46 protein-coding genes and 2 pseudogenes (2 of these 48 running past the window's edge) are annotated in these 57671 nt (G+C 53.1%); 26 read left to right on the forward strand and 22 right to left on the reverse strand.

Annotation, left to right across the window (positions count from 1 at the left end; translation table 11 throughout):
* Nucleotides 1-307: the start of an SDR family NAD(P)-dependent oxidoreductase gene (locus BLO43_RS11385; RefSeq protein ID WP_074633797.1), read on the reverse strand. Its footprint begins 509 nt before the window's first position; only the first 307 of its 816 coding nucleotides appear in the window; the start codon lies at nt 305-307; the stop codon falls past the left edge of the window.
* Nucleotides 308-508: 201 nt separating this feature from the next.
* On the opposite strand from BLO43_RS11385, the gene BLO43_RS11390 reads away from it, so the two are divergent.
* Nucleotides 509-1201, forward strand: a complete 693-nt coding sequence (locus tag BLO43_RS11390; protein WP_090907150.1) for an SDR family oxidoreductase — start codon at nt 509-511, stop codon at nt 1199-1201.
* Nucleotides 1202-1278: 77 nt separating this feature from the next.
* On the opposite strand, the gene BLO43_RS11395 is transcribed toward BLO43_RS11390, so the two are convergent.
* Both BLO43_RS11395 and BLO43_RS11400 read right to left on the reverse strand, forming a co-directional pair.
* On the reverse strand, nt 1279-1599 hold the full coding sequence (locus BLO43_RS11395; RefSeq protein ID WP_090907151.1) for a heavy metal-binding domain-containing protein: 321 nt from the start codon (nt 1597-1599) through the stop codon (nt 1279-1281).
* 199 nt (nt 1600-1798) lie between these two features.
* Nucleotides 1799-2092 carry a hypothetical protein gene (locus tag BLO43_RS11400; protein ID WP_090907152.1) on the reverse strand — a complete coding sequence of 98 codons (294 nt, stop codon included), beginning with the start codon at nt 2090-2092 and terminating at the stop codon, nt 1799-1801.
* A gap of 94 nt (nt 2093-2186) precedes the next feature.
* Here BLO43_RS11400 and BLO43_RS11405 point away from each other — a divergent pair, with 94 nt between their 5' ends.
* From BLO43_RS11405 to BLO43_RS11435, 7 genes and pseudogenes are all read left to right on the forward strand, one after another.
* Nucleotides 2187-3200, forward strand: coding sequence for a Fe(3+) ABC transporter substrate-binding protein (locus tag BLO43_RS11405; protein WP_074633801.1), 1014 nt, complete (start codon nt 2187-2189; stop codon nt 3198-3200).
* A gap of 163 nt (nt 3201-3363) precedes the next feature.
* A complete protein-coding gene (locus BLO43_RS11410; RefSeq protein ID WP_254773439.1) occupies nt 3364-4896 on the forward strand; it encodes an ABC transporter permease in 1533 nt (510 codons plus the stop codon).
* A 12-nt stretch (nt 4897-4908) separates the two neighbouring features.
* A complete protein-coding gene (locus BLO43_RS11415; RefSeq protein WP_090907154.1) occupies nt 4909-5982 on the forward strand; it encodes an ABC transporter ATP-binding protein in 1074 nt (357 codons plus the stop codon).
* A gap of 55 nt (nt 5983-6037) precedes the next feature.
* Nucleotides 6038-6280 (forward strand): annotated as a pseudogene (locus BLO43_RS11420) (transposase); the annotation flags it as partial.
* 28 nt (nt 6281-6308) lie between these two features.
* Entirely contained in the window at nt 6309-7061 is a 753-nt protein-coding gene (locus BLO43_RS11425) for a YopT-type cysteine protease domain-containing protein (RefSeq protein WP_090907156.1), read from the forward strand.
* Nucleotides 7062-7299: 238 nt separating this feature from the next.
* Nucleotides 7300-8238, forward strand: a complete 939-nt coding sequence (locus BLO43_RS11430; RefSeq protein ID WP_090907157.1) for a 2OG-Fe(II) oxygenase family protein — start codon at nt 7300-7302, stop codon at nt 8236-8238.
* Nucleotides 8235-8969 (forward strand): SDR family NAD(P)-dependent oxidoreductase, encoded by a 735-nt coding sequence (locus BLO43_RS11435; protein WP_090907216.1) that lies wholly within the window; start codon nt 8235-8237, stop codon nt 8967-8969. The genes BLO43_RS11430 and BLO43_RS11435 overlap by 4 nt, the downstream gene beginning before the upstream one ends.
* A 103-nt stretch (nt 8970-9072) precedes the next feature.
* Here BLO43_RS11435 and BLO43_RS11440 read toward each other — a convergent pair whose 3' ends face one another.
* The 8 genes from BLO43_RS11440 to BLO43_RS11475 form a co-directional block, all read right to left on the reverse strand.
* Nucleotides 9073-10554 (reverse strand): FAD-dependent oxidoreductase, encoded by a 1482-nt coding sequence (locus BLO43_RS11440; RefSeq protein WP_090907158.1) that lies wholly within the window; start codon nt 10552-10554, stop codon nt 9073-9075.
* Between the two features lie 138 nt (nt 10555-10692).
* Nucleotides 10693-12312 (reverse strand): serine hydrolase domain-containing protein, encoded by a 1620-nt coding sequence (locus BLO43_RS11445; RefSeq protein ID WP_090907159.1) that lies wholly within the window; start codon nt 12310-12312, stop codon nt 10693-10695.
* Nucleotides 12313-12569: 257 nt separating this feature from the next.
* Complete coding sequence (locus BLO43_RS16810) at nt 12570-13241, reverse strand: hypothetical protein (protein ID WP_090907160.1); 672 nt, start codon at nt 13239-13241, stop codon at nt 12570-12572.
* 90 nt (nt 13242-13331) lie between these two features.
* Complete coding sequence (locus tag BLO43_RS11455; RefSeq protein ID WP_090907161.1) at nt 13332-14897, reverse strand: ATP-grasp domain-containing protein; 1566 nt, start codon at nt 14895-14897, stop codon at nt 13332-13334.
* Nucleotides 14894-16162: a cytochrome P450 gene (locus BLO43_RS11460; RefSeq protein ID WP_090907162.1), complete on the reverse strand. Its 1269-nt coding sequence runs from the start codon at nt 16160-16162 to the stop codon at nt 14894-14896. The genes BLO43_RS11455 and BLO43_RS11460 overlap by 4 nt, the downstream gene beginning before the upstream one ends.
* A gap of 67 nt (nt 16163-16229) precedes the next feature.
* On the reverse strand, nt 16230-16772 hold the full coding sequence (locus BLO43_RS11465) for a hypothetical protein (protein WP_074633816.1): 543 nt from the start codon (nt 16770-16772) through the stop codon (nt 16230-16232).
* Between the two features lie 171 nt (nt 16773-16943).
* Complete coding sequence (locus tag BLO43_RS11470) at nt 16944-17357, reverse strand: helix-turn-helix domain-containing protein (RefSeq protein WP_139149270.1); 414 nt, start codon at nt 17355-17357, stop codon at nt 16944-16946.
* Between the two features lie 284 nt (nt 17358-17641).
* On the reverse strand, nt 17642-18064 hold the full coding sequence (locus BLO43_RS11475; protein WP_090907164.1) for a lysozyme inhibitor LprI family protein: 423 nt from the start codon (nt 18062-18064) through the stop codon (nt 17642-17644).
* 528 nt (nt 18065-18592) lie between these two features.
* Between BLO43_RS11475 and BLO43_RS11480 the strand changes: the two genes are divergently transcribed.
* Complete coding sequence (locus tag BLO43_RS11480) at nt 18593-20737, forward strand: MGH1-like glycoside hydrolase domain-containing protein (protein WP_217628064.1); 2145 nt, start codon at nt 18593-18595, stop codon at nt 20735-20737.
* Between the two features lie 455 nt (nt 20738-21192).
* On the opposite strand, the pseudogene BLO43_RS11485 reads toward BLO43_RS11480, so the two are convergent.
* Nucleotides 21193-22020 (reverse strand): annotated as a pseudogene (locus BLO43_RS11485) (transposase); the annotation flags it as partial.
* Nucleotides 22021-22475: 455 nt separating this feature from the next.
* On the opposite strand from BLO43_RS11485, the gene BLO43_RS11490 reads away from it, so the two are divergent.
* The 12 genes from BLO43_RS11490 to BLO43_RS11550 all read left to right on the forward strand — a co-directional run bounded on the left by BLO43_RS11490 (nt 22476) and on the right by BLO43_RS11550 (nt 37816).
* On the forward strand, nt 22476-23555 hold the full coding sequence (locus tag BLO43_RS11490; protein WP_090907165.1) for a site-specific integrase: 1080 nt from the start codon (nt 22476-22478) through the stop codon (nt 23553-23555).
* The gene (locus BLO43_RS11495) at nt 23552-24400 is read left to right on the forward strand and encodes a hypothetical protein (RefSeq protein ID WP_090907166.1); all 849 of its coding nucleotides are present in this window, start codon (nt 23552-23554) and stop codon (nt 24398-24400) included. The genes BLO43_RS11490 and BLO43_RS11495 overlap by 4 nt, the downstream gene beginning before the upstream one ends.
* A gap of 142 nt (nt 24401-24542) precedes the next feature.
* Nucleotides 24543-24836, forward strand: a complete 294-nt coding sequence (locus tag BLO43_RS11500) for a hypothetical protein (protein ID WP_090907167.1) — start codon at nt 24543-24545, stop codon at nt 24834-24836.
* A 186-nt stretch (nt 24837-25022) separates the two neighbouring features.
* The gene (locus tag BLO43_RS11510; protein WP_090907169.1) at nt 25023-27599 is read left to right on the forward strand and encodes a DUF3987 domain-containing protein; all 2577 of its coding nucleotides are present in this window, start codon (nt 25023-25025) and stop codon (nt 27597-27599) included.
* Between the two features lie 182 nt (nt 27600-27781).
* Nucleotides 27782-28615 carry a hypothetical protein gene (locus BLO43_RS11515; RefSeq protein ID WP_175443940.1) on the forward strand — a complete coding sequence of 278 codons (834 nt, stop codon included), beginning with the start codon at nt 27782-27784 and terminating at the stop codon, nt 28613-28615.
* 72 nt (nt 28616-28687) lie between these two features.
* Complete coding sequence (locus BLO43_RS11520; protein ID WP_090907171.1) at nt 28688-28930, forward strand: CopG family ribbon-helix-helix protein; 243 nt, start codon at nt 28688-28690, stop codon at nt 28928-28930.
* Nucleotides 28931-28933: 3 nt separating this feature from the next.
* Complete coding sequence (locus tag BLO43_RS11525; protein WP_090907172.1) at nt 28934-29209, forward strand: type II toxin-antitoxin system RelE/ParE family toxin; 276 nt, start codon at nt 28934-28936, stop codon at nt 29207-29209.
* The gene (locus tag BLO43_RS11530; RefSeq protein WP_090907173.1) at nt 29209-30168 is read left to right on the forward strand and encodes a tyrosine-type recombinase/integrase; all 960 of its coding nucleotides are present in this window, start codon (nt 29209-29211) and stop codon (nt 30166-30168) included. Before BLO43_RS11525 ends, BLO43_RS11530 begins: the two co-directional genes overlap by 1 nt.
* Nucleotides 30169-30456: 288 nt before the next feature.
* Nucleotides 30457-31584 carry an HD domain-containing phosphohydrolase gene (locus BLO43_RS11535; protein WP_090907174.1) on the forward strand — a complete coding sequence of 376 codons (1128 nt, stop codon included), beginning with the start codon at nt 30457-30459 and terminating at the stop codon, nt 31582-31584.
* A gap of 340 nt (nt 31585-31924) precedes the next feature.
* Complete coding sequence (locus BLO43_RS11540; protein ID WP_175443941.1) at nt 31925-34732, forward strand: AMP-binding protein; 2808 nt, start codon at nt 31925-31927, stop codon at nt 34730-34732.
* 389 nt (nt 34733-35121) lie between these two features.
* Nucleotides 35122-35511: a BON domain-containing protein gene (locus BLO43_RS11545; protein ID WP_254773440.1), complete on the forward strand. Its 390-nt coding sequence runs from the start codon at nt 35122-35124 to the stop codon at nt 35509-35511.
* A 673-nt stretch (nt 35512-36184) separates the two neighbouring features.
* A complete protein-coding gene (locus tag BLO43_RS11550) occupies nt 36185-37816 on the forward strand; it encodes a multicopper oxidase family protein (protein WP_090907176.1) in 1632 nt (543 codons plus the stop codon).
* Between the two features lie 207 nt (nt 37817-38023).
* Here BLO43_RS11550 and BLO43_RS11555 read toward each other — a convergent pair whose 3' ends face one another.
* Both BLO43_RS11555 and BLO43_RS11560 read right to left on the reverse strand, forming a co-directional pair.
* Complete coding sequence (locus tag BLO43_RS11555; RefSeq protein ID WP_090907177.1) at nt 38024-38410, reverse strand: TSUP family transporter; 387 nt, start codon at nt 38408-38410, stop codon at nt 38024-38026.
* Nucleotides 38411-38672: 262 nt separating this feature from the next.
* Nucleotides 38673-41513 (reverse strand): cation-translocating P-type ATPase, encoded by a 2841-nt coding sequence (locus BLO43_RS11560; protein WP_090907178.1) that lies wholly within the window; start codon nt 41511-41513, stop codon nt 38673-38675.
* 303 nt (nt 41514-41816) lie between these two features.
* Here BLO43_RS11560 and BLO43_RS11565 point away from each other — a divergent pair, with 303 nt between their 5' ends.
* The 5 genes from BLO43_RS11565 to BLO43_RS11585 all read left to right on the forward strand — a co-directional run bounded on the left by BLO43_RS11565 (nt 41817) and on the right by BLO43_RS11585 (nt 47842).
* Nucleotides 41817-44975 carry an efflux RND transporter permease subunit gene (locus BLO43_RS11565; protein WP_090907179.1) on the forward strand — a complete coding sequence of 1053 codons (3159 nt, stop codon included), beginning with the start codon at nt 41817-41819 and terminating at the stop codon, nt 44973-44975.
* Between the two features lie 128 nt (nt 44976-45103).
* Nucleotides 45104-45259, forward strand: coding sequence for a S24/S26 family peptidase (locus tag BLO43_RS17090; RefSeq protein WP_254773441.1), 156 nt, complete (start codon nt 45104-45106; stop codon nt 45257-45259).
* Nucleotides 45260-45609: 350 nt separating this feature from the next.
* Nucleotides 45610-45960, forward strand: coding sequence for an Hsp20/alpha crystallin family protein (locus tag BLO43_RS11575; RefSeq protein WP_254773442.1), 351 nt, complete (start codon nt 45610-45612; stop codon nt 45958-45960).
* Entirely contained in the window at nt 45911-46726 is an 816-nt protein-coding gene (locus tag BLO43_RS11580; protein WP_175443938.1) for a PEP-CTERM sorting domain-containing protein, read from the forward strand. The genes BLO43_RS11575 and BLO43_RS11580 overlap by 50 nt, the downstream gene beginning before the upstream one ends.
* A gap of 228 nt (nt 46727-46954) precedes the next feature.
* Nucleotides 46955-47842 (forward strand): universal stress protein, encoded by an 888-nt coding sequence (locus BLO43_RS11585; RefSeq protein ID WP_090907181.1) that lies wholly within the window; start codon nt 46955-46957, stop codon nt 47840-47842.
* Nucleotides 47843-47981: 139 nt separating this feature from the next.
* Here BLO43_RS11585 and BLO43_RS11590 read toward each other — a convergent pair whose 3' ends face one another.
* The 8 genes in view from BLO43_RS11590 to hypF are tightly spaced (at most 20 nt apart) and all read right to left on the reverse strand, a layout consistent with a single transcriptional unit that may run on beyond the window.
* Nucleotides 47982-50657 (reverse strand): bifunctional acetate--CoA ligase family protein/GNAT family N-acetyltransferase, encoded by a 2676-nt coding sequence (locus tag BLO43_RS11590; protein WP_090907182.1) that lies wholly within the window; start codon nt 50655-50657, stop codon nt 47982-47984.
* Nucleotides 50638-51126, reverse strand: coding sequence for a hydrogenase maturation protease (locus BLO43_RS11595; protein ID WP_090907183.1), 489 nt, complete (start codon nt 51124-51126; stop codon nt 50638-50640). Before BLO43_RS11595 ends, BLO43_RS11590 begins: the two co-directional genes overlap by 20 nt.
* Nucleotides 51123-52604 carry a Ni/Fe hydrogenase subunit alpha gene (locus tag BLO43_RS11600; protein WP_090907184.1) on the reverse strand — a complete coding sequence of 494 codons (1482 nt, stop codon included), beginning with the start codon at nt 52602-52604 and terminating at the stop codon, nt 51123-51125. The genes BLO43_RS11595 and BLO43_RS11600 overlap by 4 nt, the downstream gene beginning before the upstream one ends.
* 20 nt (nt 52605-52624) lie before the next feature.
* Nucleotides 52625-53170 carry an NADH-quinone oxidoreductase subunit B family protein gene (locus BLO43_RS11605; RefSeq protein ID WP_090907185.1) on the reverse strand — a complete coding sequence of 182 codons (546 nt, stop codon included), beginning with the start codon at nt 53168-53170 and terminating at the stop codon, nt 52625-52627.
* Nucleotides 53154-53888 (reverse strand): 2Fe-2S iron-sulfur cluster-binding protein, encoded by a 735-nt coding sequence (locus BLO43_RS11610; RefSeq protein WP_090907186.1) that lies wholly within the window; start codon nt 53886-53888, stop codon nt 53154-53156. Before BLO43_RS11610 ends, BLO43_RS11605 begins: the two co-directional genes overlap by 17 nt.
* The gene (locus BLO43_RS11615) at nt 53885-55678 is read right to left on the reverse strand and encodes an NAD(P)H-dependent oxidoreductase subunit E (protein WP_090907187.1); all 1794 of its coding nucleotides are present in this window, start codon (nt 55676-55678) and stop codon (nt 53885-53887) included. Before BLO43_RS11615 ends, BLO43_RS11610 begins: the two co-directional genes overlap by 4 nt.
* A gap of 16 nt (nt 55679-55694) precedes the next feature.
* Nucleotides 55695-56705 carry a hydrogenase expression/formation protein HypE gene (hypE, locus tag BLO43_RS11620; RefSeq protein ID WP_090907188.1) on the reverse strand — a complete coding sequence of 337 codons (1011 nt, stop codon included), beginning with the start codon at nt 56703-56705 and terminating at the stop codon, nt 55695-55697.
* Nucleotides 56698-57671 carry the 3' portion of a carbamoyltransferase HypF gene (gene hypF, locus BLO43_RS11625; RefSeq protein WP_254773443.1) on the reverse strand. The gene runs 1297 nt beyond the window's last position, so the window shows 974 of its 2271 coding nt (coding positions 1298-2271); the start codon falls outside the window, past its right edge; its stop codon occupies nt 56698-56700. The genes hypE and hypF overlap by 8 nt, the downstream gene beginning before the upstream one ends.

A 57671-nucleotide genomic window follows, 5' to 3' on the forward strand; every position in this document is an offset into this window, starting at 1 on the left:
CGAACTGTCGATGGGCTGCTTCCATCGAAACACATTCGATGGCACCCAACTGACCATAGGCTGCATTATTCACCAGCACATCCACCCGCCCCTTGGTCAATATGATGTGGTTTACTGCCCTGTGAATGGCGTCTTCATCGGCAACATCCAGCCCGACGGGTTCAATGTGATCGGAACGTATCTGTTCCAGCCTGTCCATGCGCCGTGCCGCCGCAAACACGTAATAGCCGTTCTCGGCAAGAAGCACCGCCGTAGCTCTGCCGATACCGCTAGACGCACCGGTAACCAGTGCAACTCGCTGGGTCATGTTTTCACTCCTGTTATTGTTATTAGGTTAACTTTTTATACATAATAGGCGAATATTCGGTTACACCATAATTCCCCGTGGGCAATTGCCTTCTCATTCCGAGATATTTGTCCTCCAATGCTACCCTATAGCATTAGGCAATACACTATCCCTCAATCAGCTCAAAGATTGGACTATGAGCATGGGCATAAGGAGAGAAATATGAAAGCCACGTTGATTACAGGCGCCAATCGTGGGATTGGGCTGGAATTTTCCAGACAATATGCCGCGGATGGCTGGCGTGTTTTCGCTTGCACCCGTCATCCACAAAAATCCGATGCACTCAATACATTAGCGGCTGAATTTCCTCAGCAAATCACGGTGCATGCGCTTGATGTCGGGGATCATGCTCAGATTGAGCAATTGGCACAATCACTCACTAACGAATCCATCGACCTGCTCCTTAATAATGCCGGTATCTATACATCCTGTCATAAAGACGACAATATCGATCAGGAAGCGTGGATGCATTCATTTCTCATTAATACGATAGCACCACTAAAAATGGCCCAGACATTTTTCCCGCAAATCGCCCGCGGCAGTCAAAAGAGTATCGTAACCATCAGCAGTAAAATGGGCAGTATCGCGGACAACAGCGGCGGCGGCAGTTATATATACCGCTCAAGCAAGGCGGCGGTAAATATGGTGGTGAAGAGTCTGGCTATCGACCTGAAGACAGCCGGTATCACTGCGGTGGTATTGCATCCCGGATGGGTAAAGACCGACATGGGTGGCCCGAACGCGTTGATCTCCACGGAACAAAGCGTATCCGGCATGCGTAATGTCATACATCACCTTACCCTGGCTGACTCAGGAAAATTCATTGCTTATGATGGCAAAATGATTCCTTGGTAGCCCTAGCCCGCTTCAATGCCGGCAACTCCTAAATGGAAGCGGAAACGACCGTCCTGCGGCAATCGGGTTGAGCAATCTTACTCAACGATTACCGCGGTTCCGCTGGCGGAAACCATCAGCATACCGTTTTCCTTACCCATTATCTCGTAATCGAGATCGATGCCTATCACCGCATTTGCGCCGAGATCCTGAGCGCGCTGCTGCAGTTCTTCAAGCGCGATTTCACGGGCGCGCTGCAGTTCCTTCTCATAGGTGCCGGAACGTCCTCCCACCAGGTCCCGGATTCCCGCAAAGAGATCCTTGAACAGATTGGCCCCGAGGATTGCTTCGCCGGCTATGACACCACAATACTTGATGACACGTTTCCCTTCTATGTTCGGAGTCGTTGTGAGTTGCATGTTTTCCCCCAATAATATTTTAAGAAAAGTGATTTATCAGCATAAGAAAGAGATACTGAGGACATCTGTTGTGCGATATAACCCCTCTCTCATTGCCATTGTCAGCCGCATGGCCGGTCGCGCGAGCCCACATCTCGGCCAGGAATAAAAATCTCTTGACGATTGACAACGGTTTGCTGGCGTTTAAACGGCGTGTTCACTATGGTGCTCCTCCTCCCGACCCTCCTCCTGGCCCTCCTCCCTTGGGCGGTCTCTTGCGAAGCTTCTTCAGCGGCCTTTTACTCTGCGTGCCGTTGCGGGATTTAAGTGGATCGGCGGGTACGACAGCCGTGCGCCGGATACCCCGCTCCGAGGATACAGCGCGATTGACGGGAGTCAGAGTAATTTCAAGTTCGTTAATCTCATCCCATTGGGCTTCCGTTCGTTGTCGCTCGGGTATCGCAAGAAGCTCTTGCAGACGGTGATGAGAGGAGATTGGCTGTGGTTTATCCATGGTATATTAATGCAACGCTTCACTGATAATTATTATCATTTATAATAGATCGATTATGACCTGTCCTGCTGCTTATATCCGGAGTAAATAAAAAATGTCGAGATCCTGCATTAATCGCTATCTTACCGCAATGTTTTGCTGTGTCACCCTGTTTGGCGCCAGTGTATCCCACGCGGAGCAAGTCGTTGTGTATTCTGCACGGATCGAGCAGCTCATCAAGCCAATGTTCGATGCTTTTACCAAAGAAACCGGTATCGACGTGAAATTCATTACCGATAAGGAAGGCGCATTGCTCGCGCGTCTGAAAGCGGAAGGAAAGAATACCCCTGCCGACATGCTGATCACCACGGATGCGGGTAACCTGTGGGAGGCTGCGCGGGAAGGACTATTGAAACCCATAGAGTCAGAAACGCTTGAAGCCAACATTCCCGCCAATCTGCGAGATCCCCAGAAACAGTGGTTTGGTCTGTCGGTGCGTGCCCGTACCATTATTTACAATACACAAAAAGTAAAACCTGCCGATCTTTCCACCTACGAAGCGCTGGCCGAACCCCAGTGGAAAGGGCGTTTATGTCTACGCACCTCCAAGAAAGTATACAACCAGTCGCTGGTGGCAATGATGATCGCTGAATCAGGCGAGGCAAAGACCGAGCAAATCGTAAAGGGCTGGGTCGCCAATTTAGCCACCGATCCCCTGTCCGATGATACCAAGGCGATGGAATTCGTCGCCGCCGGGAAATGCGATGTTACCCTGGCCAACACGTATTATTATGGCCGCCTGATGGAAAAGAATCCCGCATTGCCTCTGGCGATTTTCTGGCCTAATCAGGCGGGCAGCGGGGTTCATGTGAACATCTCGGGAGCGGGCGTTACCCAATATGCCCGTCACGCACCCGCGGCGATCAAGTTGCTTGAATTCCTGTCATCGGAGAAAGCACAAAATCTGTTCGCCGATATCAATATGGAATACCCTGTTAATCCCAAGGTAAAAACCGACCCTGCTGTTGCAGCCTGGGGCAGCTTCAAACAAAATCCGGTAAATCTGACCAAAGCCGGTGAATTGCAAGCGGAGGCGGTAAAACTGATGGACCGGTCCGGTTATCGATAAGGCATAAGGGGTGAAAGGTAGTACGCTGAACTCTACGGTAAACAATACTACCACGAGATACGGGTTTCCCGGATTTTTAAGCTCTACTTATCGCACCTTATCAGGCTGGCGCTTAATTCCCTTTCTGATGGCTGTGCTTGTGCTGATCCCTGTCGGCACCGTCATGTCATCATTTTTTGCGCCTGCCAGCGATATCTGGCAGCATCTGGTTGAAACGACACTGACCAGTCTGTTGGTCAATACGTTCTGGCTCGTTCTGGGTGTAGCATCCGGCACCGTGCTGTTGGGAGTCAGTCTGGCGTGGTTTACCGCGGTGTGTGAATTTCCGGGGCGAAAGTTCTTTTCCTGGGCGCTATTACTGCCGCTTGCCATCCCCGCATACGTGACTGCATTCGTCGCGTTGGGACTGTTCGACTATACGGGTCCGGTGCAAACCGCGCTACGTGCCTGGCTGGGATCGGAACTTCCATGGTTTCCAAATGTGCGCGGCAGGATGGGTGTCATTACCGTCATGACTCTTGCATTTTATCCCTATGTTTATTTGCTGGCGCGCAACGCCTTTCTCACTCAGGGCAGGCGATCACTGGAGGCTGCCCAATCGTTGGGCCTTAATCGCACGCAGGGGTTTCTCAAGGTAGCGCTGCCCATGGCGCGGCCGTGGATTGCGGGAGGTGCGATGCTGGCGCTGATGGAAACCCTGGCGGACTTTGGCACGGTAGCTGTTTTCAATTACGATACCTTCACTACCGCCATCTATAAAGCCTGGTTCGGGATGTTTTCCCTGACAGCTGCCTCTCAGCTCGCCTCGTTACTGATTGTGATCGTTTTTGCAATGATAGTTGTGGAACAACGATTTCGCTCGCGTATGCGCTATGCGGAAACCAGACAAAGTGCACGGGTTAACCGTATTCCGCTCACCGGCTGGCGCGCATGGTTGCTTGCAGCTTTCGCCTCGGGCACGTTGTTTTTTGCATTCCTGCTACCGGTTACGCAACTGGGCATTTGGGCGGCAAGTGTTTTCGCTCAGGACTTCGACCAGCGCTACCTGGAGTTTCTTGGGCATTCACTGCTGCTGTCCTCTCTCGCTGCTCTGCTTACCTGTTCCATTGCGCTACTCATGGTATATGCGGCGCGCCGCCACCCTGATCCGGCTACTCATGCCGCGGTGCGCATCGCCACGATTGGCTACGCCCTGCCTGGCGCCGTGCTGGCGGTAGGAATCTTCGTCCCGGTCGCCTGGCTGGATAACTGGCTGGGCGAATTGGCCATGCAATTCTTTAATATGGAAACCGGACTACTGATCCAGGGCACCCTCTTCACCATGCTGATCGCTTATATCACGCGTTTTCTTGCGGTCAGTCATAGTCCGATAGACAGCGCCATGCAACGCATAACCGGCAGCATCGATGAGGCCGCGATGGGGCTTGGCCTGAACGGATGGGCGATGCTGCGGCGCGTACATTTACCGATACTGAAAGGTGGAATATTTACTGCCGCCACCCTGGTATTCGTGGATGTGATGAAAGAGATGCCGATTACCTTGATGACCCGGCCCTTCGGATGGGACACGCTGGCGGTGAGAATTTTCGAGATGACTTCGGAAGGGGCATGGGAGCAGGCAGCGCTACCCGCGGTGGCGCTCGTGCTGGCGGGCCTGCTTCCCATCATATTGCTCGTGCGGCAAACAGAAAAATAAAATACCGCTGCCATGAATGCACTGCTCGAACTCAGGAATATCCGGCATGCCTACGGCAAACAGGTCGTCGTAAACGATTTATCGCTTACGTTGAGAAAAGGGCAAATCGGTTGCCTGCTGGGGCCAAGCGGATGCGGCAAAACGACCGTGTTACGCTGCATTGCGGGATTTGAACCCATCTCGGCTGGAGAAATCCTGGTCAACAGTGTAGTGGTAAGCAATGCCATTTTTTGTACGCCGCCGGAACGGCGGCATATCGGTATGGTATTTCAGGATTACGCACTGTTTCCTCATCTGACCGTCGCCGCCAATATCGGTTTTGGCCTGCACCGCATGCAGAAAACCGAGCGCGACTCGCGCGTCGCGGAATTGCTGCAAACCGTAGGACTCGCCGATACCGCAGCAAAATATCCCCACGAACTTTCCGGTGGACAGCAACAACGCGTGGCATTGGCGCGCGCGCTGGCCCCTCGGCCCGACTTGTTGTTGCTGGATGAGCCCTTCTCCAATCTTGATGTCACGCTGCGCGAGCGTTTGAGCCTGGAAGTACGCGATATTCTCAAGAGCCAGAACGCCACGGCCATGTTAGTCACCCATGATCAGGACGAAGCTTTTGCCATTGCGGATGAAATCGGTGTCATGCACCGTGGTGAAATCCAGCAATGGGACACGGCCTATAACCTTTATCACAGGCCTGCTAACCGTTTCGTCGCAAATTTTATCGGACAAGGCGTATTTCTTTCCGGCAAGATACTTGACCCGCACCATGTAGAAATCGAACTGGGGGTTTTGACAGGACAAGTCCAGCATGACTGTAAGCCGGATTGCCAGCTATGTGATAAGGGCCATCCCGTCGATGTGCTGATACGTCCGGATGACATCGTGCACGATGATACCAGCTCTATTCAAGCGGCAGTCGTACATAAGGCTTTCCGCGGCGCCGATATCTTGTACACGCTGCGCCTCCCCGGCGGCAGCACCGCGCTATCGCTGGTGCCCAGCCACCACAATCATGCCATAGGTGAGAAAATCGGCATCAGACTGGAAGCGGATCATGTGGTTGCATTCAGCCAATCTGTGTCGTAATCCCGCAACCCCGATATTCCAACCTGAAAAACACCTATTCTTCGCTGATTCCGAAATTTACCAGCCTGGCAAGCCCACGCAGAATGCCTATATCGAGAGCTTTAATGGTCGATTCCGGGATGAGCGCCTGAATGACCATTGGTTCTCAACCTTGCATGAAGCACGCGTTCTTATCGAAGCATGGCAAAAGGATTACAATTCAACAAGGCCGCACAGCTCGCTTGGCAATAACCTGCCAGCCGAATTTGCGGCACAACACCCATTTACAACCCAAGATTCTACTCCGCCGTGTGGCTAACTATAGGGAGCAGGTCAATTCATAATTCATGCGTTTTAGCCTCTTCTCCAAGTTAGCCACCGATTCGTCTTTGTCTCAGGCGCAGGCGTTCTCTCAACAGACCTGGCGAAAACATCACTATTCACCAGACCAAGGTACGCTTTGTTCGGGACTCACCTATTTTTGGTTAAACGAAAAGTTGTGCTCTCGTTCTCCACTATCTCAGTTCGAAGAACCCAGTGCCGAACTCCTCCATCATCTCGCTAGTATGCAGGCGCTTAGCTATTACCCCACTTTCCCGGAAAACTTTAACCCTGGCGAAAGAGAATTACTGTTACTGACTAAGAAGTACGGGACACAGGACTGGAAAGAAATTCAGCAACGCGTAGTCGATGAGCACCGAGGAGACTATATTTTATACGATCTTTCGCGGATGTTTCGCTATGACTCTGTCAGCATTGTGCGCTTTACCGACCTGCCCCAAGCTCTCCCTTGTCTGAAATCGCTACCCGCAGGCTCGGCCGTTATAGGCGTACTTCGCTATCTTGAGAACGGGCAACCGGGCGGCCATCGCATCGCATACTACCTTGATCGAAAAAATCGTCACCACTTCTTTGATCCGAACGCCGGCGAGGTCATCGAGTCTCGTGACACAGGCTTTCATCAGTGGCTAAACACTTTCCTAATCCATGCCACCTACCGAAAGTTCGAACCTTCGATAGAAGACTCTTTTTTGACACTCTATCAACTTAAAAACGTTTCACCTCAGACACAAAATGTCCTTCCAGGACATTCGGATTGACAGCATGTACGAGCACTCATACACTAAATGATATGAGAAATGGATGAAGTTACTCTGCTGCCGCAAATATCGAGATTGTTTGGCGCGCCTAATTGACCCAATGTTGGATATCCACAACACCCGAGCCACTCAGCTCCATTTTTCATCCCTTTCTATTCCAGAACTTCCTCCATTTCTAGACGTAACCCTGCTAGACGTTACCCTGAGACGAAGCCCAACTCAAGAATGAGATTCCACAGTGACCGATCTGAAAATCAATTCCGAGCACCAATCGACATCAGGCCAGTTGCCTGATTCGATATTGGGGCTCGAGCATACAAACCAATCTTTGGAGGCGGCAAGACCTCAGTTTGGTCCCGGCATAGCGCCGCAGCTGCCGAATCAAAGTACAAGCACGCACTTGCGCAAATCTTTACCTGGAGGGGGGCAGTGGTGGGAGTGTTTGTTGCCCTTTCGCCATTTTACCGCCACCGATGTATTCGAGCCGGAAACTTATAAAGAGCTGACCCATCAATTCTCCCTGATACTTGAGACGACTGCCGGCAAGCGCGAAGGTGCGTATAAAATGAGGCCTGCCCTGGGGAGCAACGATGGTTTGATATTGGGGCTAACCGATAAGCTGGCCACCGCATTCTCTCCTTTGTTTACAGAAGCGTGGCTTCGTTCACTGGCAGAACTGCTGAATCTTAAATTTTTGCCTCGTGTCGAGGGAGCATTGCACTCAAATCCGCAGGGCAGCCGAACTGGATGGATTCATACAGACTGTTGTTCAGCATGGTTTGATGAGAGTAACAGCACGATGGAAGAGTTAATTTTTCCGCCGCGGGGACGATGTAATTACTTTACCGGGCAAGCTAAAGTGCCCGATGCGAAACCAAAAGAATATATACGTGCGGCAACGATGATCTTCTACCTTTGTAATGATGGGTGGGAACAAGGGGATGGCGGTGAAACCGGCGTCTATAGCGCGGATCGTGAGGCAGAAGACACGGCAGTGAAGCTCATACCGCCACTCAATAACTCCCTGTTTCTCTTTGAATGTAGCCCACACTCCTACCACAGATTTGTAACGAACCCTGGGCGAACACGCAACAGCATTATCCTGTGGCTGCACGCCAGCGTGCATGACGCGGAAGCGCGATGGGGAACAGCGATCAATCGGCGGGACAGTCGATGAAACCTGTGTGCCTGATTACCGGCGCGGGCGGACGCCTGGGTCAGGACCTCTGTCATGCCCTGCAAGAAGATTATGATCTGGTGGCAACTTATCGCTCAACTATCCCCGACATTCCCTCACAGTTTCAGCAGCCTTTAGAGGGGACAGCAGGGGGGGCAGAGGGGGCAGAGGAGCCAGAAAATGAATCCGCTTTGAACGGCGTGCCAGTCTACCTGGTTCAAGCTGATCTTACCCGCCGTGAAGATGTGAAGCGAGTGGTTGAGGTGGCCTTGGCTCGATATGGCCGCATTGATGCCCTGATCAACACCGCTGCCGACATCAAATTTCACGGCAATCTTCGCGATCTCTGGCAGGCTAACGACTATCCACAATCGCAGATGCTCCTGAACTCTATTGTACCCATGCAACTGGCTTCGGCAATCTACCAATATTGCTGGAGGGATCAGCCCGATGAGAATACACGGTGGAACCGGTCTGTTGTCAACGTATCAAGCATTTCAGGCCTCTACGTCTTTGAAGAAAGGGGGCAGGCATTTTACGGCGTTTCCAAGGCCGCGCTGAATATGCTGACACTCTACCTCTCACTTGAGTTGGCACCGCATGGCGTCCGGGTAAATGCGATCTGCCCGAGCAGATTCACGGGGAAGGCGGCGACCCGTCGCGTCACTGAGGCCATACGGAATCTATTAACCGGCGACTCGACAGGAACAATCGTTACGAAGGTACCCTAGCCCCTGACTGGCTTGACCGCTCTGGCGTGTTACTGTGTAAGCCAGTGGTCAAGTTCGTGGAGGCTATCGATCTTACTAAAACGTGGCGCATAGAATTGGCGGGTCATTCGCTCAACGGCGTTTCGGTCGCCGCCATCTTTCCGGCAATCTGGCCGAATGCCCAGGCCTCGGGATAATTGCTTCCCACTTGATAAAGGAAACCAAAAAAAGAACCCAACTCTCCCGCTGCATATAGCCTCGGGATAACTCTATCGTTATGGTCCAGCACTTGGCAATTTACGTTGCGTTTTGGGCCACCTTGAGTATTCACCAGCGAAAGTCCCAGTTCGACGGCAAAATAGGGCGGTGTATCGAGGGGGGCCAATGTTTTTTCGTTTCGACCAAATAGGGAATCGCACTGCTCGATACAGGCGCGATTAAATTGCGTGATCGTCTTCTCAAGAACGTCGGTTTTGGCCCCGATCTTATTGGCCAGGCCGGCGATAGTTTTAGCCTGAAGCACCCACCCCTCATCGATTTCAGCCTGATTGTCGGCGCTCCAATCGTAGATCTTGTTAACCAAGCAGTAGCCGACAATTCCACCCCTTTTCGTCCGCAACATTTGGGCGGTAGGGGCAATCGGCCCCCTGGACAGGTATGTCTGGTCAAAAATCATATAAGCAGGCAGATTTCGATACTCCGCGTTACCGTGGTCGTACCGCAGGATCTCAAGCTGCTCTTTACAATGGCTGAGCAGTGCGTCCTCAGCCATAAACCTTTCCCCGAACTTGTTTACGAACATATAGCTGCCGGCGCGCTTTGTTCGCCCCAAACCGTAGCCGATCGCAGTGCCGAATTTTTTGCTGGGTTCCCGCGCGCAGAATCTGCCCCATTCTATCGCCGCCATGTGCCAAAGCGCGGCTCCAGCCTCGGAAGCCAGGCTAATGCCATCCCCGGTGTTACCGGGAGATCCCCAGGAAAAAATGTAATCGGTTGCTCCGGGAAAATTGAAGTTCGCCAGCATCGCCCGATTGTATGCGTACCCGCCACACGTCAAAATGACTCCCTTGCGAGCCAGAAGTTGAATATCCTGCCCATTGCGTTGCGCTTTCGCCCCCAGGATTTCCCGTGTTTCTGGATTCTGAATCAGGGTTTTCACCTGCGTGTCCGTAAGGATCTCGATTTTGCGATCCTTGATGTGGCCGTCGAGAAACCGGAATCCATTCTCACCCGTAGGGTCGATATGAATTTGCTTGAGCCTACCGCTCATCATTGAAGGAAAACTGGGGGGAATCGGGGGTCCGGCCGTGAATTCCAGGCCCAGCCGGGACAGCAAATCGGGGATGCCCACCATCGCCTCGGCAAAGGCACGGACCATCTCTTCGCCCACCGTGCCGGACGAGAGCGCCCGGTAATACGCGATTGCTGCCTCGATGCTCTCCGGAATCACCATGGCTCCCGCGCAAACAGCGCTGTTGCCGCCGCCAACATCAAGTTTTTCCGCGATCAGAACGCGAGCCCCGGCATCGTGAGCAGCAATGGCAGCATTGGCCCCGGCCGCGCCATACCCCACGATCAATACATCGACATCATAATCTTTCTTCATGAGGCTCTCTGTTACTCTCCTATTCGCCCTCGATCCCCACCCTGATGAGAGTCGGGAAATCTTGAATTCTGTCGAGCGTTTGCAGGTTACGTGATAGTTTGAAAATCTGCAGCTTTTGCGAACCTGGCCGACGTTTCCCTAGCCGCTATCACCATGCAGACAAACGGCACACTCTTCCTGATGATCAATGCGCGGCTGAAATTGGCGTAGAAATACCATTTCGTTCAACACAAATGAGACAACCTCACTCGTGTTCGGGTCTTTTTTAAACTCAATGGTTTCAAAACAAAAGGCTCCCGGTTTTTGTTTGAAACGCAGCCCGCCGATCGGCTGCAATAGCGTCTCGTATGCCACGCCATAACTCAGGTAGATCTGATTCACTCTATGGATAACTTCTACTTTTCCAAAAGCGGCATGACGATACAAGCCAGCCAATTCCTCCCATGACTCAGGCGCCGCTGGCTGTTTTCGCAGACGGCTTAGCCTCTCATAAAAAACCTGGTCACCCAGGGTAATTGTGGCATCTCCCTTGCCCAGGCCGCTAATCCTGAGCATCTGGTGGCGACAATCGCCATTAAGCATAAAATACGCATTTCTTGAATGGGGATAGAGATTAATCCGGCAATCGTCCCGAATAAATTCCGGGACATTTCCATCTTCCCCCTTGAAACGCACAACGCTCCTTCTGTTTCCGGCAAGGACATTGAACCTCCCGGTACGCCGTCCAAAATGGGGCAAAAAACTGCCACCCACTCTTTCCCGGCAAACCTGATATAGAATCTCTCTCAGCTCGTTGTTGCAAGTGGCGTGATTACCCAAGGCAACACCCACCAGGCCTAGATCGGGAATCATAAACATGAAACCGGAAAAACCCGAACTGCTTCCTGCTAAATAGTAGAAAGGCAAATCGTCTATCATCTCCACAAACAACCCGAGGCAAGCACTGTGGTGGGGACTCACCGTGTGCCGATCCACCAACATCTGCTCAACGACCCCGGCCTCTATGGAATTAACACGGTGGCCTTCGTCAACGAAGCTGATCAGCCAACGGAGATAGTCATCGGCAGTGGAAATCATACCTGCGGCAGAATTTGGCAAAGGGATGTGCGGACAGGGCACAGAGGGTTCTGCAAGATCGGGGGAGCCAAAATACCAGCCCTTCCAATACCCGGTCGCGAGATCGCCGCCCGATTGTTCGTCATTATCGGCAAAACCGCTGCGGTGCATTCCAAGAGGGGAGAAAACCGCTTTCGATATAAAAGCGTCAGCGGCATCGCCACTGATACTTTCGATCACCTTACCTAGCAAATAGTATCCCCAGTTCGAATACTTGAAATGTTCTCCAGGCGCGAACAGCAATTGCGAAGAACTGATTCGCAACAGCGTATCTTTATCAGAATAGGTACGAGAATGATAAGGTCCCCGAGCCAGCCCTGCGGTATGGCTCAGGAGATGGGAAATGGTGATGGAGCAGAATTCCGGGCGCGTTTCCAGCTCTGGAATATAACAGGCTATGGAGTCGTCCAGATCCAGCCGACCTTGACTGGCCAAGTGCAAAACGGCATGGGCAACGATCGGTTTTGTCAGGCAACCTACCCTGAATAAGTGCGTGCGTTCCAGCCGTTCGCCAGAAGACAGGTCGCTGACACCGAGTTCACGATTGAAAAGTTCATTGCCATTTTCGGCGACGCGAATGCTGAGTCCGGGTATCTGCCGTATACGCATCCTGTATTGCAGATCGGCGAGCAAATCGTTCACTTACATACTTCTGCCAATTCCAGGGTCATCATGGGTAAACCCCAACTCACCAGGTATTCAACATCCCGCACGAACATCGCTTTCGTTCCGGTGACTGCTTCTCTGATTATGCAGAGGTTGTCCAGCCTTTTTGGGCGTATTGCAAGACACCAGTCCGAACCCGAAACGCCAAACCGATGAAGCAATAAACCTGAACCGGTTTGGCGCCCTCACACGGTGCCCGAAAAGACCATATCCTTTCCGGGCTACTCGTACAGTCAAGAGAAATTGATTTGAGCAGCTTGAATCAGAGGCGTGGAGCCGCAAATAAATGGTGGTTTACCCCCGTTTGATACGACGCCTGTGACAGTGTAGGTTTGCATGTACTGAGCCATCGCTAACACTGTATCCATTGCTATGAGTGTGTGTTTGAGCGTTTTCTGGCTGTCGGCGGACCACTGCTTCAAGAACGCATCAGATGCCGTTACACTGGTCGGCTTATTTTGTTGCAGCCAGGTTTGCAACTCGATTACGAGGTTCGTCTGGATGATTCCTATGCCATTAGCATCAGCGGTCTTGTAATCGAAACCTTGCATTTGCTCGATGACATGTTTCCACCAGTCAACCGGCGCATCCGGGTTATTTTTCTTGTCCGCCGCAACCGCTTTAAGAATTTCCGTTACGCCCACGTTGACCGCAGTAAACAAGCCGGCGATTGCCAACTGTTTGAGAGCTTCTTGAAAGAATGCTTTTACCTGGGCTGACGCACCTCCACCCTCGCTAGGTTCCGGCTCAGGTTCCGGCTCGGGCTCTGGTTCTGGTTCAGGCTCTGGTTCCGGATCTCCACCTTCGATTTTCCAGAGGCAGCTATCTTCCAGGCTGGCGGCATACCTCATGTGCTCTTCGTCTATGGGTTCGAAATCCTGTTGTGGGTCGTTCTGTGCTTTCATATTTTTCTCCTTGGGTTTTGCTGGACGCTCATGTACAAGCTCGATTAATTAATCAATGCTAACCCCCGGCTCTGCCGGCGGTCGTTTAACTTAATGAATGGACAACCGTTCTTGCAGGAGCGCCAGCAAGGACTTGCCAAGCTTACGATCTATCGCAGCCCGTCTTTTAACCTTGCTTTCAGCGGTCGACTCCAACAAATCGTAATCTTTATCACCATTCATTTTGAAAAGCCTGTTGGCTTCCCAAAACACATACTCGCCGTCTTGGGTTCTTGAATAGTCCAGAGCGGTAACGTCACTTCCACTTGCTCGCCCTGCACGCGCTAAAAGTTCCAGATCAGACTCGCCTCCACGAATAAAGTCTCTATTGGCATCAGCCGAGTCTCCGAAGGATTCGGAGGAAGCAAAATTCACCAGCCAATGGGTGCTGACAGTCTTGTGCCGCAAGACCACGTTGTTGCCCACCACATACGCTCGACACTTGTGATATCTACCCTGCTCATCCGCGATGTCGACAAACTCAATGGCGAGGTTGGGTGGAGGCAATACGCCTGCGCCGCCTGAAGCCAGGAATTGGGTACGCTTCGAGTTCACCAGCGCCCGGGCCTCGTCAACACCATGAACCAACTGCATTTGCTGACCACGGTGAATACCATCGACGCGCAGAATCAGGGGGTATGGAAGCTCAATATCGTCGACACTGGCAAATTTCTGGAATTTTGGGCAACGAATACCCGCCTGTCGCAAGTTACCCAATATAGTGGAATGTCGAACGTCCCATCCGCTAAATACACTATTAATAACGGGTATCCGGCGTGCTTTGCAAGCCTTTTCAAATGCCATTGCGTGATATACGAAGTCATGGCTTCGATGCCGGTAACTCCAGAAAACCACGCCTCTGACAATATGCGGATCGAGTTCGATACTGTCGTCCCAGGGTTGGCAGAGGGACCAGGAAAGACCACAGTTCTCCAGCGCCCAGACTAGTTGGCGGGACGCCCCAAATTCGGAAAATTTCTCCAGGGTTGAGTCAGCCGAGACAACGATAACTTCGCTCTTCCGCGCTTTTTTCTCCGCTTGCGAACCCTTTCTTTCGCCAAAGTACCCTGGATTCTGCTGGTATCGTGAACTCGCACCGGACTCCATCGGTGGGGCCTTTATTTCCAATTCCGATACGCCCAGCAAGATCTCGGCAACGCCACAAAAAGGAGACATGATCGGCCGATTTGCGGACCATAACTCACAATAGCGACACTTTTGCGCCCACGTCAGATGCCCTGCCTGCGCCAACCCTTTTTTCAATTCCAGGTGGTGCTGCTTCCAGCGTTGCCAGTATTTGAGCAACTCAGCCTGCCAGGGGCTGCTGCGACGGAGTTCGACCCAAGCCTGAAGGATTTCCCGACATTGGACGTCCGACCACTCGGGATGAGCCTCGATTTCTTGACCGAGGAGCCCCCACAAGTCGCTGTCAGATAGGCGAGCCCAGGCATCTGCAACGTTTTTAGTAGTAGGTATGCCCGCTTCTTGCAGGATGCCAGAATCGAATGCGAGGCCGTTTCGACCGGAGGTGAAAACTCGGGCCATATCCAGATTCGCCAAGGGTAAAATCCTCTCATGGTCGAGCGGCCAGCGCACTGATTCCATGGCGTTAATCATACAGCGATCGCCTTTTCGATCAGCTCGCGCCGCGCGTAGATTCTGTCGTCTACCGGAAAAGAGACTAAACGGCCATTTGTGCCCAATGGCAAGCCAACATAGTCTTTTACGTAGTCCTCGGGAAGGGTTAGATGCAAGTTGCACTCCTCTGAGCATACATATTTGAGAACCTCAACCAACATTCCAATTGAGTACACCCGACCCGTGCATGACCGCTTGCCCAAACCAAATGGCATAAACTTGCAACCCTTTGTCGAATTAGGTGCGGCAAAGCGCTGGGGACGGAAATCATCAGGATCCTCCCAAACGTTCTCATTGCGATGCAGGCCAAAGACGGACACCATGAAATCCGTAACTTCTTCTTTTGAGCGTCCGCTTTTTTCCCATATCCCTTTTTCCTCATAGCCGAATTGACGGAATGGGGGAAAAAGGCGGAGAACTTCGTTGACGAAGTGTTTTGCCATGGTCTCATCGTCACGGATCTTATCGACATATTCCGGGCGTGCCGCGAGACACAACAACATGGAGCTCATGGCCGCAGACAAAACGTATGAAGACACCAGGATACTGGTCAACTCCCCCCTGAATTGCGCTCTGGAGATTTTACCGTTTTGCTTCAATTCGATCAGATGGGCATACCAACTCCCTTCTTTCGGAGTCGCAAATTCAAACATCATCTTTTCGAGTTTGACTGTAATTTTTCTGGTGTAATGATCGCTCTTGAAGAATATCAAATCGATGATTTTCCGCATGGGCCCAAAACTGGGGAACTGCATGCCTAACGCATACATCACACCGTCCAGGTGCATTGGCCGTGTACCCGGTTGAAAATCGATTTCCCGGATATGCTCCCGCAAGGATTCCAGTACATTCGCACCCAGCAAGTTCGACGATAGGCTAAGGTATACCGCGGGAATAAGGCTGCTCGACAGGCGCAGCTCCCTGCTATTACCTGTCATAAAGACTTCGTCGACGAGTTTCTTCGCAATTTCAGGATAACGTTCCTGAGCCGGTACACACTGGAGAAATATGCTTCTTAAAAATTGTGCGTGCCCGTCATCGCTGACCACGATAGAGTCGTGGCTGAGGTGAAAGCGGCTCAGCATGTCTCTCGTCAACTGCGAGCGCGTGAAGTTGCCTCCCTTGAGATACTCTTTCACCCGATCGGGGTCGGCGCTGTACTCCAGAAGATTTCTCAACCAAGGCAAACTGTATAGGTGATCAGTGCCCTTCCATTGGAATCTGTCCAGTAGTGATTGAAACATGAGCTCCCCCTCTCCCCAGGCCAATAATTACCACTACACCAGCGCTGCCCCTCTTCTCAAAGCTCGATCAGACATCAAGAACGCGTGCGAATTTCCTCTTGATAAACCCTAGCCGGGCAGATTGATAAGACAACCCGACAAAAAGCGCTGCTTTGAGTATTCCGAACCGAATCCAATAGGGCAACCACTGCTGGCCGATCCCGTTGAGACCATACTGATAAACCCTGTCAACCAACTGCACATCTGAGAAATGCGTAATCTTTTTGTTAACCAGGCTTGCCGTTGCGAATGTATACAAATCCTTGGCAAGATCGTACTCACCCAACTTCACCAGCGCCGTAATCTTGCGGAGATGATCACGCCAAAACACAGCCCACTCATCGTTATTGCATCGAGAAACAATCTCTGGCGCAATTTCGTAGTAGAGGTCTACAGCAGAAAGCTCTTTCTTACTTTTCATCTTGTTGTCACGGAGGTACCGCGCAAGTTCCAACGGTTCGCAGTCGTCAGGCAAGCCCTGCGCCTCGACAGTGGCGGTCGTTAAAAAACACGCCCTGGCTGGATCAGGCTTTAATTCGTTTGGCTTTTTTTCACTCACTTTCTTATTCATATTTCACTCCTTCCAGATGAATTAAGTGTTTGGATCGACACAAGGTCGGTAACCCCGTTTCTTTGATTGAGTCATTCATGACACGAACGCCAGGGAGCTTATGCTGCTACTTCTGCTACTAATGGATAGAGGCCGGACTAGTCGAAACGATTACTGATCCTTCGAAAGCAATTACAGTTGTATCCTGCGCCTGTCATGATGGCAGCTGTCGCGCCTGCCCATCTTCCGCCTATCGTATTGCTGGGCATTACGCCGGCTTATCAGCCGCCGCTCGGGGGTATCGGCCACAGTTTCAATCCGCTCCATCTGCCCTTCTCCGGCGATTAGCCAATCAAAGGAGAAAGCAAACACGGAATGAATAATCAGCAGTTTTTTGATCTCAGGCGTGGCAACCCCATTTTCCCACGCTGAAACGGCGGCTTTAGAAACGCCGCACAATTCCCCTAACTGGCTCTGGGTAAGTTTGTATTTTTTTCGAAGCTGGACAAGTCTTGAACCGATACTCATTCTAAATCGATGCTCCAGCGCAATTGAAAGTACATTTAAAATGTATATGATGGAAAGCTTAATGCTGTTATAAGGCAATTGTCAAATATCTTTTTACTCCAATAAGGACGCCTTCCACTTTTCATTACGTCACACCTTGACGATACGCACAGACATTTCGACGACAGATCAATAAAGAAGCGTTGGAGTTTACTCACTTAATAGTGAAGCAGAGCTGACCTGCTCCCCGTAATTAGCTACACGGTGCAGTAGAATCCTGGGTTGCATGACCCGCTTGGTCGTTTCGTAGCTTCTCTATCAATTTAATCGGAGGACCAGCCAAGCCGGTCAGGTTTCCATACTACGGAGAACATCGTGCTATCTCATCGGGCTGGCCTCACGCAGCTAACGTCACCCTCCGGGCAATTTATCAGCCTGATAAGTTCCTCGGTGCGAGCACGGGTCATCCGGGTCGCACATCGCCATTTGACCATCTCCTGTACGCTGCCGCCCTGACTGGCGCTGCTCTCGAAGTCGCAGGCAGCGGTACGATAGTGGATCCAGGCCTTCTGGGCGTGCCGCAGCTGGTTTCGTGGCTTCTGAGCAAGACTTTCGGCCAGCATTTTATAGCTGACTGCGTAGGCTTCCGTTGCAACGAGAAATTCTTCGTGGGCACAGCGCCCCAAATCCGCTTGCGTGACTGGCGACGCACAATCCTGTGCAAATGCAACACCGGCCATGTACGTCATGCACAGCAGCGGTGCGGCTGTAAGTACCCGGCCAAGGGTGTGGGCGAATTGGTTCATTCTTTACTCCAGCAGGTTAAATCAACACAATCAGCGCAAAATCGCAGAATGCGGAGAGCGTGGACCGCGGATCATTCAGCTCACTCATCTCACTTATATGTGAGCCGCTGGTTACTCATTTACAGTTATTATTGATCGGCGTCGATGGAATGCAGGTTCATTTTCAGTTATCTCTGAACCCTGACTTTAGTATCCCGATGGCATTCCTCCTTTCGTCAGGATCGCCCTGTAGCATCCCGCGCTCGACTTCCAATGAACTTCAGTCCGTCACAGGAAGTAGAAGGAGACCAAGCTAAGTTTACTGCTCCATTCGTTCGGTTATCAATAATTTGAGGCAACGTATCCTCTTGATACACTCCTGCGGTTACTTTTTTATTGAGGCAATTCGCACGTTACTGCACGGTGGATATTTTTATGAATATGGCCTATAAATAATTTGATTAGTATCGGTTTGGACGATAAACCTTGGCAATAACAAATAGCCCAGAATGAGCAGCTGGTCAATAATTCCTTAAGGGGAGAACATCGATGAATGCCGAACAATCCCGCCTGGAAGAAGACAGGATAAAGAAAGTTTCCTGGAAGAAATGGGGCCCCTACCTGAGCGAACGCCAGTGGGGAACCGTTCGTGAGGACTATAGCGAAAACGGGGATGCCTGGAATTTCTTCACCCACGATCATGCTCGCTCACGAGCCTATCGCTGGGGCGAGGATGGTCTCGGGGGTATCTGCGACGAGAAGCAGCGAATCTGCTTTGCGCTCGCCCTGTGGAATGGGAAGGATGCCGTCCTCAAAGAACGCCTGTTTGGACTGACGAACAGCGAAGGCAATCACGGTGAGGACGTCAAGGAATATTACTTCTACCTCGACAGCACGCCGACGCATTCTTACATGAAGTATCTCTACAAATACCCACAGGCGGCCTATCCCTACGCCGATCTGGTGGAGACGAACCGTCGTCGCACTCGGGACGAGATGGAGTATGAACTGCTCGATACTGGCGTGCTTGATCAGGATCGCTATTTTGATGTCTTCGTGGAATATGCCAAAGGCGGCCCGGACGATATCCTGGTGCGGATTACCGCCATCAACCGCGGGCCGGATGATGCCGAGCTGCACCTGTTGCCAACCCTGTGGTTCCGCAACGACTGGGCATCATGGATTACCGGACCTGGCGAGAAACCGATACTCAAGCAGATCGAGGGACCGGCGGGCACGAATGCAATCGTGGCGCAGCATTCGACCCTGGGCACCTACTACCTGTACTGCGAAGGCGAGGCGCCGCTGCTCTTTGCCGAGAACGAAACGAATAATGAACGGCTCTTTCCTGGATACCCGAATCCCACCCCGTACGTCAAGGACGGCATCAATGACTATGTGGTGCAGGGTCACCAGACGGCTGTGAATCCTGAACACCAGGGCACCAAGGTCTCGGCGCACTACCGGCAGATGATTGGCCCCGGTCAATCGATGACTGTGCGCCTGCGCCTCACCGGCCAGGGCCCCGTCGATCAAGACAAGAACAAGAAAGGGGTTGCCGCCCCCTTCGGGCCGGCGTTTGCCGACACGATCGCCGCGCGCCTGCAGGAGGCGGACGAGTTCTACCGTTCCGTCACTCCACCCTCGGTCTCCCCGGACGCAGCCAACGTGATGCGCCAGGCCCTCGCCGGCATGCTCTGGTCCAAGCAGTATTATTACTTTGATGGCGATCGTTGGCTGAAGGAGCACAACTCCAATCCCCTCCATGCCGGATATCTTGCCGCCCGAAACTCGGAGTGGTTCCACATGGTCAACGAAGACATCATCTCGATGCCCGACAAATGGGAATACCCCTGGTACGCGGCCTGGGACCTGGCCTTCCACACCCTGCCGCTCTCGATCGTGGACCCCGACTTCGCGAAACAGCAGATGCACCTCATGCTTCATGGGCTATACCTGCATCCCAATGGGCAGATTCCCGCCTACGAGTGGAACTTCAGCGACGTGAACCCTCCAGTCCACGCCTTTGCAACCTTATTTCTCCACCGCACCGATCAGGCCCTGCGCGGCGAGACGGACGTGGATTTCCTCAGATCAGCCTTCAACAAGCTCTTGCTGAACTTCACCTGGTGGGTGAACCGAAAGGACCGGTTCGGCAAGAACCTGTTCGAGGGAGGCTTCCTCGGCCTCGACAACATTGGCATCTTCGACCGCAGCGCCCCGCTGCCCACCGGCGGCTATCTGGAGCAGGCGGACGGCACCGCCTGGATGGCCTTGTTCAGCCAGAACATGATGGAGCTCGCGGTGGAACTGGCAGCCCACGACCCCATCTACAAAGACATGGTGACAAAATTCGATGAGCACTTCCTCTATATCGCCGCGGCCATGAACAAACCCGGGCCGGAGGGCATGTGGGACGAGGAGGACGGTTTCTACTACGACCTGCTACGGTTGCCGGACGGCAGCGCTCAGAGGCTCAAGGTACGCTCGATGGTGGGGCTGCTGCCCCTGTGCGCCACTACTGTGGTCGAGCCATGGCAGCGGGAAATAATTCCGGATTTGGTTGACGCGATTCGGGCCCGCACGCGCCAGATGCCTCACCTGCTCAAATCCATTCACCCCACGGGCCCAGGGCATTTCGGGGTGGGCGAGCGGGGGATCATTGCCCTGCTCAATAATACTCCGTGCGGATAAATGCTGGAAGGGCAGTAGGGTTAGCGTTTATAGTGAAATTGGATATCACAAGAAATGACTGAGACAAATCTCATATTCAATCTGAATCGCAATACCACGGGAAAATAGAACCAGACTTAAACAAAAATAGCGCTCGTTTTGACTAATCTGTGGATAATTCGAGTTATGGGCTGAAAAGCGCGGGTGGCAATATTGCCAGTAACGAGCTGGACAGATATTAGTGATAGTTACGACAGTGAGCCGGACTTTTATTGGGTATTTTAGACTTGATCAGATAAGGTAGTCAGAGTCTCTAATTCTGAAATCAGCAGGAGTTTTGCCGTCCCAAAGGTCGGCTCCTTAATACGTTTCTTCCCGCGGCGAAGGTCGCAAATCGACATAAAGCGGCCAGTGCAAGAACCGGCATTGTTGCATTTCTGCTAGCATAAGCCGCTAGAATTGCCATTGACAACTATGGCTGTCCCATAGGCGGTGTCGCCTACCAAGCGCACCGGCTTCATGTCAAACTTATCCTCAACCCGATCAACCATCATCCGGGTTGAATCTACTTCCGCCGTACGGTGTGCTGGCGTCGCCTCGACATCGATAATGATCGATGCGTCCAGGTCGATCAGGTAATTGGTCGAATAGGCGTAAAAAGCCGGGCCTCCCGGAGCGCCGGTCAAACGCGCGGCCGGGTCAGTCGGTGAGATCGATTTGGGTAAGGTGCCGGTAGAATCGTTCTCATCCAGCGTGGTCAGATACTCACGTACTGCGCGCGTCGAGGTCGCCGGGTCGCCCCAGTCGATAGATTCATCGCCGGACATGCTGCGCAGGCGGCTTGCATCAGCTTTGACAATACTGGCATCCACTGCGAATCCTTCACCACCAATGAGCCCTTCAGTCATGCAGCGCCAGACAACGCTCTCAAAGAGCTTGCGGAATGCATCGCTCTCACGAAAGCGGCCATGCCGGTTCTTGGAGAAGCTGGAGTGATCAGGAATCTCGTCTTCCAGCCCCAGGCGGCAGAACCAGCGGTACGCCAGGTTCAGATGCACTTTTTCACACAGACGCCGTTCCGAGCGGATACCAAAGCTGTAACCGATGATCAGCATACGAATCATCAGCTCGGGATCAATGGAGGGGCGCCCCGTGTGACTGTAGTAATCGGCAAGATGTTCGCGCAAAGCACGAAGGTCAAGAAACCTGTCGATGCCGCGCAGCAGATGATTGGCTGGAACGTGGTCTTCCAGATTGAAAGAGTAGAACAGGCGGTCCTGACCGCAAGGCTGATGGCCCATCATGGCAATACCCTCGACATCCGATATATGTCGTTATCATATCACGAACAGGGCATTGCCGAGCGAAGTTTTTCAACGGAATTGGCACATTTCTGCCTGTGAGGGAAGTCGCCATTCAGGGCTATTCCTGCCTGGCGCGAACTATCGAAGCGTTAAGTACGCAGAGTTAAATGGTAGCCACTCTTCTGTCACAATAAAAATACTCCGTTATCCCGGACAGCGGAAATCCAGTTTGGTGTTCAGTATCACAAATCAATGTGATCTGTTTCTTTTTATGCGTTTTTATGCGTGCCCATTTCCATTGCTGTGCCATTAGTGTGCCAATTTCCGCGTTTATGTAATAAATACATCAATAAATTATGTCATTATAAATATGGTCCAATGGACTATATATCCCTTGTTGCTCTTTATTCCCCGTTGCTCTATGATTTGCCCATCTCTTTTAACAAAGGAAAATCATGGCAGCAATTCAGAAGCGAATCGGACGGGACGGGGATGTGTCTTACCGTGTGCAGATCCGGCTAAAAGGTCATCGTCCCGAAACCGCTAGCTTTCAGCGCCTGACCGATGCCAAGGAATGGGCGGCCAAGACTGAGACCGCTATTCGTGCTGGGCGCCACTTCGGACAGAGCAAGCGCCGCACGTTCAATGATCTTGCCGACGAATACCAAGTCCACGCCAAAAACATAAAATGCCTCGACCATTGGCGTAAGGTATTCGGGAATGATCTTCTCGATAAAATTACTCCATCCCGAATCAATAAGGAACGTGACAGGCTGCTGAGCGAAACCACGACCCGTTTCGTTACTGCCGCGACCGGTGACCCTAAACTGGACGCTAAGCGAAAACGAAGTCTGCGCACAGGCTCTACCGTCAATCGCTATCTGGCGGCACTGTCTTCCTGCCTGAGCTATGGCGTTAAAACAGAATGGATTGAGCGCAATCCATGCGAGCGTGTGACCAAGCCAAAGGAAGGGGAGGGCAGAGTACGATTCCTGACTGATGAGGAGCGCCCCCGATTGCTTGCTGCGTGCCGCCCACACCCTGATCTATATCTCGCCGTGGTGCTGGCCTTAACGACGGGCGCAAGGCAAGCAGAACTCATGACTTTGCGCTGGCACCAAATCGACTTCAAACGGCAAGTTATCACGCTCGACAAAACAAAGAATGGCGACAAACGTGCACTGGCGCTGGTAGGAGAGGCATTCGCCCTACTGCAAGAGCGTGGCAAGCTGCGCAACCTGAAGGACGATCGTATTTTCCCACCAACGAAATACGCTAAGAAGGCGCAGTATCTGGACCTGCGCGCGCAATGGGAGGCTGTCTTGAAGGTCGCCGACCTTAAAGATTTCCATTGGCATGATCTGCGCCATACCGCTGCTTCATACCTTGCCATGAGCGGTGTATCTCTGGTAGAAATTGCTAAAGTATTGGGACATCGGACCATGCAAATGGTCGCGAGATATTCGCATCTATCTGATGGGCATATTGTGGCGACGGGCGAGAAACTGGCTACCCGGCTGGGAGTCGGAAAATGAGCTTTAGAAAGGAAACTATCGACGCGTTTGGCCCGGAGTATGAGCCGCCCGATTACGAGCTCTGGCTCAACAAGGCATGCTGGGACATAAAAGAAATCTGCTACCTTGCAAACGGTTTTAATCCAGCCCACATACCGGGAGGAATGGTAATTGATTTAAGTAGCGGAGAAATTGAGCCTGCTCCCATCAATTACGGAGCTGTAGTATTAGCTGTTGAACTGATGGATGTGATAAAGCGTGGAATAGAGTCGGGAGAGCTAATGCCCGGAATAGTAGGCGGAAAATGCTTCGAACCTGTTGCGGTTATTACTTATTTAAATCAGAAAGGAGTTGTGCTACCGGGCGAGCTCCTTGCGGCTCTTCCAAAATCTTTGGAGCTTGAAAAAAAGGGATTTCCGTTGAAGATCGTGGAAGAGTTGGATAGTAGGACGGCGAGCCGGGTGGAACCAACTAATGCTTCCCATGAGTCTCTCATCGCCGTTTCAACAAGGCCCCAAGGAGGACGGCCAAGAACTATAGATAAAAAAGCTGAGTTACTATGCCACATCATCGCTCAGTTTGAAATTGGCGCTGGTAAGCAGCTCTCCTCTGGGAATCTTTCAGGAAGCTCCGCTGATTTTCTGGATGCGTGTCAGAGATTTGAAAGATCCATAAATGGGAGTGCTCGGATCTTTAATACCACCGAAGATACGATCAAAATGTGGTTACGAGCCGGCGGCTTCGTATTCAGAAGAGGACGGCCACTCAAGGGAGAAGAGAAGTTGTGGACGGGTCTCGTTGTAAAAACTGTGGGTATAACTAAGCAGGAGGTTTTTAGGGGGTATTTTTCTAAATGCATGCTGTAACCTACACCAGATAAGACCCTAGCCGTTAGCAAAACCCAGTTTTTATCCGGGTTTCGTACTTTTCCCCCTGTTTTTTTCCTAAATAAATGGGAAGACAGTAGCGTCCGTACTGCGAAAGCAGGTTAACACGGAAGCGACTGAAATGCATTTTAAACCTCAGCAACAAAGCGAAACACCATCGATTAAAGCGGGTTACCTCGGCCTCCCGCCGCCCCCCGCATTATTCACAGTAAAACAGTTCGCAGAGCGCAACCTGGCTTTCAGCGAATCCGCGCTTTGGAATATTCGCTTCAAGAGCAAACCCCGCCAAAGCAGCAGGGGACCTATAGAAACGAATGGCGCCGCATCCGCTTTTGTAACGATTGGCAGAAAAGTTTTAGTGGATGAAAAAGCATTTTTCGAGTGGGTTCGCCAGCAGAACGAGGCATTGAAATGATGCTGGCCAGAAAGACAAAAGCCGCACTTGCTGGGGGGCAGACGGCTTTTCTCGTAACTTCAACGGATATCTCAAATAATAGCCCGCAGTGGAGGTTAACGCAAAGATCAAAAGAGTTCATTCTCGCCGTTACGTCCTGTCTTGATCCAAGCTTCTGCAACGGAAGTACTGCCGCGGAGAGTTTTGATGACTGAACTCGGCACTATCCGTCAAGCGCTCAGCTATATCCCAGCTCACGACCGCGATTTGTGGATCAAGATGGGGATGGGTATCAAATCTGAGCTCGGTGATGGGGGCTTTCCACTGTGGGACGAATGGGGTGGTCAGGACAGTTCGTACAATCCCATGGCAGCAGCGAGTGCTTGGCGCTCCTTCAAGGAATGCGGGCGGGTTGGTATTGGCTCCGTGTTTCACGAAGCCCAACTGCATGGCTTCAGGTTCGACAGCCCCAGCCAACAACCAGCACCCGACCCAGCCGAATTAGCAGAGCAACAGCGCCAGCAGAAGGAAGCAGAAGCAGCACGCCAAGCCAAAGCCGATCAGGCTGCGATGCAAGCTAATGTCATTTGGAATAAGGCCAAATCATGTTTGATTCATGCCTACACCGAAAGAAAACGGATAGCACCGCAACCCGCACGGATGCAATTCGCCCATGCTGATGAGTGCAAGAGGTGGTTCTGGTCAACGAACGATGACGGCGAACTGGTGGAACTTGCCGCCAATTTATTGGTGCTGCCTCTATACAGCATAAGCGGTGATCTGCGGGGACTGCAGGCTATTGACGAGAAGGGCCGAAAGTCGTTAATCAGGGGCCTTGGAAAACAAGGCTTGTTCATTCCTGTCACTGGCATAAAACTCCCTGCTGACTATGCCGGTAGACTCTATATCGAAGAAGGTTTTGCCACAGCGGCAACAATCCGGCAGGCGACCGGTGATCCCGCGCTGGCGGCGATTGACGCCGGCAATCTGCTTCATGTTGCAAGGGCTTGGCGTCAAAAATGCCCGCGTGCAGAGATCATCATTTGTGGCGACCTGGACAAATCCGACATTGGACAAAAGAAGGCCAGGGAAGCGGCGATGGCCGTTGGCGGGATGGCGGTGCTGCCGCCATTCACAGTGGAGCAACTTGCCTGCAATGAACCGCCGTCAGACTGGAATGATTTCGCCGCCTTACATGGAGTTGATGGCGTAAAACAGGCCCTTGAGGATAGCCTAATTGCGGCAAGGGCAGAGCATCGACCCGACTCCAGGAACGTGCGAGCGGACGATTCTGACGGGAGTGGTTGGCAGGAACCGCAGCCACTGGCTGTCAAGGTAGAAGCGGAACTGTATCCGTTAGACGCGCTGCCAAACATCCTCCGGGCGGCGGTGCAGGAGGTGGCGGGATTCGTCAAGGCGCCCGTGCCGCTGGTGGTGGCGTCAGCGGTGGCGGCGCTGTCCTTGGCGATACAGGCCCATGCGGACGTGAAGCGAGCGGATAAACTCACCGGGCCCACGGCGCTGTTCCTGCTCACCATTGCCGATTCCGGCGAGCGGAAATCCACCTGCGACGGCTTTTTCATGACGGCGATCCGGGACTATGAGGAAGCACAAGCCGAGGCGGCAAAACCAATCCTGAAAGACTACAAGGCGGCCAGTGACGCATGGGAAGCCAAGTGCGGCGGAATTAAAGACAAAATCCGCCACCTTGCCAAAGATAGCAAACCCACAGCGGAGATGGAATCGGCCTTGCGCGATCTGGAACATGACAAGCCTGAACCACCAGGCATCCCCCGTCTCCTCTATGCCGATGCGACACCCGAGGCGCTGGCCCATGGGCTGGCGAAACAGTGGCCGTCAGGTGGCGTGGTTTCAGCCGAGGCCGGAATTGTGTTCGGTTCACATGGCATGGGCAAGGATTCAGTCATGCGAAATTTGGCGATGCTGAATCAACTTTGGGATGGAAACAGCCTAACCATTGACCGGCGAACTACGGAATCCTTCACCGTGCGCGGGGCGCGGCTGACGGTAGGCTTGCAAGTTCAGGAACCCACCCTGCGGGAGTTCTTTAGCCGGTCTGGGGCACTGGCCCGCGGCACCGGTTTTCTTGCCCGGTTTCTTGTGGCGTGGCCGGAATCAACCCAAGGTTTTCGACCCTTTACCGAAGCACCGGCGACTTGGCAGCACCTGACCGCGTTCAATCGGCGCATCGCCTCCATTTTGGATCAACCCGCCCCCATCGATGAGGATGGCGCCCTGACCCCAGCCATGCTGGCCCTGACGGTAGATGCAAAGGCAGCATGGGTAGCCTTCCATGATGCAATCGAAAGTGAACTTGCCAGCGGCGGCGAGCTTTATGACGTACGGGACGTGGCGAGCAAATCCGCCGATAACGCGGTACGGTTGGCGGCGCTATTCCAGATATTCGAGCATGGGATGGGCGGCGCTGTCGGCTTGGAGTGCTTCGAGTCCGCAAGTCGAATCGCGGCATGGCACCTGAACGAGGCGCGGCGCTTCTTCGGTGAACTTGCGCTACCGCTGGAACTGGCGGATGCGGCGCGGCTGGATACCTGGCTGATCGGATATTGCCAGCGGGAGCGAACGCATTTTGTTCCGATTGCCAAGCTGCAACAAGGTGGCCCGACCGGACTGCGGAGCAAGGCAACTATCGAAACCGCCATGCGCGAATTGGAAGAGGCGGGCCGGGCGCGGTGGGTGCGGGACGGTAAGCGCAAAATGATTGCCATGAATCCGGCGCTGCTGAGTGAGGGAGGTCCATTGTGACGCTTGCCGCACTAATCCGAAAACGTGAAACCGGAAAGCCTGCTAATGCTAATCCTGAGAAAGTTGCTAATGATGAACGGGCAAAGGGTGAACCATTAGCAGGATTAGCAGTTTTAGCATTAGCAAATCCCCCGGAAGCGAAAACCGCGAACCCTATCCCAAAAATCGGCGCTGACGATGCGGTGACCGCTTCTTACTGGTGGCGGATTCACTATCCTCACCATGCGCCGGTGGAAGTGGCCTGCTCTCCCCCAGCGACCTATGCCGAGATTCTGGTGTGGCAACCGGACGCAAGCGCAGCGGAACCTTTCGAGCCGATACCCCGGCAACCGACTGCGCCATTGACTGCCCACGATGAAGCCACGGTCCGGGCATGGCTGGCTCATATCGGGGAAACTGACTTCGAGATCATCGCGGTCGTGTTGAATCAGTGCCGCACCGATGCAGATGCGCGGGACTACTTCATCAGCCAGGCTGCAGACGTGCCGCGCCCTGCCGCCTTCAACGATGACCGACGCCTTTGTGGCCAATGCGCGAATCTGACCGGGCGCGGAGTATGTCTGGCTGCCCGGCGCGGTGAAATCCTGGCAAGCCGGAACTATGAACCGATACGCACGCTTCCCCGAAGATGCGAAGGGTATGCGCCGGGGGCGATGATCCAGACAGACGGCCGGGGCGCGAACGCTGGATGGGATTGGCTGAGAAAGGGGAGCGAAAATGAGCGAAATGCTGGAGAGCGGCTGTGTGCGATTGCGGGAAACCGATTTCCCCATTATCCACAAATTGGGTACTGGATCATTGCAAGGAGGAGTCCCCGAATAAAACCATTTTGTACGAATATGACTTTGAGGGTGGGAATGATGGTAGCTATAAGCCGTCTCTACAGCTTCCCGTTTAGTAAAAGCCAACCGGGTGCCGATGATCTGCAAGCAAAGATTTATCGAAGTTTTGTGAATGATAAAGGACGTTATCATTCACAAAACGCGGTAAGATTTAAACTGCATTTCCCTAACTAGAGACTAGACAATAAAAATAAATATGATTATGATTGATTTTATATGATTAACAATAATTCATAAGGATTGGATATGAATACACGTGTCGTTACTGCTCACATTCCAAATGAACTCGCGGAACAGATCGACCAACTTGCTACACGGCTTGATCGACCCAAGGGATGGATCGTCAAACAGGCTTTGACTTCATGGATCGCACTTGAAGCAAAACGTTATCAGCTTACATTGGAGGGTTTGGCAGATGTCGATGCCGGTCGCATCGTTGATCATGCTTCACTTGATGCTTGGGCTACAAGCCTCGATAAGTCTGCCTAATCCATGGCCCTTAAATGGACGGTTAGTGCTGAGCGCGACCTAGTTCGCATTCATGCCTTTCTTGCGCCAGTAAATTCCCTCGCAGCAGTAAAAGTCATCAAGCAATTGATGGGGGGTGCAGAGCAGCTTCTGACCTATCCTCAGCTTGGAGTGTCCCTTGAAGAGTTTGCACCTCGCGATGTGCGGCGTGTAATTGTGGGTGATTACGAGTTGCGTTATGAAGTTACTGAAAACTTGATTTATATCCTTCGGCTTTGGCATGCCCGGGAGGATCGTTAATGTCCGAGATCCGGCTCTCTTCGCTTCAAAGTTCGGTCTCGTTGCCGGTGCTGTTCGCCCCGACTGCAGATGCCGGCAAGCGCTTCATCGAGTTCTTTACGGCCAATATCCGTAATCCCAACACTCGTAAGGCGTACGCCTGGGCTGTAGGAGAATTTGCGACCTGGTGCGAAGCTAACGGGCTGACCGAACTCAGCGATATCGAGCCGGTGCACATAGCGGCTTATATTGAGATTCAATGGCAGCGATTATCCGCCCCAACGGTGAAGCAACATCTGGCCGCAATTCGTATGTTGTTCGATTGGTTGGTGGTCGGCCAAATTCTCGCTACCAATCCCGCGAGTGCCGTGCGCGGTCCCAAGCATTCAGTCAGAAAAGGAAAAACACCCGTTCTGGCCGCGGATGAAGCACGCGCCCTGCTGGACTCTATTGATACCAGCACTCTCGTCGGTTTACGCGATCGAGCCTTGATTGGTTTGATGATTTATACCTTTGCCCGAGTTGGAGCGGCACTTCAGATCAAAATTGAGGATGTTTATGTGCAGGGGCGTCGCACGTGGATACGACTATATGAGAAAGGCGGAAAGCGGCACGAAATGCCCTGCCATCATAATCTTGATGAATACTTGCACGCTTATATCAACGGTGCCAAGTTGACGGAAGGCAAAAGCATTCTGTTTCGTACGGCACTCCGCCGCTCCGGACAGCTTTCAGATCGCCCAATGAGTCAAGCCGATGCATACCGCATGATCCGCAGACGGTCGGCTGAAGCTGCCATCTTTACCAAGATTGGTAATCACTCCTTCCGTGCCACAGGCATTACTGAGTACTTACGCAATGGTGGCAAACTCGAAATAGCACAGCAAATGGCAGCCCATGAAAGTGCGCGCACCACTGGACTCTATGACCGGAGAAACGACCAAGTTTCCCTCGATGAGATCGAGCGAATTGTGATCTGACGGGAGCTCGCCGCGGTTGACGTAATCCGCAAGAAAGGGAGGCGCTGGAAGCCGATACGGTTGTTATGGGTAAACACGACCAAGCTGAAGGGAAGAAAAGCTACCTGGCAGGGTAATAAAGTACGTGATACCGGCTACGGATTGCGTGTAGGCTGATCATACTACCTCTTATGGGCGGATAGCTTGCGCTATGAGATGCTGGGGGGTGCGCGAAGAGCACACCCTTGTTCCCAAGCTGGTCTCCATTGTGTGCCACAATTACCTGAACGAACCTGAATCGCATACGCCATGCCCCATGATCACGATACCCTGAATGCTCTCAATCGTTACGCGCCGCTTTCGGAAAAACTGAAGAGCTTGCATGACGCGCTGAGCAGGCGCTTCGATTTCATCGACCGTATATCAGTGGCAATCTATGATCCCAAGACGGATGAGCTGAAGACCTTCATTCACAGTAGCGGCGGAGACCAACCGCTCAGGCAATATCAAGCCAGGCTGAGCGAAGCCAGTTCGCTGCAGGAGATACTGAAAAGCGGCAAGCCGCGTATTGTGAATGACTTGGCCATATTTGCCACAGGCCTGCATGAACATACCCGGCGTATCGCAGAGCAGGGTTATGGCGCGAGCTATACCATGCCTATGTATTCCAATGGCGAATTCTTCGGGTTTGTATTTTTCAATTCATATCGCAAGAATGTCTTTAACGAAGAAGCGCTACACTTCCTCGACGTATTTGCCCATCTGATTTCGCTGGTCGTGATTGGCGAATTCACTTCGATACGTACCCTTATTTCCACCGTCCATACCGCACGTGATTTCGCCAACCTTCGCGATACGGAAACCGGCGCGCACCTTGACCGCATGTCCCGCTATGCCAGAATTGTGGCAAAAGAACTGGCGCCAAAATATGGATTCGATGACGAATATGTCGAGCATGTGTTCTTATTCTCGCCTCTGCACGATATTGGGAAAATCGGCATCCCCGACAGCGTCCTGCTCAAGACTGGCTTACTTGACATGAGCGAGCGGGAGATCATGAGAACGCATCCTCAAAAGGGTCGCCAGATCATTGACACCATGCTGCTGGATTTCGGGCTGGAGTCATTCGAATATCTCAATATTCTGCGCAACATCGCTGAATACCACCACGAAACCCTGGACGGAGGGGGATACCCCCACGGTCTGCGCGGCGAGGAGATTCCCATGGAATCGCGCATCGTTGCGGTGGCCGATGTATTTGATGCGCTTACCAGCCACCGTCCCTATAAGGAGGCATGGAGCATCGACGACGCCTTTCAGGAATTGCGGAAACTTGCCGGCAGTAAGCTCGATGCAGATTGCGTCGAGGCGCTCATCAAGAACAGGGCTCAGTTGGAAGAGATCCGGGATCGTTTCCAGGAAGATACTTATGGCTAGACGATGGTAGCCGGACTCGCAGGTTTCCAGGAAACGCTACTTTCAGCCTATAAAGTCGATTTTATTTTTATGTCGGCTTACTAGCTGATATGGTTGTTGTTCAGTATTGCTATGGCGCTATTAGGGACCAGCTCCCGAAACGGAAAAATCGTACCTCAGTAAAGTGAAGAATTAATAGATTCTATAGCTTATAAATTTAATTTGGTGCCAACATTGAATTGAGCTGACCCCTAAAACAGCGGGGTTTCCTGACTATGCACGCAGGCAATTATCGCGTCGAACGAAATGGTTTTGGTGGCGAGGGAGATCAGATTTGCCTGAAAGCCAGACAAGGAAAAAGGTGGTTAGGACGGAAGAAGCAGCTGGCGTTCTGCTGGAAACCGTGCGTGAGCTTGCAGCTGAATCACACGTACATTCCGGTAAAAATATCTTTGTAACCCTGGATGACTCCCTAGAGCGGGATCTGGGGTTTGACAGTCTCGGACGAGTGGAATTGATCTCACGTCTTGAACGTGTTTTCGGAATTAATCTGCCGGAACGAACGCTGGCCAATGCTGAAACGCCACGCGATCTGTTACAAGCAGTGTTGACTGCTGCGCCCGCGGTGGCACCGGTGAAAGACCTGCCCAGAAGCGAAGCCCCCGTTCGCATACACGCCGAACCATCCGATGCACTTACGCTAACGGAAGCCCTTGACTGGCATGTGCACGAGCATCCGCACCGGACACATATTACGTTGCTGGAGGAAGCGAACCAGGAAGTTGGACTCTCCTACGCCACATTGCGGAAAAGTGCCGACGAGATTGCGTTGGGGTTGCTGGAATATGGACTGCAGCCTGGGCAGTCCGTAGCAATCATGCTGCCGACCAGCCACGACTATTTCTACTGTTTCTTCGGGGCGCTGCTGGCGGGTGGAGTTCCCGTGCCAATTTATCCCCCGGCTCGCATCTCGCAGATCGAAGATCACTTGCGCCGGCATGCGGGCATTCTGTCCAACGCGCTCGCTATCGTCCTGATTACGGTGCCCGAGGCGAAACCTGTGGCGAGACTGCTCCAGGCTCAGGTGGAGACGTTGCGCGCGATTACAACTGTGGCCGAGTTGTCCCTTTCCGGAGCAATGCCAAAGTATCACGTCCAGGCGGGGAATATCGCGCTGTTGCAATACACTTCCGGGAGTACCGCCAACCCGAAGGGCGTTGCCTTGACTCATACCAATTTACTCACCAATATCCGCGCGATGGGACAGGCTGCGCAGGTCACTTCCACGGATGTGTTTGTCAGCTGGTTGCCGTTATACCATGACATGGGCTTGATCGGCGCTTGGCTGGGCAGTCTGTACTACGCTTGTCCGTTGGTGGTGATGTCACCCATCACCTTTCTGGCACGGCCGGAACGCTGGTTGTGGGCGATCCATCAGCACCGCGGCACCCTTTCGGCGTCCCCCAACTTTGGCTATGAGCTATGTCTCCGCAAGATCCCGGAGGATGTTCTGGATGGATTGGACCTATCGAGTTGGCGTATGGCTTTTAACGGTGCAGAGCCGGTAACTCCCGAGACTATCATCAATTTTACGCAGCGCTTCACCCGCTACGGGCTGCAACCGGAAACAATTGCGCCCGTATACGGCTTAGCGGAATGTTCGGTAGGGTTAGCCTTTCCGCCGCCGGGCCGCGGGCCGCTGATCGATCGTATTAAACGGGAAAAATTCACACGCTCCGGTCAGGCGGATCCAGCCGGCAGCGAAGATGCGGACATATTGCGCTTTGTGTCCTGCGGCCGGCCGCTTCCGGGCCACCAGATCAAAATTGTTGATGCCACAGGCAATGAGGTGGGAGAGCGGGTGGAAGGGTACCTGGAATTCAAAGGACCGTCCGCTACAAGTGGTTACTTCCGTAACCCGGAGCAGAATCGCTTGTTGTTCCGCGACGGGTGGCTGAATTCCGGCGATCTCGCTTATCTCGCCGCTGGTGATCTCTATCTGACCGGGCGTGCAAAGGACATCATCATTCGTGCCGGGCGCAATATCCACCCCCATGAGCTGGAAGAGGCGGTGGGTAGTATCCCCGGCATTCGTAAGGGATGCGTCGCGGTTTTTGGCAGCCCGGACCCTGTTTCCGGTACAGAACGCCTGGTGGTGCTAGCCGAAATGCGCGATATCGATTCCCGGAAGTATGAGGAGCTGCGGGGCCAGATCAATGCCCTAACTCTGGATATGCTGGGAATGCCAGCAGACGATATTATGCTGGTGCCTATCCATAGTGTACTCAAAACGTCGAGTGGCAAGATTCGTCGGACGGCCTGCCGTGAGCTGTATGAAAAAGGACTAGCTCCCCCTCGCCCGGTCTGGTGGCAGGTGATCCGCCTGGCATGCGCTGGTTTGCTGCCTCAGTTGCGCCGCGGCAGCAGGGAGGCATCCGACGTTCTCTACGCTGCATATGTATGGGTACTGTTCTGCTTGCTGGCGCCGGTGACCTGGCTGTCAATCGCGCTGCTGCCCCGGCCCTCCTCGGGCTGGATGGTCAGCCGCGGGGCCGCACATCTCCTCATACGTTTGTCGGGAACGCCATTAGCGGTTCGCGGGTTGGAAAATCTGCCGTGCAAGACACCGTGTGTGCTGGTTGCAAACCACACCAGCTATCTTGATGGAATCATGCTCGTCGCGGCTCTGCCAGGCAGATTCAGTGCCACGGGGTATTTCAGTTTCGTGGCCAAGCACGAACTGCTGGACAATATCATTTCGCGCATTTATCTGCAGCACATTGGATCGAATTTTGTTGAACGCTTCGATCCGGACCGCGGTGTGGAGGAATTGAAGCAGGTGGCGCTCTCCTTGAAGTCCAGTTGTTGCCCAATATTTTTCCCGGAGGGCACATTCACCCGCATTCCCGGCTTATTGCCGTTCCATATGGGCGCATTTGTGGTGGCGGCGGAAGCCGGGGTGCCAATCGTGCCTGTCAGCATTCATGGCGCGCGTTCCATCCTTCGCGCTGACCACTGGTTTCCGCGCCGCGGCGTAATAACCATCACGATCAGCAAGCCAATCCTGCCAGATGGAAAAGACTGGGCCGCCGCCATTCATTTGCGGGACGCAGCTCGCACGGAAATCTTGCGTCTGTGCGGAGAACCGGATCTCGCACCAAGAGTTTAGGCCGTGCACGCTTCGGGATAAACAGCATGGGGAAAATAGGTACGGACACTAGTCCTGCCCCACTCTTTCGGAGGATGCATGACGCGGCCCACCGGCCTGTTTTGATAAATTGGCAAAGTTGCAGCTGTTGTATGCCTACATTATGCCACTTGTTTCTTTTCAGAAAACTCTGCAATCATAACATCAGCACCGCCTCATCAAAATAGCAAACCCATGCAAGCCATATTTAGAAATATCGCCCCAGCGGGGGCTTTTTTTGATGCTAGGCTTAACCCCCAAGTCGATACACGCAAATTTAATTAGGGTTGGCAGGCCCAGTTTCACATAACAGCAGGCCCTCTAATGTGCCTGGGTTTCTGACTGAAAACAAGCATCGAAAATGCAATAAAGTGATATTTGGCCTAAAGGTGTTTGCCTCCTTACTCAATATGTTCAACAGTCTGATCGCGCTTTTCTTTGCCATTCTAATGGCTGGACTTCCCAGTTGCTCAACGATAACTGAGCAGGAAATGGGTGCGCACAAACTCATCAGAGAAATTAACACAACCGATACGGACAAGAACGTGGATGGCGCCATTACAGCCAGGGTGAAAGAAGCAATTTACAGGGAACCCTCGCTCAGGGATGAGGGGATTGGCGTCGAAACCCACCAAGGCACGGTCAGGTTGAAAGGCGCAGTAAGCTCTATACTCGTCATGAAAAAAGCCATTGAAATCGCGCGGGGGGTGAAGGGAGTGAAAAACGTGAGAGACGAGATGCAATTCAAGTGGCAGTACTAGCGCCATTCCGAGGTCCTGTTATATGTCATATTCATAAATAACGCTATTTCTGAATTTTTTACGCAAGGCGGAGCGTTCGACAAAATACTTTCATCCTTCACTTTGCTCCCTGCTGTGTATCTTTACCCTAGTCATGCTTTCGGGCTGGCTCTCGCCAATGGCGCTCAATCGGGCTAATGGGCTGGATCGGTGCGCAGATGCCTAGCCGTCAAATGCCTGTTAATACACCTAAACTACTTCACTCTTTTCGAGCGACATGGATTTCTTTCTGCTGATCATGGTATTTTCTCCAAGTGTTAAACCCGATATCCACAGGAGATTCACTGCGTTCAAAGCTCGATTTCAGACAGCTAGTTGGATAGGAGATCAGCGATAAATGCCTGGTTGGTAAGCTTCTCCACCCGCCATCTCAGTATATGTGCTGAAAAAATAAAATATAGGGGAAGATCGAATTGGAAATAAAGCGTAAGCTAAAAACCATAACACTAACACAAGCCGTACTCATAACACCCACCGTGATCCGTCGTCACGGGTTCTGTGAAATATTTGCATACCGAACGGTGGGCGTCCTTGGAGGGCCTAGCGTTGAAAAGCAACACCGAAACATGGGAAATTTTTATTGGCAGTTCAGGCATGAAAGCCCCGAATACTGAGTGGAAAGCAAGAGGAAAACATGAAATATCTTGATCACAAGCGACGTCAGTTCCTGCAATATGCATTAGCTGGAACAGTGGCCGCGGCATTGCCCAATTTCGCGCGCACTGAAGACAGGTACATTCTCAATACCGAGCCCGACCCCTCATTCAAACCCGACGTGGAAATAGAATTTGTTGCGCAAATAGCCGAAGTGCCAATTTTGCATGGCGCTCACACCAGCGTTTTCAAATACGAGGGTAAGGTGCTACGCGGCCCTCAATCCGCATTAAAAACGATGCCTAGCTACTTGGGGCCGATTATGCGACTCACACACGGGCAAAAAGTTCGGATTTTTTACTACAATAAGCTGCCCGAACCATCGATTATGCACTGGCATGGGATGCACGTGCCGCAGAAAATGGACGGCCATCCAATGTCTGTGATAGAGCCAGGTGAGAGATATGTATACGAATTTGAGGTGAAGAATCCTGCGGGAATAAATTGGTATCATGCTCATCCCCACGATATGACAGGCCCGCAGGTCTATCGGGGTCAAGCTGGATTAATCACGGTAACGGACGAAGAGGAGCAGAAGTTGGGCCTGCCAGACGGGGAATATGATATTCCCCTCATCATTCAGGACCGCCGGTTTACCGCCGGCAATCAATTGCAATATATATTTGGAATGCATGAAAGGATGACGGGTTTCCTCGGGGATACGATTCTGGTCAACGGCCAGGCAGACACCGTCATTCCTGTGAAAACCAGGGCGTATCGCGTGCGCGTGCTCAATGGATCGAATTCGAGAATCTACAAACTCGGCTGGGAAGATGGCACTCCGTTAACCGCCATCGGCACCGATGGAGGATTGCTCGAAGCACCCCAGACTCGCCCTTACATCATGCTTGCGCCCGCGGAGCGCGTGGAATTATGGGTCGATTTCAGTGGCCGGAAGCCTGGAACCGATCTGTGGCTGCGCAGTCTCGAGTATGAGTTGCCACAAATGGGCGCAATGGGGATGGGAGGCGGGATGGGTGGAATGAGGGGAGGCAGAATGGGTGGCATGGGGAGGAGGGGACCGGCCCTCGGTGAATCCATTTCGGTAGCAAAGTTTCATATCAGCGGGAAGGTCAGCGAATCGCCCAAGCTCCCAAAGAGTCTTGTCAAGATGCGCAAATTGACTGACCGCGGCGTATCGAATCCAGATCGTCCCGTTCCGATTGCTGCCACCATGGGGCATATGTCGGCTCAATTAAATGGCAGATCTTTTGAAATGTTTGAAACAATGGATATCGAAAGGATTCCCGTCAATACTATCCAGAAAATCCGCATAACCAACGAACCTGGCGGAATGGGGGGAGGCATGGGTGGAATGAGGGGAGGCAGAATGGGGGGCATGGGGATGATGGCCACGCCACATCCTATCCATCTACATGGTCAGCAATTTCGCGTGGTTTCTCGAACCATGACCCATGAGGACACCGGCAGCTATGCGACTGTCCGGGAGGGGTTCATTAACGGCGGATGGAAAGATACCGTGTTGGTGATGCCAGGCGAGGAGATCGATATCATCAAACCGTTTGAAGATTATACGGGACTGTTTCTCTACCACTGCCACAATCTTGAGCATGAAGATTTGGGAATGATGCGAAATTTCCATGTGAGCTGAGTATGCGAGCTTTCTCGTGATTGTTAGTTGACTCTTCCTTCTTCTCGTAGAGAAGCACCCGGGATCGATTAACAGAAAGGAAAGCCATCTCGTGCCCCTCATGGATTCTTTTGTAATCTCGAGGGAGCGGTTGATTTGAAATTGGCATTATGACGAGGTAGCGTACTGGTCAGCCCTGGATAAGCTGATCAAAGCGTATCTGTCTTTTCAGGTTGCCAGAGCCATGCTCCCCTTGGCAAACATACTGCCTGCCACAATGGCTGCCAAAAGGGCAAAAACTTGTTGCAGTCTAGGACCCGAAAAACGTTGCGCGAATGCGCCCGTGAGCAGCAGGCCTGCGACCGCCCCGATCACAAACGGCACAGCGATTGGCCACCAGTTGAGTCCGCCGACCGCGACGCTGGATGCTACGCCTGCGGCCGAAACGATTGCGATCACGGCAAGCGAGGTAGGGACAATATGCTGCATAGAAAGATTAGTGGCTTTTTGAAGCGCCGGAACAATGACAAATCCGCCCCCAACCCCGAGGAGTCCGGATAAAAAGCCCGCGATGACGCCAGACAGTGCCAGATACCGTGCGCAGGTCCCGTCCAGATCAACCGGCCGGCGAGCTCATCGAGTTGACAGGGGGCTGAGGCATGCTCTTCTCTCACTGTTTCCGCCGAACTCTCATGCTCTTTCGAAACATTTGAAATGCGACATAACCCAGCACTGCGGCGAACAGCAGTAGCAACGGGGCGTCAGGTGTTTCCCGCGCAATAAAGATCCCTATGGGTGACGCTAACGGGCCTGCAAGCGCAATAAGAGTCACTGCGCGATATTTCAGCTTTCGTTTTTTACACAGGGGGCCATCCCCTTAACTTAATTTGCGCTTGATCAGTTTTCTCAGCTCGCACAACCACAGTACCGAACTTGCGGCAAGCGTGCACAGGATCCAGTCCTCGATGCTCAAGCTCACGGTCGAAAACGCCAATTGCAGAAAGGGCACGTAAACGACCGTGAGGTGCAAAAGGATCGACAAACCTATCGAGCCAAGCAGCCATTTGTTGGAAAACAGGCCGAAGAAAGCGCTCTGCTCATCCGAGCGGGCGTTGAGCACATTAAAGAGCGAAGCCAGAACGAGCGTGGTGAACGCCATGGTCTGCGCGTAGCGCATACTGCCGGAGCCTTCTATGAATCCGCCTGGCAGGGAGGCGTCCAGCACCAGTATTGTGCTACCAGCCATGGTCAGGCCGACATAGACAATACCCGCCCACATTTGGCGCGTAATGACCCCTTCACCTTTGGCGCGGGGCGGTTTGCGCATTACATCTGCATCTGGCGGATCGACGCCAAGTGCAAGCGCAGGGGCTCCATCTGTTACTAGATTGATCCACAGCAACTGGGTCGCGAGCAACGGGAGTACGATGAGTTGTTCTTCGGCATACAATCCGATCGCGTCCGCCAGAATCACACCGAAGAACATGGCTAGTACTTCGCCGATGTTAGATGAGAGCAGATAGCGCAGAAACTTGCGGATATTGGCGAAAATCGCCCGCCCTTCTTCGACAGCTGCAATGATGGAAGCAAAATTGTCATCCGCGAGCACCATGTCGGCGGCTTCCTTCGATACGTCCGTACCCGTGATACCCATGGCAACGCCAATGTCGGCCGTCTTCAGGGCAGGGGCGTCGTTTACGCCGTCCCCCGTCATTGCCACGACCTCGCCCACTCGCTGCAACGCCTTGACAATACGCAGCTTGTGTTCCGGGCTAACCCGGGCGTATACCGACACTTCCCTAACGGTTTGATCCATCCTCTCGTCCGTCATTTTCTCCAGCTCGGAGCCAGTGACCGCTCGGGTGCTCCCGTGCCGGGTGATGCCGAGTTGTTCGGCGATAACCACTGCGGTGATGGGATGGTCGCCGGTGATCATTATCGCGCGAATGCCAGCCATCCTCGCCCGTGCAACTGCTTCTGCTGCTTCCTGGCGCGGTGGGTCGATCATGCCGATTAAGCCCGCAAACACGAGATCCTGCTCGATGTTTTCATCGACGCTATTAAGTTCGATCTCATCCGCGGGCATGGAGCGAAAGGCAACGCCCAGAGAGCGCAGCGCTTCGCTTGCAAGCTTCTCATTCACCTTCAGGATGGCCGTGCGGCGTTCCTCGGTCAACGGTTTTGTCTCTTTCCCCACCAGTTCGGATGAACAACACCCGAGCAACAGGTCGGGCGCGCCCTTCGTGAAGACGAGTAGCCGCTCTTTCATCTGAGCGTTTGCATCGATATGGATTGTCGTCATCAGCTTGCGCTTGGAGGAGAAGGGAATCTCTCCCACGCGTTCGAAACGCGCGTCCAGCACCTCCTTTCCCAGCCCCGCCTTGCGTGCGGCAACGAGAAGCGCTCCCTCCGTGGGGTCACCCTGTATCGTCCAATGTCCGTCATTCTCTTGCAGGACCGCGTTGCTGGCTCGGTCGCCTACAGTAAGCGCGCACTCCAATTCGGTTTGCAATGCACCGTGTACTTTTTTCTGATGATTGCCGGAGCTTTCCTCTACATCTGGTTCACGCCTCATTTCCCCATCGGGCGAGTAACCCGAGCCGCCGAAGGCTACGCGCCCGCTTGCGGTCACAACCGCGCGCACAGTCATCTCATTTCTGGTGAGCGTGCCGGTTTTATCGGACGCAACCATTGTAGCCGACCCCAGCGTTTCCACCGCCGGGAGATGTCGGACGATGGCGTTCCGGCGCGCCATGCGCTGCACGCCGAGGGAAAGGACGACCGTGATGACCGCTGGCAACCCCTCGGGTATCGCCGCGACGGCCAGTGCCACACCCAAGATAAGCGCGTCCAGGATTGCGGTAAAACCGCTTACATGTTCGACAAAAATAATCGTTGCGATCATAACTAGGGCGATAACTACAACGATTATTCCCAGCAGCTTGCCTAGATGTGCAAGCTCCTTTTGAAGAGAAGTGGTCTCCTGCGGCGTTTCCTCCAGCATGCCGGCGATTTGACCCATCTGGGAATACAGGCCCGTCGCGACCACTAAGGCAAGGCCCCGGCCAAATGTCGCATAGGTGCCGCTGAACAGCATATTGCGACGGTCGCCAAGTTCGGCTTCTTCAGCGATCGGTTCTGTGTCCTTCGAAACCGGAGTACTCTCTCCGGTAAGCGCCGCCTCCGCAGTTTGCAGGGCAACGGAATGAATTAGTCGGGCGTCTGCTGGAACGGTATCGCCTTCTTCAATGAGGATAATATCGCCAGGCACGAGGTAAGCCGCGGGAATGTTATGCCGCGCGTCGTCCCGGATGACGTTGGCCTGAGCTGCGGACATTTGCCGTAACGCGGCCACAGCTTCTTCTGCTTTTGATTCCTGGATATAGCCCATCACGGCGTTAAGCAGCAAGACGGCAAAAATGGCGATGGCTTCGTAGGGCAATGCCGCGTCGCGCTCATACAGCCACAATCCTGCCGAGATGGCGGTTGCGATCAACAACAGGACTACAAGCACGTTCTGGAACTGGGCAAGGAATTTTTTCCAGCCCGGAACGGGTTGTTTGACCTCCAGCTCATTTTTTCCATACTTGTCCAGCCGCGCCCGGGCTTCGCTTTCGCTCAAGCCATGTCTGGTATCGGAGGCGAACGCCACCAATGCCTCATCAACAGACAGCCGATAGGGATTCTTCTGCTCGTGCTGGACACTAGTGAAAGCCATGCGCTATCTGATCATTATTCTTGCCGTGAACGACTTATGGAGGGATCATGCACATTGGGTGGTGATGCGATCCGTAATTTCCTTGTGACCAAGGCTTCTCCAAGCACCCTGCCCGAGGCTAATCGCGCAACAATTAACTTTCTTCATACATCCTACTTCTACAATAGTATAGAACGCTACTGCAGGAAATTAGTATGTCTTACCAACTTGCAACCTATGTGAATGACGCTGACTTGCGTACTAACTAAGCACGGGCTGAAATCCCATAGACCAACCTCAAAAAACTATCCAGGTTAATCCCCCATGATTGAACGTATTTTACAAATATCCATACAACAGCGTGGATTCGTCCTCATGGCGGTGTTGGGCATGGCGGCACTTGGATTTTACAGTTATCAGCGACTGCCGATTGACGCGGTACCGGACATAACCAACGTGCAGGTGCAAATCAATACCCAAGCTCCAGGCTATTCACCAATTGAAGCAGAGCAACGTATCACGTTTCCGATCGAGGTGGTGATGGCCGGTCTACCCCACCTGCAGCAGACGCGCTCTATCTCGCGCTACAGCCTGTCGCAGGTAACGGTAATTTTCGAAGACGGCACAGATATTTACTTCGCTAGGCAATTGGTGAGCCAACGGATTCAGGAAGCAATAAGCAACCTGCCTGCCGGGATCGTGCCGACGATGGGGCCGATCTCCACGGGCCTGGGCGAGATATTCATGTGGACCGTTCACGTCGAAAAAGGGGCGCGAAAGCCGGATGGGACGGCATATAACATCACCGATCTACGTGAAATTCAGGACTGGATCATCCGGCCACAGATGCGCATGGTTAAGGGCGTCACCGAAGTCAATGCGGTGGGGGGCTTCGTCAAACAGTTTCACGTCACACCCTATCCTGAAAAGCTGCTCTCTTTCGGTCTGACACTACAGGATGTCGTTCTTGCGCTGGAGCGCAACAATGTCCTTATGGGCGCAGGCTATATCGAGAAAAGCGGCGAGCAATATCTGGTCCGGGTACCCGGACAAGTGGCAGACCTGGACGAGATAGCTAACATCCTTCTGGGGAGCCCCCAAGCGGTGCCGATACGCATCAGGGATGTCGCCGACGTGATTATTGGCAAGGAACTGCGCAACGGCGCCGCCACGCAGAACGGCGAAGAAGTGGTGCTCGGCACAGCTCATATGCTGATGGGCGAAAACAGCCGGACTGTCTCGCAAGCGGCAGCGGAAAAACTGGTGGAGATTAATCGCACTCTGCCTGCAGGCGTGATTGCGACGCCCGTATACGATCGCACCACCTTGGTTGACAAGACCATTCGCACCGTCGCCAATAACTTGTTAGAGGGCGCTGCCCTGGTTATCGTGGTCTTGTTCCTGTCTCTCGGCAATCTGCGCGCAGCACTGATCACGGCTCTCATTATCCCCCTCTCGATGTTGTTTACCCTGAGCGGCATGGTGGCTAATGAGGTTAGCGCCAACCTGCTGAGCCTGGGTGCGCTTGATTTCGGTATTATCGTCGATGGTGCGGTCATCATTGTCGAAAACTGCACCCGGCATCTGGCCCATGAGCAGGCACGGCTGGGTCGACAGTTAACTCCCGCTGAGCGCTTTGCAGTCGTGTTCGACTCATCCAGGGAAGTACGACGCGCCTTGCTCTTCGGACAGCTTATTATCATGGTGGTCTATCTGCCCGTCTTCACGCTATCGGGCGTGGAAGGAAAAATGTTCCATCCAATGGCTTTCACAGTCTTGCTCGCGTTGCTGGGAGCAATGATTCTCTCCTTGACATTCGTTCCAGCAGCGGTTGCCCTCTTTCTCTCTGGCAAGATGACTGAAAAAGAAAGTTCGGCAGTAGCATGGGCAAAGAAAATCTATTTACCCGCGTTGAACGCCGCGATGGACAACAAGGCAGTCACCATTACCACGGCGGTGGTGATTGTCGTGCTATCCGGGCTGCTCACTACGCGCATGGGCACGGAATTTGTGACCAGCCTCAACGAAGGCGATATTGCAATGCATGCGATACGTATCGTCGGCACTAGCCTGACCACCTCCATCGAAATGCAAAATGCATTGGAAAAAACGATCAAGACATTCCCAGAAGTGCACAGGACCTTTTCCAAGATTGGCGTCGCCCAGATTGCAACCGATCCGATGCCTCCCAGCGTCGCAGACATCTTTATCATACTCAAGCCCGAATCGGAATGGTCGGGGCCGCATGAAACCAAGGTGCAACTGGTGGCCGCAATTGAAAAAGCGGTGCAAAAGATACCTGGAAACAACTACGAATTCACCCAGCCGATACAGATGCGTTTCAACGAGCTGCTATCGGGGGTGCGTGCCGATGTCGCGGTCAAAGTCTTCGGGGATGACATGGGTACCCTGCTCACAGTGGGGGAGCAGATCGAGAATGTTCTCAATACCGTTCCGGGTGCTGCGGATGTGCGAGTGGAACAGATCACGGGGTTGCCGGTACTCTCCATTCAGATGGATCGTGCCAAAATGGCGCGCTATGGTTTAAACGCAGTCGACGTACAGGATGCTGTCGCCATTTCTGTCGGCGGGCGAACTAGTGGCTTTATTTATGAGGGCGACCGCCGCTTCGAGCTGCAGGTCCGCCTGCCCGAGCAATTACGCGGCGATATCGAGCTACTCAAGCGTTTGCCTATCCGCCTCCCCGCTTCAAATATCGGTGCCGGTGGCGCAACTCTTGCGCTGGCCGGTCTGCCTGCCCATATTACTTTGGGCGAGGTGGCCAACTTCGAACTGGTCCAAGGCCCCAACCAGGTAAGTCGCGAAAACGGCAAGCGCCGGGTGGTGGTAACCGCGAACGTGCGTGGCCGGGATCTTGGCTCTTTCGTCAACAAAGCGCAAACGCTTATCGCAGAAAAGGTGCAGATTCCCCTCGGATATTGGATGACCTGGGGAGGACAATTCGAACAATTGTTTCTCGCGGCCAAGCGTCTCGAGATCGTCGTCCCGCTTGCTCTTGGGCTGGTCTTTCTTTTGATGTATACCATGCTCGGAAATTTTCGTGACAGCTTACTAGTATTTACGGGAGTCCCCTTGGCTGCCACCGGTGGGATCCTGGCCCTTTGGTTGCGCGATATTCCCCTGTCCATTTCCGCCGGGGTGGGATTCATCGCCATGTCCGGGGTGGCGGTATTGGACGGGCTAGTCCTGCTGTCATTTATCCGCGATTTGCGAGCACAGGGCTTGACTTTGGATGATGCCATTCGGACCGGGTCCCTCCTTCGACTGCGCCCGGTTCTGATAACAACGTGGGTGGAAACGCTCGGTTTCCTGCCAATGGCTCTCAGCACCAGTACCGGTGCCGAGGTACAGCGGACACTGGCAACAGTGATGGTGGGCAGCACCCTTTCCCAATCGCTGCTGACCCTGCTGGTATTGCCAGTGCTATATCGGCTCGTCCATGGACGAGACACTCCGCAATAGTCTCGATTCTCATGCCATGCCCTATATGGATGATGGCTTCCACCATTGCACAATCAATGGGATCATCCATCATATCTGACTACATTAACCCACATTGCCCCGGTTTCTGTCCGAGTGGCTATGGCTTCATGATGAAACGCGTCCTGGCAATAGGCAATGACCGCGTTGACATGACAGGGGGCATTCGCATCAACGGCAAGCCTTTGCCTGCAAGTGCGCCCTTGAAAGCGGATAAAGCGGGCGGGGTGATCAAGGGGGTGATCCGGCAAGTAATTACGTTTTAATATCATTTTAGGAATGTCCACATTCGTGCTGGAAGGTTGTGGATAACTCCCCTAAACTATCGCAATTCGAGCTGTCTAGGGACTGTTCAATATTTAGGCAGTTCGATCAGCGACTCGTGATTTCTGTATTCCGGTATTTGTTGTTAGTTTTACTATTCGTCTGCCCGATGGGCAATCCGTTTTTGGAATGCACTCCCTTTCGTACTTTTTGTTGGCCTGGCGTTCCTTGACATCATCGCAAGACCATCTATACATAGACATGGGCCCGAAGCATCATTATTGACGACGACCGTTATCCTGATTTGCCTGGGACGTCCCCATTACTTTATTACTTCAAAGGAGAAAACATCATGGCCAACATAACACGTCGCTCCCCTATTATTGGCGATATCGCCCGCTTCGACCCCTTCTACAACATTGAGGATTGGTTCAATTGGCCCAGGAATTTTGGAATGCGTCCATTTTCCATGGAAATGGAAAATGCTCCCACGATCAAGATGGATTTGTCCGAAAGCGACACGGCTTATACCGTGCGTGCGGAAATCCCAGGGGTAAAGAAAGAGGATGTCAACGTGCAGATAGATGGCAACCGGGTTTCCATTAGTGCTGAGACCAAGCAGGAGAAAGAGGAAAAGAAGTGGAAAGGGTCATTTGCCGCAATGTTTATGGAAATCAGGAAGCGAGAAAAAGGCAGGGATTGATGTGGAAAGAGAAATAAAAATGAGGATTTCCTTGCCTATTAGAGGCCTCCTGCTTATTTCCCTGTCGGTGGGTATTTCAGAATTTGCACAAGCTGTGTCCGAATCTATTCCCGGCACCGCCAACCCTTATCTTGCAGGAATGCCAGATGGCTCAACCGCCCCGCCTGATCAGGCCCCTTATCAATCCCCGGTAGAAATCACCGGACTAAACCTTTCGACCGGCAGGATACTGACATTCACAGGGACGACTGGTGGTGTTAGCAACACTCCGACTTGCGCCGGAACAAATTGCAGTTCCGCTGACGGCAATGTATACAATGGCGTGCTCTTCTATGATCATGAGTCCGGCTCTCAAAATGGCATATCGGACATCCGGGCTCCCATAAATTCACTGCTGGGCATATTCTTAACTGATAGCGCCCCTAGTTTGTTATCCCCCCCTTCAAAGCTAGACTTTCAAACGATCGGACTCAATTTTACTGCTCTATCACCTAAGCTCCAGCAGGTTTTCTTTATCGGGGATGGAAGGACATCAGGTGGCGTAACACAGGAATTTTCCATTCCAGCCTCTGCGACAAGACTTTTTCTTGGCACAATGGATGGCAACGAATGGTCCAACAACAGTGGTGCAATCGTTGTGGACATTGTTCAAAGTGTACCAGAGCCGCATACCTACGCAATGTACATCGCTGGCCTTGGCGTGATGGTTTTCATGACGGGTCGTCGCAAGGCGCCCTCTACAATACCAATTGAAATGAGGGCTTAGCCGAAACGGTGTGTCGATTAAGGCCAATTAAGAGGAATCTGTCATGAGATCAATCTCGAGAAATTGCTTCAACTCAAGCGCAGCAGTCTCCTACCTCATCGACCTTAACAGTAAAACAGTGACAGGGCTTTTAGAATTTAGGTCGGGGTCCCAGTTGGGGTTATGCCAGGAATAATGCAGTGTAAGTTAAGCACGCGTGAATACGAAAACCATTGTTAAAGGAAACGTATGATCCCAATAGAACGGATAGTGGGCGCAACCGATATGGCCCCGTTTGCGAGTCGCGCCGAAGCGCGGGCTGCCATGCTGGCCCATGATCTGGGCAGCGAATCCCTACATCTACTGCATATCATCGACAACGTTGCGCTGGAGGCACTGCGTCATCTAGGCACTGCTCCACTGGAAACAGAGCAACGGTTGATGGAGTCATCACGCGAGCAGTTAGCCGAAATTGAACGTAGGCTTTCTGAAAAATACGGAATTCAGGTAATGACGACGACGTTGAATGTGGGGCGGGCTCACACCGAGATTGTGCATTACGCCGAACTCATAGATGCGAGCCTCGTCGTTCTGGGAGCTCATGGTGGTGGGATTGTGCGACATTTGTTTGTCGGTTCTACCGTCGATAAAGTACTGCGCAAGTTGACTCGACCGCTGTTGATTGTCAAGCGCGAACCAGAAGCACCGTACCAGAAAATATTAATCCCCGTGGATTTCTCCGAAGCTTCGTGGCGGGCTACAAAGTTTGCCATGAGCTTTGCTCCCCATGCACATAAAACTGCGTTGCATGCGTTTGAAGTACCGCTCCAAGCGAAGTTACATTCTGCTGGTATTGACTATAAGCTGATTAAATTTTACGAGGCGGAAATTCACGCACAAAAAAAAATGGAGATGCGTCAATTCGTCTCTAACCTGGAGGCTTCGGGTATTTCGGTGACCTATATTGTAAAACAGGGTGCTACGTTTGACATAATCCGTAAACAGATGGCGACACTTGAACCAGATCTAGTTGTTATTGGTAGACATGGCCAAACGGAAAGGGAAGATATGCTACTTGGTAGTGTAATAACGCGGGTGATTCAGGATGCAGATTGTGACGTGCTTGTTGTAGGTTAACCTCTGAGATGATGTTTAAAATGCACTTGGTATAGTGACAGTGCGTCTCTATTATAGGCTATTGCTTTATCATGGGATTGTGTCAATAAAGCGATTGAGTACCGGTCTTGAGAATTTGTGAACTTGTCACGTATTTACATTAGAGTCGCTTTGTCACTTTCACAGTTCTCTGATCCTCGCTGGTTTCTGTCGAGAAACCAAGGCGATTCATGAGCTTGAGCATATTGTGATTGTTGTTTAACACCTCGCCTTCAATTGTCTTTAATCCTTGTTCACGCGCGGCTTCCATTAGTGAGATCATGAGTTTTTGCCCCAATCCCTTACCTGTGACATTATCTCCCACCACCAGCGCGAATTTACAGGATGTCCCATCCGGGTTGATGGCATAGCGTGCGACTCCCAATGCGATTTCTTTCTCCTGTTTCTGGGTCACGGCAATCAGAGCCATTTCCCTACTATAATCAATCTGCGTGAGAGATATCAACATGGTTTCAGAAAGCTCATGCATGATGGTCATGAAGCGGAAGTATTTTGATTCTTCAGACAGCTCACGCACGAATATTTGGTCCAATTCGGCGTCTTCCGGACGAATCGGGCGAATGATGATATTGGTGCCATCAGCGAGCTGCCAATGCCTGATCAATTGGGTCGGATAGGGATAGATAGCCATGTGCGCATAGCGATCAAAGCTCGGCTGACGATATTCCACAATTACGCGCGCATCAGCGACCAAGGCACCGCATTCATCGAGAATAAGCGGATTGATGTCCATTTCTTTGAGAAAAGAAAATTCACAAACCATTTCCGATACGCGCAACAACACATCCTCAAGTGCTTCCATATTGACAGGAAGCATCTGGCGGAAGGAACCCAGCATCTTTGAAATACGGGTTTCATCAATTAACTCTCTGACCAGAAATTTATTCAATGGGGGCAGCGCGACGGATCGAATACCCATAATTTCGACCGTGGTCCCACCCAAGCCAAAAGTGATCACCGGCCCAAATATTGGATCACTCGTCACGCCTATCATCAATTCGCGGCCGTTGGGTTTCACGATCATAGGTTCAATGGAAACGCCGTCGAGATGCGCATCGGGATGACTGCGACGTACAGTGTCCTGAATTTGCTGGTAGGCAGCAAGAACCTCATGCGCATCATTTAGATTGAGCAGCACACCGCCTACATCGCTCTTGTGAGTGATGTCATGCGAATTAACCTTCATTGCCACCGGAAACTCCAGTTGTTGTGCGATCAATAGCGCCTCGTTGGGCGAGCGCGCGATCATGGTTTTGGCGACAGGAATATGGAAAGCCGAGAGCAAAGCTTTGGATTCCATTTCAGTCAGTACCTTGCGATGCTCCTGCATCGCTCCCTCAATAATCAGACGCGCACTTTCCACGTCAGGTTCGACATGATGCGAAACTGAGCCAGGCATTTGCCGCAGCAACCGCTGATTACGATAGTAGGTGGAAAGATGGGAAAATACCTCCACTGCCGGTTCAGGTGTGCGAAAGTTGGGTATCCGGGTTTTGGCGAACGCCTTACGCGCTGCCGCGACTTGTGTTTCCCCCATCCAGCAGGCCAGCAACGGTTTGCAATAATTGCCAGAAAGCTCGATCAGAGCTTGGGCCGATTCCAACGGCTTGGACATCGCCTGGGGCGTAAGTATGGCTAGAACTCCATCTACACTGCTATCTTCCAGACAGGCTTTAACAGCATGCTGATAGCGTTCGGCCTGAGCATCTCCAATAATGTCTACCGGATTGGCATGCGACCAATTCGGCGGCAGATGTTGATCAAGATATGCAATCGTGGCGTCCGAGAGCGCTGCCATGGGAAGCCCCAGATCAACTGCACGATCAGTCGCCATTACACCGGGACCCCCACCATTCGTAACAATGGCGAGGCGGCTGCCAACCGGACAAAACCCGCATGATAGTGCCTTTGCCGCAGTGAAGAGCTGCGTAATTGTCTGCACACGCACCGCGCCTACCCGGCTGACCGCCGCATCGAACACATCATCTGCACCCACGAGCGAAGCGGTATGCGATAGCGCTGCCTTGGCAGCGGCCGCATGGCGACCCACCTTGACCAGGATCACTGGTTTGGCGAGTGCGGCGGCGCGGAGCGCACTCACAAAACTGCGTGCATGGCGAATACCTTCGATGTACATCAGAATGCTGTGAGTACTTACATCGGAGACCAGATAGTCAAGAACCTCACCAAAATCCACATCTATCGATGACCCCATCGACACAATGCTAGAAAAACCCACATCGTTGCTCTGCGCCCAATCCAAAATTGCGGTGCATAGCGCGCCTGACTGTGAAACAAACGCAATGTTTCCGCTATTTGCACCACCACGATTGAATGTGGCATTAAGGCCGATGGCAGGGCGCATCATCCCCAGGCAGTTCGGTCCCACCAGACGAATACCATAGCGGCGCGCAATTTCCAGTAATTCCCGTTCCAGCTCCGCACCACCATGGCCGGCTTCACCGAACCCTGCAGTGATAATAATCGCCGCCTTCACGCCATGGATGCCGCAACTCTCGATTATGCCCAGCACGGTCTGAGGCGGCGTCGCAATGACCACCAGTTCGACAGGTTGGTTGATTTCGGCAATTGAAGCATAGGCGCGCTTACCCTGCACTTCAGGGTATTTCGGGTTGATCGGATAAAGTGCTCCTTGAAAACCGCTTCCCAACATATTTTGAAATACGATCTGCCCCACCGAGTCGAGTCTGTCACTGGCGCCGAATACGGCAACAGAGCTAGGTGTAAAGAGTGGGTTAAGGTAGTGCTTGCTCATGATTTATAAACGACTCCCATTCGGGCAGACTGGTGCTTGAAAAAAGTTTTTTTAACAGATCCAAGGATACCTCCAGATTGAAGGCCGCTGCTGAACTGAGTGGTTGCCCCAGTTCGAATTGCTCACCCCGAACCTCAAGAAGATAAGCAGGAGGGGGATTTCCGTAGAGTTCCCGGTATATATGCAACACCGCCATGGGACTCATGGCGTGAGAGGTATAGTTTGTATCCTTTCGTGCATGCAGGCGTGAAAAGGCGTAAGGCGCCGCGCATGAAACGCTGGCATCGATGAACAACACCCGTTTGCGATTTCTCAGATCGAGGGCGTGTTCTACCTGGAGTTGGAAGTCGGTGAGTAGTTCGATATTCGCGAGCTTAAGCGTCTCTAGGTGCTCCAGCAGCAAGGGTCCGAGCGCATCATCGCCACGGCTGGGGTTTCCATACCCAAATATCAGCAGCGGCGGCGTCAAGTTCCATACCGCCCGTCGGAATCCTTGACCAGGCGCTGTATCACCGCGCCTTCCGCATCCATCAGTTCCACCTCCAGCGGCATTTTGCCGATGGCATGGGTAGCGCAAGAAAGACAGGGATCGAATGCACGAATCGCCACTTCGATATAATTGAGCAGGCCCTCGGTGAGTTGATGGCCATCCAGATATTGCAGCGCCACCTGGCGTATCGCTTCGTTCATGGCCTGATTATTGTGGGTGGTGGCAACGATCAGATTGGCGCGTACGATCTGCTCATCTTCGTTGATGCGGTAGTGGTGGATCAGCGTTCCGCGCGGCGCCTCGATCACGCCCACGCCCCGCAACTGCCGCTCGCCCGTGTTCACCAGGTCATCGTTGAGCAAATCGTCGTCCTGCAGCAATTCCTGTATGGCTTCAGCGGCATGCAGCATCTCGATCATGCGCGCCCAATGAAAGGCCAGGGTAGCGTGGGTCGCGCTGCCCCCGCCAAATTCCTTGAAAACCTTGCGCTCCGCATCGGCCAGCGACGTCGGGATGAAGTCGCAATTATTCACCCGCGCCAGCGGTCCCACACGGTACCAGCCCTCTTCCCTGCCGCGCGAACGGATAAAGGGGAATTTCATGTAAGACCAGGATTTCACCTCTTCGTGAATGTAGTCCCAATAGTGGCCGTATTCCACATGATCAAAAATGGTCTGGCCATGTTCGTCCCTGGCACGCAAGCCACCGTGGTATAGATCCATGGCCCCATCCTCCCGCACCAGGCTCATGAAGCTGGAGCGGTAGAAACCAAAGCCGTTATGAAAATCCGCGTGCGCGCTATAGATGGTCTTGATCAATTGCACGGCATCCAGGCTCGACCGGATGACCTGGTCTATTTCCTGCAACAGGTAATCGCGGTCATCCAGAGACAGATTCCTGCTCATTCCGCCGGGAATTACACCTGTGCCATGCACCCGTTTGCCGCTGGTGACCCGGATAACTTCCTGGCCATACCTGCGCAGGGCTACCCCCTGTCGGGCGATATCCGGGAAGTTCGCCGCGAGACCCGCGATGTTGCGCTTTCCCACATCCGCATCAAAACCGAACAGCAGATCCGGCGAAGAGAGATGAAAAAAATGCAGGGCATGAGATTGCAGTATCTGCCCCATGTGCATGAGTCGGCGAAGCTTGTCAGCAGCGGGCGGTGGTGTCCCCCCGACTATCATGTCCATAGCCTTGGAAGCCGCCAGATTATGACTCACCGGGCAAATGCCGCACAGGCGCTGGACCAGTACCGGGACCTCGGTAAAGGGGCGCCCCTGAATGAATTTTTCAAAGCCCCGGAATTCGACAATATGGAAGCGTGCCTGATGCACGCGGTTATCGGCATCAAGCAGCAGCGTAACCTTGCCATGACCTTCTACCCTGGTAACCGGCTCGATCACCACCCGTTTCAGGTTTTCAGGATGCGCGGCGGTTTCCAGTTCAAAGACCATGAGATGATCCTGAAGATGCGTTAATCATAGCGCAACATCTCATAACTCACTTTCGGTTCCCTGCCCGCGATCAGATCATTCAGAAACTTCCAGATCGTGTCAGCGGATGGCGGGCAGCCCGGCAGGAAATAATCCACCTTGACCACTTCGTAGATGGGATAAACCTTGTCGAAGGGCAGCGGCAGCTCAGGATCGTTGGGTATCTGGTTTCCTTCCAGCCCCCCCTCATACAGATACACTTCCTGAAAGCAATCCCATAAATCGATGTTGTTGCGCAATGCGGGAACATTGCCATCAATGGCACAGGCACCGATCGCCACCAGTATCCTGCAGTTATCCCGGAATTCCTTGAGCACGCGGGCATTTTCCGCATTGCTTACGCCGCCCTCCACGATCCCGATATCGCATGGCCCGCAATGCTTGATATCGGTAAAAGGGGTGCGGTCGAACTCGATCATTTCCAGAAGATCAAACAACTTTTCGTCAATATCCAGCAGGGACATGTGGCAGCCGAAACAGCCGGCCAGGGAACAGGTTGCCACCCGCATTTTACGTTTTTCGTTCATCGTCCGGTTCCACGTGTTGCGACGATTCCATCTGCACTTCGCTGATATTCCTTTGATCGAATGTACGCTTCCCGATGGGTATCCGGTAGCCCTGACGCTTAATCAGAATGGCGCCCGTAGGACAGACATGAGCAGCCCTGTCAGTTACGGCGAAATCAGTATCGCCTAATCTGCCGCTGGCGGCATTCACCACCAGATGCGTGTGAATACCGCGGCCGGAAATGCCGAATACGTTCTTGCCATCGATCTCGCGGCTGGCTCGGACGCAAAGCTCGCAGAGGATGCAGCGGTTGAGGTCGAGAAAAATATCAGGATGCGAAGCATCCACTTCGCGCGGCGCATAAAAGTGCGTGAAATGGGGACTCAGCATATTCAGGTAATAGGCCGACGCCTGCAGCTGGCAATTACCTGAGGCCTCACATGCCGGGCAGATATGGTTGCCTTCCACGAAGAGCATTTGCACCAGTACCTTGCGGTCTTCGTTGAGCTCATGCGTATCACTTGCAACCACCATGCCCTCCGAAGCCGGCATGGTGCAGGATGTCATGTTGCGGCCGTTGACGCTGACGACACACAATTTACAGCTGCCATGTGGCTCGAAGTCGGGGTTATGGCACAGGTGAGGAATATAAATGCCGGATGCCAGCGCAGCGTCCATGATGGTCTGGCCGTCAGTGAACGGCACCGTTTTCCCGTCGATCGTGATTGTCGTGTTCATGGCAGATGCGCCTCCGCATCATCCCGGCCGGTAATTCTGCGCGCGGTCTCCAGGGCGAGATCGATGTCAAAAGCCGGCTCGAATGCCAGTTTCTTCAGTTTTTGCTCGTAAGCATGGGGAAATCTTTCCAGCATGTCCAGCACCGGATTCGGTGCCGTGTGTCCCAATCCGCAGTGACTCATGGTCCTCATGATACGGCCAAGATTCTTCAGCTCTCCCACATCGGAAGCCGTACCATGGCCATCTGCAATTTTATCCACGATTTTTTTCTGCAACTGGGTTCCCACGCGGCATGGGGTACAAAAGCCACAGCTTTCATGGGCAAAGAAGTGTGCGAAATTCTGTACCACCCGTAATATGTCGCGCCCGCCATTGAATATGGTAAAACCCCCCGATGTAGCCAGATCTTCAAAGGAAATGCACCGTCCGAATTCCTTCGTGGAAATCAGAACGCCGGAGGGTCCGCCTACCTGGACCGCACAGGTATCTTCCGCACCGCAATCATCAAGTATTTCGCGCACGGAGATGCCAAACTGGTATTCGTAAATACCAGGCCTGGCGCAATCGCCGGAGATGCTTAAAATCTTGCTGCCGCTGGACTGCTGCGTGCCCATCCCCGCGAACCACTCGCTTCCGTGCGCCGCAATTGCGGCAGCACAGGCAAAGGTTTCCAGGTTGTTCACCACCGTAGGCTGATTAAGGTAACCGTGCGCTGCCGGATATGGCGGGCGATTGCGCGGGCGACCGCGCTTTCCTTCCAGTGATTCGATTAACCCCGACTCTTCTCCGCAAATATAGGCACCAGCGCCCAGATGAATTTCTATGTCGAAATCGAAACCCGTATTTCCCAGGATATTCCTGCCCAACAACCCGGCAGCTCGCCGCCTTGCCAATACGCCTTCGAGCTTCTCCAGCAAATAGCGATATTCGCCGCGCAAATACAGGAGTCCCTTCGCAGAATTCATCACTTTTGCACCGATGGTCATGCCCTCGAATACCAGATCGGCATAACTGTTCAGCAGTACGCGATCCTTGAAAGTACCTGGCTCGCCTTCATCCGCATTGCAAACGATGTAATGCGCCAATCCTGGAGAATCCCGGCATCGCTTCCATTTATCGGCAGTCGGGAAACCCGCCCCCCCGCGCCCGCGCAATCCGGATGCCTTTATCGCCATCAGCGTCGCGTCGGCACCTCGTTCCAGCATTGCCTTGATCGCGAAACCGGGTTCAGAATGCTTGCCCAGTAGCATGCCTGCACGGCGGACATTATCCTTGACCTCGAACAGTATCGACGGCCAGCTCGAAACGGGAATCCTGTCGCGGATCAAATTCCCGATCAGGTCAAGCCGGTCCTGATTCAGATTGGTGAGCGGCCAGCCGTTGACCAGGGCTGCGGGTCCCTGGTCGCACATGCCCGTGCACGAAGTACGGTCGGCACTTACCAGATTGTCTTCCGACACCTTGCCTGATTCCAGCCACAGCTTGTTGCAGAAAGCCTGCATCAACGCCGGATTGCCCAGCATCTGATCGGTAATATTATCGGAAAAGAGGATGCGATATTCGCCTGCCGGCTTGAGAGACAGGAAGGAATAGAAACCGGCCGCCCCTTCCACGCTCACCCGTGGCAGCCCGAGGTACCCGGCGATACAGGTGATTGCTTCGGGAGGAATAAAATGAAAAGCTTCCTGCACCTCAAGGAGGATTTGCAGCAGCCGGTTCGGCTCGCCTCCATGCCGTTCAATTACCGGCGCGAGCTGCTGCTCAATATCGGGAAACTCGCAAGGTTCCATCGCCCTTCCTTAATTATCAACATATCCGGGGGAGCGGATCATCCTCCAGTTCTTCCAGGATTCGCTCGCCACCCAGCTCGGTTTGTAGTACCACATGTGCGCGCCCCACGTTGGCACTGCCGATGATTGCAGCCTCGCACCCTAGCGGCAGCGCCCGTAGTCGCGTCAGCGCTTCATCCGCCTGGGATGCTTCCACTACCGCTACCACCCGCCCTTCGCAGGCCAGAAACAGGGGGTCGTAGCCCAGCATTTCGCACACCGCCGCCACCTGCTCCCGCACCGGAATCGCGACCTGGTTCAGTCGCACCTCAAGGCCAGTAGCGCGGCAAATTTCATGCAGCACGGTTGCGAGCCCGCCGCGCGTGGGATCCCGCATGAAACGCAAACCATTAAGCGATGCCAGCGCCTGTGTCAAAGGAAGTACGCTTGCCGCATCCGACAATAATTCACCACTCAGGCCGAATTGTTCACGCGCGAGCAAGACAGCAATGCCGTGATCGCCCACCGGGCCGCTCACCAGAATTACATCGCCGGGTTGCACGCGATCCAGTCCGAGCTGGAGATGCCTAGGGCGGATGCCAACACCGGTGGTGGCAAGATAGAGTCCTCCAACCTCGCCGCGCGGTAATACCTTGGTATCGCCCGCCACGACAACTACCCTTGCTTCACGCGCAGCCTCCGCAAAACTGGCGATAATGCGCTCCAGCCGGGGTACGTCGAAACCTTCCTCAATAAATGCGTTAAGCGTCAGATAATAAGGCGTGGCGCCCGAAACCGCGAGGTCGTTTACCGTTCCATGCACTGCCAGCGAACCAATGGTGCCGCCCGGAAACTCCAGCGGCTGCACAGTAAATCCATCGGTTGTCACCATGACCACTCCCCCTTCTTCCATCGCGGGCAATGCCACCGCATCCGCCTGCACATTGAGCAGAGGGTTGGCAAGATGACGTGCAAATACGGTTTCGATCAACTCGCGCATGTAGCTCCCGCCGTTGCCATGGGCGAGACGGATATGCGTATCATCCATGCGCGAATTCCGCTTCGGCAAGCTGGCCAAACGCGATACCGCCATCATTGCAGGGTATTCTTTCCGGCAGGTGCGCGTCGAATCCGGCTGCGGCAAGCTGTGCCACCGCCAGCTCGGCAAGCAATTTGTTCTGAAACACTCCACCCGTGAGACCTACCAGATCGAAAGGGGTCGACGCGTGGACGCATTGTGCCTGGGCAACAATAGAGCGCGCCAGGCTCATGTGAAATTGCATCGCCCTTTGCGTCACCGGGACGTCAGCCTTCAGTAACGCCGGTATGAGCGGTTTCCAATTCACCGTAAATAGGCCCGATGCGTCTTGAGACAGCGCCAGGTCTATGGCTTCAATACCGCCTGCGGCCACGCTTTCCAGATACATGCCCGCCTGGCCCTCATAACTCGCGCGGTCGATGAGCCCCAGCAAGGCTGCGGCCCCGTCAAACAAACGGCCCACCGCAGTGGTGACAGGAGAATTTATTCCTTTCTCCCATGCTTTTTTAAGCAGGATGGTATCGGCTGGGAAGGGCTGATCATCGATACCGCTTTCCCAGCATAATGCGGCGCCCGAACGCCACGGCTCGCGCCCGGCCCGCTCTCCGCCCGGAAGCCGGAACGGCTGCATGCGGGCAACACGGCGCCACGCGCCTGGACGCCCATGCAACGCCTCGCCGCCCCATAATGCGCCATCTTCCCCCAAGCCAACACCATCCCAGGTGAACATCAGCCATGCCCCGTCCCGATGGTGCTCCATTGCATGTTCCATCGCCAGCGCCGACGCATGGGCTTGGTGGTGCCAGACGCGGATGAGCGGCAATCCCTGGTGCGCGGCCCAGCGACTGCTTGCGTAGCCGGCATGCGCATCGCAAACGACAGCCTGCGGGATGACACCGTACAATCGCTGAAAATCAGCAATAACCTGCTCGAATACCGCAAGACTGCGCGGAGCATCCAGATCACCGATATGGG

The organism is Nitrosospira sp. Nsp13 (assembly GCF_900101945.1).
Classification (GTDB): domain Bacteria; phylum Pseudomonadota; class Gammaproteobacteria; order Burkholderiales; family Nitrosomonadaceae; genus Nitrosospira; species Nitrosospira multiformis_D.

Coding starts and splice junctions, on each gene's coding strand:
- BLO43_RS11390 (WP_090907150.1), top strand. CDS start 509: ATGAAAGCCACGTTGATTACAGGCGCCAATCGTGGGATTGGGCTGGAA.
- BLO43_RS11395 (WP_090907151.1), bottom strand. CDS start 1,599: ATGCAACTCACAACGACTCCGAACATAGAAGGGAAACGTGTCATCAAG.
- BLO43_RS11400 (WP_090907152.1), bottom strand. CDS start 2,092: ATGGATAAACCACAGCCAATCTCCTCTCATCACCGTCTGCAAGAGCTT.
- BLO43_RS11405 (WP_074633801.1), top strand. CDS start 2,187: ATGTCGAGATCCTGCATTAATCGCTATCTTACCGCAATGTTTTGCTGT.
- BLO43_RS11410 (WP_254773439.1), top strand. CDS start 3,364: ATGTCATCATTTTTTGCGCCTGCCAGCGATATCTGGCAGCATCTGGTT.
- BLO43_RS11415 (WP_090907154.1), top strand. CDS start 4,909: ATGAATGCACTGCTCGAACTCAGGAATATCCGGCATGCCTACGGCAAA.
- BLO43_RS11425 (WP_090907156.1), top strand. CDS start 6,309: ATGCGTTTTAGCCTCTTCTCCAAGTTAGCCACCGATTCGTCTTTGTCT.
- BLO43_RS11435 (WP_090907216.1), top strand. CDS start 8,235: ATGAAACCTGTGTGCCTGATTACCGGCGCGGGCGGACGCCTGGGTCAG.
- BLO43_RS11440 (WP_090907158.1), bottom strand. CDS start 10,554: ATGAAGAAAGATTATGATGTCGATGTATTGATCGTGGGGTATGGCGCG.
- BLO43_RS16810 (WP_090907160.1), bottom strand. CDS start 13,241: ATGAAAGCACAGAACGACCCACAACAGGATTTCGAACCCATAGACGAA.
- BLO43_RS11455 (WP_090907161.1), bottom strand. CDS start 14,897: ATGATTAACGCCATGGAATCAGTGCGCTGGCCGCTCGACCATGAGAGG.
- BLO43_RS11460 (WP_090907162.1), bottom strand. CDS start 16,162: ATGTTTCAATCACTACTGGACAGATTCCAATGGAAGGGCACTGATCAC.
- BLO43_RS11465 (WP_074633816.1), bottom strand. CDS start 16,772: ATGAATAAGAAAGTGAGTGAAAAAAAGCCAAACGAATTAAAGCCTGAT.
- BLO43_RS11475 (WP_090907164.1), bottom strand. CDS start 18,064: ATGAACCAATTCGCCCACACCCTTGGCCGGGTACTTACAGCCGCACCG.
- BLO43_RS11480 (WP_217628064.1), top strand. CDS start 18,593: ATGAATGCCGAACAATCCCGCCTGGAAGAAGACAGGATAAAGAAAGTT.
- BLO43_RS11490 (WP_090907165.1), top strand. CDS start 22,476: ATGGCAGCAATTCAGAAGCGAATCGGACGGGACGGGGATGTGTCTTAC.
- BLO43_RS11495 (WP_090907166.1), top strand. CDS start 23,552: ATGAGCTTTAGAAAGGAAACTATCGACGCGTTTGGCCCGGAGTATGAG.
- BLO43_RS11500 (WP_090907167.1), top strand. CDS start 24,543: ATGCATTTTAAACCTCAGCAACAAAGCGAAACACCATCGATTAAAGCG.
- BLO43_RS11510 (WP_090907169.1), top strand. CDS start 25,023: ATGACTGAACTCGGCACTATCCGTCAAGCGCTCAGCTATATCCCAGCT.
- BLO43_RS11520 (WP_090907171.1), top strand. CDS start 28,688: ATGAATACACGTGTCGTTACTGCTCACATTCCAAATGAACTCGCGGAA.
- BLO43_RS11525 (WP_090907172.1), top strand. CDS start 28,934: ATGGCCCTTAAATGGACGGTTAGTGCTGAGCGCGACCTAGTTCGCATT.
- BLO43_RS11530 (WP_090907173.1), top strand. CDS start 29,209: ATGTCCGAGATCCGGCTCTCTTCGCTTCAAAGTTCGGTCTCGTTGCCG.
- BLO43_RS11535 (WP_090907174.1), top strand. CDS start 30,457: ATGCCCCATGATCACGATACCCTGAATGCTCTCAATCGTTACGCGCCG.
- BLO43_RS11550 (WP_090907176.1), top strand. CDS start 36,185: ATGAAATATCTTGATCACAAGCGACGTCAGTTCCTGCAATATGCATTA.
- BLO43_RS11560 (WP_090907178.1), bottom strand. CDS start 41,513: ATGGCTTTCACTAGTGTCCAGCACGAGCAGAAGAATCCCTATCGGCTG.
- BLO43_RS11565 (WP_090907179.1), top strand. CDS start 41,817: ATGATTGAACGTATTTTACAAATATCCATACAACAGCGTGGATTCGTC.
- BLO43_RS17090 (WP_254773441.1), top strand. CDS start 45,104: ATGATGAAACGCGTCCTGGCAATAGGCAATGACCGCGTTGACATGACA.
- BLO43_RS11575 (WP_254773442.1), top strand. CDS start 45,610: ATGGCCAACATAACACGTCGCTCCCCTATTATTGGCGATATCGCCCGC.
- BLO43_RS11585 (WP_090907181.1), top strand. CDS start 46,955: ATGATCCCAATAGAACGGATAGTGGGCGCAACCGATATGGCCCCGTTT.
- BLO43_RS11590 (WP_090907182.1), bottom strand. CDS start 50,657: ATGAGCAAGCACTACCTTAACCCACTCTTTACACCTAGCTCTGTTGCC.
- BLO43_RS11600 (WP_090907184.1), bottom strand. CDS start 52,604: ATGGTCTTTGAACTGGAAACCGCCGCGCATCCTGAAAACCTGAAACGG.
- BLO43_RS11605 (WP_090907185.1), bottom strand. CDS start 53,170: ATGAACGAAAAACGTAAAATGCGGGTGGCAACCTGTTCCCTGGCCGGC.
- BLO43_RS11610 (WP_090907186.1), bottom strand. CDS start 53,888: ATGAACACGACAATCACGATCGACGGGAAAACGGTGCCGTTCACTGAC.
- BLO43_RS11615 (WP_090907187.1), bottom strand. CDS start 55,678: ATGGAACCTTGCGAGTTTCCCGATATTGAGCAGCAGCTCGCGCCGGTA.
- hypE (WP_090907188.1), bottom strand. CDS start 56,705: ATGGATGATACGCATATCCGTCTCGCCCATGGCAACGGCGGGAGCTAC.